This window comes from Ruegeria sp. YKSF57 (assembly GCF_059612585.1).
Window position 1 is genome coordinate 1 of sequence record NZ_JBXWQW010000003.1, and the last position, 57231, is coordinate 57231.

General features: G+C 59.8%; 50 protein-coding genes, 1 pseudogene and 1 riboswitch (1 of these 52 only partly in view). Of the genes and pseudogenes, 21 read left to right on the top strand and 30 right to left on the bottom strand.

Annotated elements, in window-relative coordinates; translation table 11 throughout:
• The 6 genes and pseudogenes from AC2FLX_RS01290 to AC2FLX_RS01315 form a co-directional block, all read right to left on the bottom strand.
• Positions 1 to 213, bottom strand: a pseudogene (locus AC2FLX_RS01290) (polysaccharide deacetylase family protein); the annotation flags it as partial.
• On the bottom strand, positions 210 to 1352 hold the full coding sequence (locus tag AC2FLX_RS01295; RefSeq protein WP_496810011.1) for a glycosyltransferase family protein: 1143 nt from the start codon (positions 1350 to 1352) through the stop codon (positions 210 to 212). The gene AC2FLX_RS01295 and the pseudogene AC2FLX_RS01290, both read right to left, overlap by 4 nt.
• Positions 1349 to 1933, bottom strand: a complete 585-nt coding sequence (locus AC2FLX_RS01300; RefSeq protein WP_480747939.1) for a histidine phosphatase family protein — start codon at positions 1931 to 1933, stop codon at positions 1349 to 1351. Before AC2FLX_RS01300 ends, AC2FLX_RS01295 begins: the two co-directional genes overlap by 4 nt.
• The gene (locus AC2FLX_RS01305; protein ID WP_480747938.1) at positions 1930 to 3006 is read right to left on the bottom strand and encodes a glycosyltransferase family 4 protein; all 1077 of its coding nucleotides are present in this window, start codon (positions 3004 to 3006) and stop codon (positions 1930 to 1932) included. The genes AC2FLX_RS01300 and AC2FLX_RS01305 overlap by 4 nt, the downstream gene beginning before the upstream one ends.
• Complete coding sequence (locus AC2FLX_RS01310; protein ID WP_480747937.1) at positions 3003 to 4253, bottom strand: glycosyltransferase family 4 protein; 1251 nt, start codon at positions 4251 to 4253, stop codon at positions 3003 to 3005. The genes AC2FLX_RS01305 and AC2FLX_RS01310 overlap by 4 nt, the downstream gene beginning before the upstream one ends.
• Positions 4250 to 5464, bottom strand: a complete 1215-nt coding sequence (locus AC2FLX_RS01315) for a glycosyltransferase family protein (RefSeq protein WP_480747936.1) — start codon at positions 5462 to 5464, stop codon at positions 4250 to 4252. The genes AC2FLX_RS01310 and AC2FLX_RS01315 overlap by 4 nt, the downstream gene beginning before the upstream one ends.
• Positions 5465 to 5938: 474 nt before the next feature.
• Here AC2FLX_RS01315 and AC2FLX_RS01320 point away from each other — a divergent pair, with 474 nt between their 5' ends.
• Positions 5939 to 8311: a mechanosensitive ion channel family protein gene (locus AC2FLX_RS01320; protein ID WP_480747935.1), complete on the top strand. Its 2373-nt coding sequence runs from the start codon at positions 5939 to 5941 to the stop codon at positions 8309 to 8311.
• A 28-nt stretch (positions 8312 to 8339) separates the two neighbouring features.
• Here AC2FLX_RS01320 and AC2FLX_RS01325 read toward each other — a convergent pair whose 3' ends face one another.
• The 6 genes from AC2FLX_RS01325 to AC2FLX_RS01350 form a co-directional block, all read right to left on the bottom strand.
• Positions 8340 to 9683: a CoA transferase gene (locus AC2FLX_RS01325; protein WP_496810010.1), complete on the bottom strand. Its 1344-nt coding sequence runs from the start codon at positions 9681 to 9683 to the stop codon at positions 8340 to 8342.
• Positions 9680 to 10834 carry an ABC transporter permease gene (locus AC2FLX_RS01330; protein WP_496746361.1) on the bottom strand — a complete coding sequence of 385 codons (1155 nt, stop codon included), beginning with the start codon at positions 10832 to 10834 and terminating at the stop codon, positions 9680 to 9682. Before AC2FLX_RS01330 ends, AC2FLX_RS01325 begins: the two co-directional genes overlap by 4 nt.
• The gene (locus AC2FLX_RS01335) at positions 10831 to 11859 is read right to left on the bottom strand and encodes an ABC transporter permease (protein WP_480747932.1); all 1029 of its coding nucleotides are present in this window, start codon (positions 11857 to 11859) and stop codon (positions 10831 to 10833) included. The genes AC2FLX_RS01330 and AC2FLX_RS01335 overlap by 4 nt, the downstream gene beginning before the upstream one ends.
• Before the next feature lie 13 nt (positions 11860 to 11872).
• Positions 11873 to 13789 (bottom strand): ABC transporter substrate-binding protein, encoded by a 1917-nt coding sequence (locus AC2FLX_RS01340; protein ID WP_480747931.1) that lies wholly within the window; start codon positions 13787 to 13789, stop codon positions 11873 to 11875.
• The gene (locus AC2FLX_RS01345; protein WP_496810009.1) at positions 13782 to 15554 is read right to left on the bottom strand and encodes an ABC transporter ATP-binding protein; all 1773 of its coding nucleotides are present in this window, start codon (positions 15552 to 15554) and stop codon (positions 13782 to 13784) included. The genes AC2FLX_RS01340 and AC2FLX_RS01345 overlap by 8 nt, the downstream gene beginning before the upstream one ends.
• Before the next feature lie 237 nt (positions 15555 to 15791).
• Entirely contained in the window at positions 15792 to 16208 is a 417-nt protein-coding gene (locus AC2FLX_RS01350) for a VOC family protein (protein WP_480747929.1), read from the bottom strand.
• Positions 16209 to 16417: 209 nt separating this feature from the next.
• Here AC2FLX_RS01350 and AC2FLX_RS01355 point away from each other — a divergent pair, with 209 nt between their 5' ends.
• The 6 genes from AC2FLX_RS01355 (at position 16418) to AC2FLX_RS01380 (ending at position 24287) form a co-directional block, all read left to right on the top strand.
• Entirely contained in the window at positions 16418 to 17563 is a 1146-nt protein-coding gene (locus tag AC2FLX_RS01355) for an acetate/propionate family kinase (protein ID WP_480747928.1), read from the top strand.
• Between the two features lie 82 nt (positions 17564 to 17645).
• A complete protein-coding gene (locus tag AC2FLX_RS01360; protein ID WP_496806997.1) occupies positions 17646 to 18275 on the top strand; it encodes a glutathione S-transferase family protein in 630 nt (209 codons plus the stop codon).
• A 117-nt stretch (positions 18276 to 18392) separates the two neighbouring features.
• Positions 18393 to 20795 (top strand): GcvT family protein, encoded by a 2403-nt coding sequence (locus AC2FLX_RS01365; protein WP_496810008.1) that lies wholly within the window; start codon positions 18393 to 18395, stop codon positions 20793 to 20795.
• Positions 20792 to 22312, top strand: a complete 1521-nt coding sequence (locus AC2FLX_RS01370) for a trimethylamine methyltransferase family protein (RefSeq protein ID WP_496810007.1) — start codon at positions 20792 to 20794, stop codon at positions 22310 to 22312. Before AC2FLX_RS01365 ends, AC2FLX_RS01370 begins: the two co-directional genes overlap by 4 nt.
• Positions 22313 to 22996, top strand: a complete 684-nt coding sequence (locus AC2FLX_RS01375; protein ID WP_480747924.1) for a TetR/AcrR family transcriptional regulator — start codon at positions 22313 to 22315, stop codon at positions 22994 to 22996.
• Positions 22983 to 24287 (top strand): NAD(P)/FAD-dependent oxidoreductase, encoded by a 1305-nt coding sequence (locus AC2FLX_RS01380; RefSeq protein WP_496810006.1) that lies wholly within the window; start codon positions 22983 to 22985, stop codon positions 24285 to 24287. Before AC2FLX_RS01375 ends, AC2FLX_RS01380 begins: the two co-directional genes overlap by 14 nt.
• Positions 24288 to 24308: 21 nt before the next feature.
• Here AC2FLX_RS01380 and AC2FLX_RS01385 read toward each other — a convergent pair whose 3' ends face one another.
• Positions 24309 to 27722, bottom strand: a complete 3414-nt coding sequence (locus AC2FLX_RS01385; RefSeq protein WP_496810005.1) for an indolepyruvate ferredoxin oxidoreductase family protein — start codon at positions 27720 to 27722, stop codon at positions 24309 to 24311.
• Between the two features lie 133 nt (positions 27723 to 27855).
• Here AC2FLX_RS01385 and AC2FLX_RS01390 point away from each other — a divergent pair, with 133 nt between their 5' ends.
• Positions 27856 to 28326: an Lrp/AsnC family transcriptional regulator gene (locus AC2FLX_RS01390; RefSeq protein ID WP_480747921.1), complete on the top strand. Its 471-nt coding sequence runs from the start codon at positions 27856 to 27858 to the stop codon at positions 28324 to 28326.
• Between the two features lie 10 nt (positions 28327 to 28336).
• On the opposite strand, the gene AC2FLX_RS01395 is transcribed toward AC2FLX_RS01390, so the two are convergent.
• A complete protein-coding gene (locus AC2FLX_RS01395) occupies positions 28337 to 28717 on the bottom strand; it encodes a DUF3307 domain-containing protein (RefSeq protein WP_480748089.1) in 381 nt (126 codons plus the stop codon).
• Positions 28718 to 28894: 177 nt separating this feature from the next.
• Between AC2FLX_RS01395 and AC2FLX_RS01400 the strand changes: the two genes are divergently transcribed.
• Positions 28895 to 31939, top strand: a complete 3045-nt coding sequence (locus tag AC2FLX_RS01400; RefSeq protein ID WP_496810040.1) for a cyclic nucleotide-binding domain-containing protein — start codon at positions 28895 to 28897, stop codon at positions 31937 to 31939.
• Between the two features lie 16 nt (positions 31940 to 31955).
• Here the strand turns inward: AC2FLX_RS01400 and AC2FLX_RS01405 are convergent, their stop codons facing one another.
• The 9 genes from AC2FLX_RS01405 to AC2FLX_RS01445 form a co-directional block, all read right to left on the bottom strand.
• On the bottom strand, positions 31956 to 32237 hold the full coding sequence (locus AC2FLX_RS01405) for an ArsR/SmtB family transcription factor (protein ID WP_480748087.1): 282 nt from the start codon (positions 32235 to 32237) through the stop codon (positions 31956 to 31958).
• 109 nt (positions 32238 to 32346) lie between these two features.
• Complete coding sequence (locus tag AC2FLX_RS01410) at positions 32347 to 33579, bottom strand: mandelate racemase/muconate lactonizing enzyme family protein (protein ID WP_496810004.1); 1233 nt, start codon at positions 33577 to 33579, stop codon at positions 32347 to 32349.
• Positions 33580 to 33599: 20 nt separating this feature from the next.
• Positions 33600 to 34703 carry a Zn-dependent alcohol dehydrogenase gene (locus tag AC2FLX_RS01415; protein ID WP_480747919.1) on the bottom strand — a complete coding sequence of 368 codons (1104 nt, stop codon included), beginning with the start codon at positions 34701 to 34703 and terminating at the stop codon, positions 33600 to 33602.
• Positions 34704 to 34857: 154 nt separating this feature from the next.
• The gene (locus AC2FLX_RS01420) at positions 34858 to 36195 is read right to left on the bottom strand and encodes a class-II fumarase/aspartase family protein (RefSeq protein WP_496810003.1); all 1338 of its coding nucleotides are present in this window, start codon (positions 36193 to 36195) and stop codon (positions 34858 to 34860) included.
• Positions 36195 to 36908, bottom strand: coding sequence for an alpha/beta fold hydrolase (locus AC2FLX_RS01425; RefSeq protein ID WP_496745603.1), 714 nt, complete (start codon positions 36906 to 36908; stop codon positions 36195 to 36197). Before AC2FLX_RS01425 ends, AC2FLX_RS01420 begins: the two co-directional genes overlap by 1 nt.
• Positions 36901 to 37707, bottom strand: coding sequence for a 3-oxoadipate enol-lactonase (gene pcaD, locus AC2FLX_RS01430; protein ID WP_496745605.1), 807 nt, complete (start codon positions 37705 to 37707; stop codon positions 36901 to 36903). Before pcaD ends, AC2FLX_RS01425 begins: the two co-directional genes overlap by 8 nt.
• A 96-nt stretch (positions 37708 to 37803) precedes the next feature.
• Entirely contained in the window at positions 37804 to 38778 is a 975-nt protein-coding gene (locus tag AC2FLX_RS01435) for a threonine ammonia-lyase (RefSeq protein ID WP_496745607.1), read from the bottom strand.
• Positions 38775 to 39602, bottom strand: coding sequence for an alpha/beta fold hydrolase (locus AC2FLX_RS01440; protein ID WP_496810002.1), 828 nt, complete (start codon positions 39600 to 39602; stop codon positions 38775 to 38777). Before AC2FLX_RS01440 ends, AC2FLX_RS01435 begins: the two co-directional genes overlap by 4 nt.
• Positions 39602 to 40288 carry a haloacid dehalogenase type II gene (locus tag AC2FLX_RS01445; protein ID WP_496810001.1) on the bottom strand — a complete coding sequence of 229 codons (687 nt, stop codon included), beginning with the start codon at positions 40286 to 40288 and terminating at the stop codon, positions 39602 to 39604. The genes AC2FLX_RS01440 and AC2FLX_RS01445 overlap by 1 nt, the downstream gene beginning before the upstream one ends.
• Before the next feature lie 126 nt (positions 40289 to 40414).
• Here AC2FLX_RS01445 and AC2FLX_RS01450 point away from each other — a divergent pair, with 126 nt between their 5' ends.
• Positions 40415 to 40843, top strand: coding sequence for an FKBP-type peptidyl-prolyl cis-trans isomerase (locus AC2FLX_RS01450; protein ID WP_496810000.1), 429 nt, complete (start codon positions 40415 to 40417; stop codon positions 40841 to 40843).
• Between the two features lie 57 nt (positions 40844 to 40900).
• On the opposite strand, the gene AC2FLX_RS01455 is transcribed toward AC2FLX_RS01450, so the two are convergent.
• Genes AC2FLX_RS01455 through fabA form a run of 4 tightly spaced genes read right to left on the bottom strand, consistent with a single transcriptional unit; the run spans position 40901 to position 43742 of the window.
• On the bottom strand, positions 40901 to 41098 hold the full coding sequence (locus tag AC2FLX_RS01455) for a hypothetical protein (RefSeq protein ID WP_496809999.1): 198 nt from the start codon (positions 41096 to 41098) through the stop codon (positions 40901 to 40903).
• Positions 41099 to 41157: 59 nt separating this feature from the next.
• Entirely contained in the window at positions 41158 to 41949 is a 792-nt protein-coding gene (locus AC2FLX_RS01460; RefSeq protein WP_480747910.1) for an enoyl-ACP reductase FabI, read from the bottom strand.
• Positions 41950 to 41954: 5 nt separating this feature from the next.
• The gene (gene fabB, locus AC2FLX_RS01465; protein WP_496809998.1) at positions 41955 to 43184 is read right to left on the bottom strand and encodes a beta-ketoacyl-ACP synthase I; all 1230 of its coding nucleotides are present in this window, start codon (positions 43182 to 43184) and stop codon (positions 41955 to 41957) included.
• A 48-nt stretch (positions 43185 to 43232) separates the two neighbouring features.
• Positions 43233 to 43742, bottom strand: coding sequence for a bifunctional 3-hydroxydecanoyl-ACP dehydratase/trans-2-decenoyl-ACP isomerase (fabA, locus tag AC2FLX_RS01470; RefSeq protein WP_480747908.1), 510 nt, complete (start codon positions 43740 to 43742; stop codon positions 43233 to 43235).
• Positions 43743 to 43930: 188 nt separating this feature from the next.
• On the opposite strand from fabA, the gene irrA reads away from it, so the two are divergent.
• Complete coding sequence (gene irrA / locus AC2FLX_RS01475; RefSeq protein WP_480747907.1) at positions 43931 to 44350, top strand: iron response transcriptional regulator IrrA; 420 nt, start codon at positions 43931 to 43933, stop codon at positions 44348 to 44350.
• Here the strand turns inward: irrA and AC2FLX_RS01480 are convergent, their stop codons facing one another.
• Positions 44351 to 45247: a LysR family transcriptional regulator gene (locus AC2FLX_RS01480; RefSeq protein ID WP_496809997.1), complete on the bottom strand. Its 897-nt coding sequence runs from the start codon at positions 45245 to 45247 to the stop codon at positions 44351 to 44353.
• An 89-nt stretch (positions 45248 to 45336) separates the two neighbouring features.
• Between AC2FLX_RS01480 and AC2FLX_RS01485 the strand changes: the two genes are divergently transcribed.
• Entirely contained in the window at positions 45337 to 46134 is a 798-nt protein-coding gene (locus AC2FLX_RS01485) for a phytanoyl-CoA dioxygenase family protein (RefSeq protein WP_480747905.1), read from the top strand.
• 37 nt (positions 46135 to 46171) lie between these two features.
• On the opposite strand, the gene AC2FLX_RS01490 is transcribed toward AC2FLX_RS01485, so the two are convergent.
• Complete coding sequence (locus AC2FLX_RS01490) at positions 46172 to 47038, bottom strand: hypothetical protein (RefSeq protein ID WP_496809996.1); 867 nt, start codon at positions 47036 to 47038, stop codon at positions 46172 to 46174.
• Positions 47039 to 47159: 121 nt separating this feature from the next.
• On the opposite strand from AC2FLX_RS01490, the gene miaB reads away from it, so the two are divergent.
• The 9 genes from miaB to aroA all read left to right on the top strand — a co-directional run bounded on the left by miaB (position 47160) and on the right by aroA (position 57125).
• Positions 47160 to 48479, top strand: a complete 1320-nt coding sequence (gene miaB / locus AC2FLX_RS01495; protein ID WP_480747903.1) for a tRNA (N6-isopentenyl adenosine(37)-C2)-methylthiotransferase MiaB — start codon at positions 47160 to 47162, stop codon at positions 48477 to 48479.
• A gap of 195 nt (positions 48480 to 48674) precedes the next feature.
• Positions 48675 to 49430, top strand: coding sequence for an outer membrane protein (locus tag AC2FLX_RS01500; protein ID WP_480747902.1), 756 nt, complete (start codon positions 48675 to 48677; stop codon positions 49428 to 49430).
• A 157-nt stretch (positions 49431 to 49587) separates the two neighbouring features.
• Positions 49588 to 50613 carry a PhoH family protein gene (locus AC2FLX_RS01505; RefSeq protein ID WP_480747901.1) on the top strand — a complete coding sequence of 342 codons (1026 nt, stop codon included), beginning with the start codon at positions 49588 to 49590 and terminating at the stop codon, positions 50611 to 50613.
• A 56-nt stretch (positions 50614 to 50669) separates the two neighbouring features.
• Positions 50670 to 51164 carry an rRNA maturation RNase YbeY gene (ybeY, locus tag AC2FLX_RS01510; RefSeq protein ID WP_480747900.1) on the top strand — a complete coding sequence of 165 codons (495 nt, stop codon included), beginning with the start codon at positions 50670 to 50672 and terminating at the stop codon, positions 51162 to 51164.
• A 37-nt stretch (positions 51165 to 51201) separates the two neighbouring features.
• A complete protein-coding gene (locus tag AC2FLX_RS01515; RefSeq protein ID WP_480747899.1) occupies positions 51202 to 52089 on the top strand; it encodes a hemolysin family protein in 888 nt (295 codons plus the stop codon).
• Positions 52086 to 53600 carry an apolipoprotein N-acyltransferase gene (gene lnt / locus AC2FLX_RS01520; RefSeq protein WP_496809995.1) on the top strand — a complete coding sequence of 505 codons (1515 nt, stop codon included), beginning with the start codon at positions 52086 to 52088 and terminating at the stop codon, positions 53598 to 53600. Before AC2FLX_RS01515 ends, lnt begins: the two co-directional genes overlap by 4 nt.
• A 30-nt stretch (positions 53601 to 53630) precedes the next feature.
• Positions 53631 to 53682: riboswitch (SAM-SAH riboswitch) on the top strand.
• A 5-nt stretch (positions 53683 to 53687) separates the two neighbouring features.
• A complete protein-coding gene (gene metK, locus AC2FLX_RS01525) occupies positions 53688 to 54869 on the top strand; it encodes a methionine adenosyltransferase (protein WP_496809994.1) in 1182 nt (393 codons plus the stop codon).
• 132 nt (positions 54870 to 55001) lie between these two features.
• Positions 55002 to 55712 (top strand): tRNA (guanosine(46)-N7)-methyltransferase TrmB, encoded by a 711-nt coding sequence (gene trmB / locus AC2FLX_RS01530; protein ID WP_480747896.1) that lies wholly within the window; start codon positions 55002 to 55004, stop codon positions 55710 to 55712.
• Between the two features lie 66 nt (positions 55713 to 55778).
• On the top strand, positions 55779 to 57125 hold the full coding sequence (gene aroA / locus AC2FLX_RS01535; RefSeq protein ID WP_496745626.1) for a 3-phosphoshikimate 1-carboxyvinyltransferase: 1347 nt from the start codon (positions 55779 to 55781) through the stop codon (positions 57123 to 57125).
• 3 nt (positions 57126 to 57128) lie between these two features.
• On the opposite strand, the gene bchE is transcribed toward aroA, so the two are convergent.
• Positions 57129 to 57231, bottom strand: partial view of a magnesium-protoporphyrin IX monomethyl ester anaerobic oxidative cyclase gene (gene bchE, locus AC2FLX_RS01540; protein WP_496809993.1) — the end only. It continues 1406 nt past the right edge of the window; only the last 103 of its 1509 coding nucleotides appear in the window; the start codon falls outside the window, past its right edge — the gene reads right to left on this strand; the stop codon is at positions 57129 to 57131.

Sequence of the window (57231 nt, forward strand, 5' to 3'; positions counted from 1 at the left end):
CTCGGCAAGGGTGGATGCCAAAGTGTCTTGCGCCGTATGGGGGATGACGGCCAGATGTACCGGCAGGCCATATTGAGCCGACAGATCTGCAAGCCGGTCCAGTTGCGGGGTGGGCGCGGTGGCGTCGTCATCGCGCCACCACAGCGGCAGGGTCAGGCCGTCGCCGTGCCAGCGGGCAAATTCGCTATCCAGAGGTGTCCAATCCGGGGTCATCGTGTCACCTTTGCCAGATCTTCGGCGATGGCGACAGTGCGCGCAGCGCCATCGAAGGACAAGCCGAGATCGGGGCGGGGGCCGGAGGCGATCACCTTTTCGACCGAGCTGGCCAGCAGGTCGCCGGACAGGGCGGCGCTTTTGATCACCTCGACTGCGGGCAGATGTGACAGGCTTTGCGCGCGCAGCCCCTGTTCGACTTCCTTGCCGTCGTCGAAGGGGATGAAAACCGCGGGCACGCCGCATTGCAGGACATCGAGTGTGGTGTTGTAGCCGCACATGCTGACCGATGCCGCGGCGTGGCACAGCATCTGGCGGAAATCGGGTCGGGCAGGTTCGATCAGGATTGGTATTTCGCCTGCCAATGCTTCAAGATCGGCAATCCTCTGGTCTGTATCGCGCCCACCAACCAACAGGCGCCAGCGCCTGTTGGTCATCTTTCGGGCGGCCTCGATGGCGGCCTGAAAGATCGGCTGCCCGACCGGGCCGCCGCCCGCGCTGACAATGATTTCGCCTGCGCCCGCCGTTTGAGGGTGCTGCTTCGCCGGGGCCGGAGCGACGTAGCCTGTGTAGTGCAGGCGTTGGGACAAAGCTTTGGACACGGGCCAACTGGCCTCCAGCCGGGTGGATCGGGGATCGGAGTGGACCAGTACACCGTCGTAGTAACGTTGAATCACCGCATCGGCGCGTTCTGCCTTTGAGGGTTTGGACGGTGGCGCCAGGATGTCCCGGATCGAGGCGAGGATGGCGGGACGCGGCGAGAGTTCATTCGCGGTTTGCAATAACGCCTCGAACTCCGGCGCCAGCGACCTGCGGCCAAAGGGATAAAGTTCGGTGATCAGGATGTCGGGGGCAAAGCGGCTGACGGCGGCCATCAGCGCCTGAATGCGGGCCTTCAAATAGCTTTCGTCGGCGCGCGTTCCGACTTCGGTCAGAAGGCGGGTGAAGTCCGTCCCGTCCGACCGCAGTGGCGGCAGATTGAACAGGTCCAGCCCGGCACTGTCGAGTTGCGGCGCGGGCATCCCGCCGGAGACGACAAAGACCTTATGGTCTGCCTTGCGAAAAGCATGACCGAGGGTAAGCGCACGGCTCAGGTGCCCGGTACCCAGAAGATGGGTAACGGCGATCATCACTTTCATGCTGCGCCTCCGGCTTGCAGCAGGCGGACCGGTTCCGGCTCGGGCCGCATGTCGCCCAGATGAACGATAAAAAGACGGTTGCGCTTGATCTTGAAGGGGGCGGGACCGCGAAAGTTCCAGCCCCACGCACGCGCCAGAATCACACGCATGATGCCAATATGACAGACCGCAACGGTGTCGCCGGTGAGGCGCGCCAGCCAGGGTTGCAGACGATCGCCGACCTCGGCAGGGCTTTCGCCGGAGGGCGGGCGGAAATCCCAGCTCCACTCCTCGATATGGCGATAGCCGCTTTGTGGGTCGGCTATCAGGTCGGCGCCGCGTTTGCCTTCGAACGCGCCCCAGTTCATTTCGATCAGTTCGGGGGCGAGGCGCGGTTCCTTTCCTGAAACGATGCTTGCGGTTTCGCGGGCGCGCGACAGAGGGCTGGACCACAGATCCGCCTCTGCCCACTCTTCGGGCAGGCGGTACCCGGCCAGTTCCTGCCGCGCCTGAGCGTCGAGCGGGATGTCGCTGCGGCCTTGAATGCGACCCGCGCGGTTCCATTCGGTATGGCCGTGGCGGAGCAGGGCTAGGCGCGTCATCCCTGCGCCCCCAACAAGGGCCGGACGGCGGACCAGAAGGTTTCCGTGGCGGCGGGCATCAGGTGGTGGGCTTGGACATGGGCGCGGGACTTGGCGCCTGTCTCGCGCCGCAGGTCGGCATTGCGAAGAAGGGTTTCAAGCGCGCGCACCAGTGCTTTCGGGCCGCCTTCGATCGTCGGGTATTCACCGGGCAGCAGCACGTCCCGCACACCGGGGCGATCCTGCGCCACCACGGGCAGAGCCGCAGCCTGCGCTTCGAGGTAGACCATGCCATAGGCTTCGTTCACGCCGGGCCAGAAAAATAGTGAAGCATTTGAGTAGGCGGCTTGCATGGCGGCCCTGTCCAACTGGCCCAGAAACCGCACCCGCCCCTCGAATGGCGCCATCAGCGCTTCGACCTCGGGCCGGGCCGGACCGTCGCCTGCGATGTGCAGCTGCCAGTCGCCTTGCAGCAGGGAAAGTGTTTGCGCAATGAGTTCGTAGGAGTGCAGCTTGTCACCATGGCGCATCATTCCGGTGGCCAGCATCGGCCCGACGCAGTCCGATCTCGGGGGGGCGGCGGCGTAGGGCAGAAAAGGCGGCAGCGACACCAGATCTTGCCCCGCGATCTGGTCCCGGTTCAGTGCAAAATGATCGTTTTCGGTGTGATAGAATATGATCCGCGCCGCGTCGCAGGCGTCATGCGCGGCCTTGGCGAATTCCGACCATGGTCCGGTCAGTCGTTTGTTGGCCCGTGTGCTTTCCAGCTGCACATAGGGGATGTTGCGCGCGCGACATACTTCGGGTCCGATGAGATCGGGGGACTTGTAGTAGTTGTGATAGGTCACCCAGAGGGAGACCTCGGGGGGCAGGGTTTGCGCGAGGCGAAGGGATTCGAGTTTGGCGGCCTGACGCAGCTCGTGCTGGACCATTGCGTTGCCGTGCTTGTCATGAATTTTCAGCTCGGACACCAGCTCGACCCGGGCACCGTTTGCGCCGATGGCCGCCATCAGATTGCGGGCCATTGCCCGGTCTCCGGAGGGCACCGGGCTGTTGGGAGATTTCAAGGGGGCATAGAACGCGACATGGGTCATGCCGGTACGGTCCCGCAGAGGGTGTGCAGACGCCGGGACAGGCGCGCGATACCGGGGGCCATCCCGAACTCGGCCACCAGCCGGGCGCGGGCGGCCTGTGCCATATGGGCCGCCTTTTGCGGCTCTGAGGCAAGTGACACCATCGCAGCGGCCAGCGCTTCGGGGGCGTCGTCGGACAGGGTGCCGTGTGTGCCGGAAACGATGAATTCCGGAATGGCGGACACGGGTGTGGCCAGAATGGGCAGCAATTGCGATGCCGCCTCCATCAGCACGTTGGGCAGGCCGTCGCGGTCGCCATCCGCAGCGATCCGGCTGGGCAGCACGAACAGATCGGCCTGCCGCATCGCTTCGATGACTTCGGGCTGGTTGCAGGCCCCGCGCCAGTCGATGCGGCCGGTCAAGTCCAGTTCTCTGGCGCGGCGCTTGAATTTCTCACTTGATCCGCCGCCGCCGACATGGACCCAGCGCCAGTCGAGCGTATCGGGCAACAGGGAAAGGGCGGTAATCAGGCGGTCAAACCCCTTTTTCTCGACCAGGCGGCCGACCGACAGCATCGTGAACGGGGCATCGGGTGCGCGCTCTTGGCGCGTCGGGGGGGCGGGGAACCGCGACAGGTCAAGCCCGTGATAGATCAGATCGACCCGCCCCGGATCGTCGGCCAGACCGCGCAGGTGTCGGGCGCCGATTCCCGTGCAGGTGGCGCCGAAGGTGGCCCCAAAGCTGTCGGCATGGAGTTTTTCGCGCTTTTCCCAATCCGGCGAGGTCCAGATATCCTTGGCATGCGCGGAAAAGCTCCACGGGATATCGCGCATGATCGCGGCATATCGTGCAACCGAAGAGGGCGTGTGCAGAAAATGCGCATAAAGCGCCCCGGTTCCCGGGGATAGTTCGGCGGCCAGAACACAGGCCTGCCCGAAGCGGCGTATGCGGTTATGAGTCGGATCACGAACCAGATCCTTGCGCCAGATTTCATATGCCGTCGCATAGCCGGGCAATCGTTGGGCGATCGCGCGGGCTTTCCACACGCGCTCAGGCTCTTCGTAGAGGTATTCGGGCAGGTAGTGGACCGGGGCCTTGAGGGCTTCGTGCAGTGGGTGACGTTTGATGTCAGTGGGGTGGCGAAGCGACCAGATGGCAAACTGGTGTCCGGCCTGTTCCAGCGCGACCAGTTCCTGAGCGATGAACGTTTCCGAAAGGCGGGGCCAGCCTTTGACCAGCACCGCCAATTTGGGCTGTGGGCCGGTCATCCCGTGGCTCGTTCCCTGACTCGGCCCAGCATCACATTCACGCGGTGCGTGACATAGTCGAGCCCGTCAAGCAGCCCGTCACCGATGGCCTCGGAGGGTAACGGCAGGGATGGCAGATTCCGGATGGCGTTGACCATCGACGCGGCGGACAGGCCGTCGCGGCTTTCGTCCAGCATCTGAACGAGCCCCAGTTCTTCGGCCCGCGAGGCGCGAATCCATTGTTCAAGACGGGGCACGGTGCGCGGCACGATAACGGCGCGCTTGTCAAAGGACAGAACCTCGCAAAAGGTGTTGTAGCCCCCCATGCAGACAACGCCGGCTGCACCGGCAAACAGCGTTTCGATCTGGGATTCGAAGCCGACGGCGGTCACGCGCCCGTTCAGCCGGGCAACCCGCGCTTCGAACTCGGCCCGCAATTCGCCCGACAGGAACGGGCCATAGACGAGTATCGCGCGGGGTTCGAGCGTGGTGTCCTTTTCATAGGCGGACAGGACGAGATCGACCATCGCCCGGCCATCGCCGCCGCCGCCGGGCGTGATCAGGATGTAGGGTTGCGGCGGGGGCGGGCCGATCGGACCGAGATCGCGGCGCAGATAGCCTGTCCAGTGCATGCGCGATTGCGCGCGCGCGCTCAGCGGCAGGCCCGCAGTAGGGTCATAAATCGACCGGAGCCCGTAGACCCAGATCTCGTCATAGTATGTCTCGGTGGCCTCGACGGCTTCCTTGCGCGCCCATTCGGCGGCCAAAACGGCGGGTTCGTCCAGGACATCGCGCAGCCCGAGAACCATTTTCGCGGTTCCCTGCTGTTGTAGCATGCCGAGTGTGGGAAGCAGTTCACCGCGAAACCCGGTGGGTTCCTTGTCGACGACCAGAACGTCGGGCTGATACTGTTTGACGGCGGTCCGGATCAGGCTGGAGCGCAGCTCGGTCACGTCGTCGATGCCCATGCCGATGGTTTGCGACGCATAGGACCCGTCGGCAAGCTTGGTAACGCCGGGCAGGCGCACGTGGTCGACGCGGCGAGGGAAGGTAAATCGCCCGGCCACCGGTGAGCCGGTCAGGATCAAGGCCGAAGCCTGACTGTCGGATGCGGTGATGGCGGATGCAAGCGCGCGTGAGCGCCGCAGATGCCCAAGCCCGAACGTATCGTGGCTGTAGAACATGATGCGTGGGGCGCGGCAGGCTGGGTATGCGTTACTTTTCTTGTTCATACCATGTAACAGGTTTCGAGTTCCGATCCGGGGGCCGCGCGCCTGTCCCTCATAGCGCAGATTTTTCCGGAATTCCCGTGGCAGGCTTGCCGGGAAATGTCCGTTTTGACCGACCATTGCGAAAAGGCAACAGAGTTGCGCCTTTGAAGGGTCGAAACGCCGAAAAAACGCAAGCGAACCGAGTGTCTTTGACCGGCCACCCTTAGATTTGCGATGTCGCGCATTCTGATCAAGCGTCCATACCCCGTTGCCGCAATCCTTTGATACATGCAGATTTGTTTTGCCGCCAGTGTCGGAACAGTGTTTCTGCTATGGTCATATTCAAATCATGCGACGTTGAAAACACGATTGTCAAAAGCATGATTTCAAAGGCACATGACGACACGATTGCGCGAAAACATCACCTAGCCATTTGAACGCCGAAGCCGTGTCCTGTAGCGTACCGCGAACACTAGGAACTGGATGCAAATCCCAATGAGACCACTGTTTCTTCTCAACCTGATCCTGACAATCTGGGTCACGGTCGCGGCATTTATCGGCGCTGCTGCGGCGCAAACGTCGCTATTGCCGGGTTATGGCGGTTCAGAAGACACAACCAGCCAGTCGGATACGGAAGGCGACATCGCCGCCGCCATCCGGGCAGCAACAGAGGCTGGGGCCAGCGTCATCGTCATTGACAGTGCCGGCAAGGTGGTTTCATCGGCTGCAGAAACACCGACCGACGCAGCCGCGAGCAACCCGATGGGCGACGGATCGCAGTTGATGAAGGCGCAGGCGCGGTTTTCAGAGTTCCGTGCCTCCTTGGAATCCCGGCTGGAAGCGTTGCCCTATTCCGTGTTCGAGGTGCAGTACATCCTGCGCGAGACCAGCCCCGACGGGCGCATTCTGACCTATGTCGAGGTTCTGGCCTGGAACCTGTTGTTCCTGCTGATCGGCCGGTGGTTGTCGATCGAGATTTACGGCAAACGCATCGCGCGCCGAATTGTCGTCGCGCGGATCAAGGACAATCCGGTCGGGTACAAGGAAAAAATGCCGTTCCTGGTCTTCCGTTTTGTCATGGGAGTGGGGGCCACCGTCTTTGCCATGGTGATGGCACTGATCGTGGGATATCTGGTGTTTGGCCGGGCCGAGGACATTTCGGTCCAGTTTACCGTGACGGCGATCTTCACCGCGTTCTTCCTGGCGCGCACGGTATCCGATCTGTGGCGCATGGTGCTGTCGCCGTTCCTCAGCCAGTATCGTTTGCCGCCGTTTTCCGACCGGGATGCCAAGCGACTCTATATCTGGGCGTCGACGCTTGCGACCTATGACATCGCGGTGGTTCTGTTTTCGACCTGGGTCGCGGATTTCGGGCTCAACTACAACGTCTATGCGATGGTCTATGGCAGCCTGACGGCGGTTGGCGCGCTGGGCAATATCCTTATGGTGCTGTTCAATGCGCGCGCCATCTCGAACGCGATCCGGGGCGGGCGCGGCCCCGATCAGGTGTCGTGGCTGTTGCGGTTCGTCTCCTTTGGCTGGGCGCCGGTCGTGGTGCTTTACATCCTCTTCAGCTGGTTCGAACTGGCGGTTGACCTTGTGCTTGAACATCCCGTGTCGATCCCGCTGGTGGCCGGTACCTATGCGGTCTTCATGTCGGTGGTGATCGTTTACGGGGCGATGAACTATTTTCTGGAACGGTATTTCGACCGGTCGCGCCAGATCGACGTGATGAAGGCCACTCCGGATGATGAGGAGGACGCCGCGGCGGAGGTATACGAAAGGGTAGAGCCCGAACGACACGTCATCGCGACATATGAAGATCTGGCGCGCCGCGTGGCAGGTATTCTTGCCTTTGTCGTGGGTATCTATGCACTGGCTTCGATCTGGTATCCCGAGGGGCATTGGGCGGATGACTTGCCGGTGGGACGCGCGCTGGACGTGATGGTGATCCTGTTCATCGGTTATGTTCTGTTCCATTTCTTCCGTATCTGGATCGACAGCAAGATCGCCGAAGAAGTTGAAGACGGTGCGCAGGAGGTGGCGCCCGGAGACGAGGGCGGTGAGGCGGGGCAAAGCCGGCTGGCGACGTTGCTGCCCCTGTTCCGTGGTGCGATCCTGGCGGTTGTGGTCGTGACCATCGCGCTTATTGCGTTGATGGAGCTTGGCATCAATGTCAGCCCGCTGTTCGCGGGCGCCGGTGTGGTCGGTCTGGCTGTTGGTTTCGGCGCACAGACGCTGGTACGCGACATCTTTTCCGGCGCGTTCTTCCTGATCGACGATGCGTTCCGCAAGGGTGAATACATCGATATCGGAGACGTGAAGGGGACAGTCGAGAAGATCTCGGTGCGCTCGTTCCAGCTGCGCCACCATCTGGGCGCGCTCAACACCATTCCCTTTGGCGAGATCAAGGTGCTGACCAACTATTCGCGCGACTGGGTGATCATGAAACTGCCGTTGCGCGTGACCTATGACACCGATGTCGAGAAGGTGCGCAAGCTGATCAAGAAACTGGGGGTTCAGTTGCTGGACGATCCGGTGATCGGCGAGAACTTCATCCAGCCGCTGAAATCCCAGGGCGTGATCGAGATGCAGGATTCGGCGATGATCATCCGGGTCAAGTTCATGACCAAACCGGGCGACCAGTGGCTGGTGCGTAAGAGGGTTTATCAAGAGATTCGCGAGTTGTTCGCGCGTGAGGGGATCAGATTTGCCCATCGTGAGGTGACTGTGCGGCTAGCCGATGACAAGAGCCCCGAGGACCTGACCCCGAAACAGCGCGAGGCGGTGACCGGCGCGGTGCAGGCGGCGATCGACGAGGATTATCTGGACGATATCGGCCCCGGCGGCAGCGGCGACGACCGCTAGTGGCGGGCGCTCCCGCGCCCCGATCCGGTCAGTCCCAGTCGGGGGTGGCGGTGCCGAGCTTGGGCGCGGGCAGGGCCCAGCACATTTTCGCCGGGCCGATGGCAAGAGCGGGAGACAGGCGAAAGCCGTTGCCCCAGCCGGTCTGTTCCGGCGCAGGCGCGAAATCCGTTTTGAGCGGATTGGCGATACCCAAGCCAGACGCGGTTTTCCTTAGGCTGACCAAAAGCTCTGCCGTGCGGGCGAGCGACAGGCGGGCATCGGATATTGGCCTGCCTTCGACCGCCTCGGCCAGCGCCGACAGAACGGCAGCGGCCATCAAATAGCCTGTTGCGTGATCAAGTGCCTGAACCGGCAAGGGTGTCGGCTTGTCCGCCTTTGCCCATACCTGACCGGCATGAGCAATGCCCGCGCTCATCTGCACGAGGCTGTCAAAGCCGCGCCGCTTGGCCCAGGGGCCGTGCCAGCCATAGGCGTCAAGCGCCACCTCGACCCGGTTCGGCGCGATCCGGTTGCGGGTCGCGACGTTGAGCCCCAGCCCGTCCAATGCGCCCGGCCTGTAGCCGTGGACAAACACGTCGGCCTGTTCCAGCAGGTCCTTCAGCCGGGCAAGCCCGTTGGACGATTTCAGGTCCAGATAGGCGCAGCGCTTGCCGAGTGAGATGTCGGGGATCACCCCCGGTTCGTCCCATTCGGGGGGATCGATCCGCAATACCTCGGCCCCGAAACCGGCCAGCGTGCGGGTTGAAACCGGCCCCGCCAGGACGCGGGTGAGGTCGAGAACCCGCAGGCCCGCCAGGGGGCTTTCGGGTGTTGCCTGTGGCCTTTGGCGCAGGTTTGCACGCCTCGGTCCGGTCCAGGCCACCAGAGGTTCGGAGGCGACCGCGCGGCCCTGTGGGTGGGCCAGCCAGTCTTGCCGGCTGCGCATGGCGGCGGCAACGCCGCCCTGGGCGACGATGGCTGCTTCGAGCTCGTCCGCGTTCCAGCCAGACACGGCTTGGCTCACGGCCTCGCGGTCGGGTGGTGTTGCCATCACTTTCAGAGCCGCCGCGCGATGGGGAGCGAGATTGGTGTGCAGCCGGATCCAGCCATCGGCGGTCCGGTAGTCGCCGGCGACCGGGTCCCAGGCGCTTGGCATGGTCCAGCCATCCGGGCGCAGGGACCAGCCGTACCAGAGCGAGGCCAGACGGTGATCGACGGTGACCGGTGGTTGTCCGGCTATCAGGTTCTGCGCGCGCATCAGCCGCGCCAGTTCCTGCCCGACCGCCGCAAAGGATGCGGTGGCCAGTTCCGACACCGCAAAGACGCTGGGCAGCGCGCCGCTGCCAGTTACCTTGTAGGTATCAGGCGCGGGCAGGGCGGAAAGCAGGGTCATTGCTGGTAGGGGTCGAGACTGTCGCGCAGTCCGTCACCCAGGAAGTTGAAGGCGAGTACCACAACGATGATCGGCAGCATCGGAATGGCCGTCCAAGGATAAATCTCGATCGAGGCGAGGTTTTGCGCGTCGTTCAGCATCACGCCCCAACTGACCGCAGGTGCCCGCAAGCCAAGGCCGAGGAAACTGAGCGCGGTTTCGCCGAGGATCATTGCCGGGATCGACAAGGTTGCGGAGGCGATGAGGTGTGATGCGAAATTCGGCAACAGGTGCTTGCGGATCACGCGGCCCGACGAGGCGCCCATCATTTCGGCGGCGCGCACGTATTCCTCTTCGCGTAGTGACAGGAATTTGGCGCGTACCGAGCGAGCCAGGCCGGGCCAGTCGAGGATACCAAGGATCACCGAGATGATGAAGAACACGGCAACCGGGCTCCAGTTCGAGGGCACGGCAGCGGACAGGGCAAGCCAAAGCGGCAGTTCGGGCAGTGAGCGCAGGATCTCGATCACACGGTTGATCAGCCAATCGGTCTTGCCGCCAAAATATCCCGCCATTGAACCGAACAGGATGCCAAGAAAGAACGACACCGAAATGCCGATGAGGCCGACGGTCAGCGACAGCTGTGCGCCATAGAGAATACGGCTGAACACATCGCGACCCAGCCTGTCCGACCCCCACAGAAACACCGTTGCGCCATCGGATGGGCAGAACAGGTGGGTATCCGAAGGGATCAGCCCTGCAAGACGATATTCGTCGCCCTTGCAGAAGAAGCGGATCGGGGCGGGGTTGTCGGTGTCGGGGACGAATTTCCACTGGAATGTTTCCAGATCCGCCTCGGCCACGATGGGATAGACGTATGGCCCGACGAACTCGCCCTCGTGGAACCAGCTGATCGATTGCGGCGGGGCATAGAGGTGCTCGCCATTGCGTTCATTCGGTGTGTAGGGTGCGATGAAGCCGGCAAACGGCAGCATCAGGTAGCTGAGCAACAGGAAGATGCCGGATACAAGGCCCAGCTTGTGGGTTTTGAACTTGCGCCAGACCAGCACCCAATTCGGGGCATCCAGGTCGCGGCGTTCCAGTTGCTGGATCGAGACCTGCGGATCATAGGGGGCGTCGTCGACATAACGACCGTCGGGAAGCTGGGTCATGTATCTCGCCCCTCATATCGGATGCGCGGATCAAGCATGACCAGGAGCACGTCCGAGATCATTGTACCCACCAGCGTCAGCAAAGCCACGAACATCAGAATGAAGCCGGACAGAAACTGATCCTGCGTCTTGAGCGCAGTCAGGAGCGTGGGGCCGATGGTTTGCAGGCCCAGCACGACCGAGACCAGAACCGAGCCGGAGACCATCGAGGGCAGCAGGTTGCCGATATCGGCGACAAAGGGGTTGAAGGCCACGCGCAGGGGATATTTCGTCAGCATCCGCGAGGGCGACATGCCCTTGGCAATCGCCGTCTCGACATAGGGTTTGCCCAACTCGTCCAGCATATTGGCGCGCAGACGCTGCATCATTGCCGAGGCGCCAGAGGTGCCGATGACAAAGGTTGGCACGATGAGATGAAGAAGGATCGATTTCATCTTGTCCCAGCTCATCGGCAAACCCTCATAGGCGGGGTCCATCAGGCCGCCGATGGGCAGGTTGAAATAGCGGTGGCCATAGTAGAACAGGATCAGCGCCAGCAGGAAGTTCGGTGTGGCAAGTCCCAGATAGCCGACAAAGGCCGAGGTATAGTCGACCCATGTCCGCGACCGGGCCGCAGCGAGAACACCCAGCGGCAGAGCCACTGCATATACGAACAGGACGGCGGCCAGATTGACGACGACCGTCAGCCAGAGGCTGTCGCCCACGATCTCGGACACGGGTCGGTCGAACTCGAACGACCAGCCGTAGTTGCCCTGAATCAGGCCAGAGAACCCGTGCGGACCGGGCATGAAGCCCATCCAGATCATGTATTGTTCCCACAAGGGACGGTCGAGCGCGTATTCCTTGCGAAGGAATTCTGCCTTGTCGACACCCGCAGATTGTCCTGACGCCTGCAGCTCGGCAATCTGGTTGCTCAGATAGTCGCCGGGCGGCAGGTTGATGATGATGAAGATCATCGCCGACACCACCAGCAGCGTCAGCAGCATGGTGAAAAAGCGATAGACTGCGTAGCGCAGCAAAAGCATTCAGCTGCCCCCGTTACTGGTCCAGAAAGAACTCGTCCATGCGATGCACGCCGAAATGCGCGCCCGGGTCCCAGGCCCACATCCCTTTTTCGGGCACGTTGTGCAGGCGGTTCGAAACGACGATCGGTTGCGGTGTGCCGGCCAGAATGCCGATGCCGTAGACCTGATCGGCATGGATTTCCAGCATCTCCTTCCAGGCGGCGGAGCGCTGTTCATCCGTGGTCGCGGTATCCCAGACCTTGGACAGTTCCATCAACCGCTGTGCTTCGGGCATGTCGGGCGCTTCGCCCGCATCGCCGCCGGTCTGATAGAACTGGCCCCATTTGGGCCAGGCCAGGAATACCTGATCGGTAGGAGCGAGATAGGCGGGGGAGGTATAGACCTGCGGGATGCCGTTGTCCCAGCCGTACCAGACCGATGCCATTGTGTTTCCTGCAAAGACGCGGTTGCGCAGGATGTCGCGATCCAGCGGGCGCATGATCAGCTTGACGCCGATGTCGCGCCAGTTGTCGGTGACGATCTGCATGGCATTTTCGACCTCTTGCCGCTCGCCCGCGGTTTCGATGATCAACTCCATCGGGCGGCCATCGGGCAACAGACGGATACCACTGCCGTCGCGCTTGTCGAGCCCGGCCTCGTCAAGCAGTTTGTTGGCCTGTTCGGGGTCGTAGGCGGCCCAGGCTTGCAGGTTCTTTTCGTCGAAGAAAGGGGAGTAAGGCAGAACGGTCATGGCGCCCGGTTTGCCGAGCTTGAAATAGAGCGCCTGGTTGATCGTATTCCGGTCGATCCCCAGCGACAGCGCGCGGCGCACGCGTACGTCCCGCATCAGGTTGCGCCATGTATCATCGGCATAATTGAGGTTGGGATAGATCGCGATCTGCGAGGCCACGCCGGTATCCCACAGATAAGTTTTGTAATTACCCCCGGCTTCGCCCTTCTTGAGGATCGAGGCATCGCGGAAATCAAGCCCGCGTCCCTGAAGGTCGGTTTCGCCCGCGTTGGTCTTGGCAGCGACCAGACCGGGCGCCACGATTTCCATCTCGATAACGTCGATATAGGGCAGTTGCACACCCTTGGCATCGATGCGGTGATAATAGGGATTGCGCACGAAGTTGTGGCGGATCTTCTTGCCCGAGCTTGCATTCAGCCACGGTTGCAGGGTGGGCAGTTCGTGGTTGTCGTATTTGTACATGTTGTCGAGCTTGTTGTGCAGCGCGGCCCAGCTTTTGACGCGCGCGTCGTCAACCTCGGCGGCGAGTTCGTCGGGGTCGGCATAGGCTTCGTGGTATTTCTTGAGGAAATGCGAGGGCCGGTAGATGAAGGGCGGGCGTGCCTGTGCGAGGCTTTGCAGGAAGTTGGGATTGGGTTCTTCCCATTCGAACACCACAGTGATTTCGTCAGGGAAGGTGACGACCGGTGGTTTGCCGTTGACCCGCAGGAAATCCGGGGGGCCGGAGGGGCTGAGCAATTCGTTATTGGCGACGTCTTTCCACCAGTATTCGAAATCGGCAGAGGTGAAGGGGGTGCCATCCGACCACTTGTGCCCTTTGCGAAGTTTCAGGGTGAACTTGCGGTTTCCATCGTTCTCGAAACTCGCCAGAAGGTCCGGAACCAGCTCGTATTTCTCGTTGTAGCCGACAAGGCGGGCGTAGCCATAGACCACCATCTGCCGGATATCCTTGGACCGCGTGACCATTGTGCGCAACGTGCCGCCTTGATGGCCGTATTCCCGCCCCTTGGCCTCCGGATCGACCACGACCGGCTCTTCGGGAATGCGCTCGGCCACCGGGGGCAGATTGCCCATTTCGACTTCCTGTTTCCAGAATTCGCTTTCCTGCAGGGGTGGAAGCGTATCCGAGCCGGCCTGTACCGCGCCGGCAAGCGCCAAGGCGGCGGCAAAGAAAATCGACCTGCGAGTGGTTTCAAACATGACAACGTACCTTATGGCCGGGTTCCAGCTCTTTCAACGAGGGTACCACGGAGTTCGAGAAACGAAAGGCTTCGTCCCAGCTGTCCGGCGATCCTGCGCCCAATGCTACCAGTTTCAGGTCGATTGGGCGATTGATATCGGGTTCGGGCTGGGCCGCGATCAGCGCTTTCGTGTAAGGGTGACGAGGGTTGTAGAAAAGCGTTTCCGGCGGGGCCTGTTCGATCACCAGACCTTGCCGCATGACCGCGACTTCGTCGGCGATCCGTGCCACCACGGCGAGATCGTGCGAGATGAACAGATAGGACAGGCCCAAACCTTCCTGAAGGTCTTCGAGCAGGGTGAGGATCTGTTCCTGCACAGATACATCAAGGGCCGAGGTCGGTTCGTCGCAGACAATGAATGACGGGTCCAGCATCAGCGCGCGCGCAACCGACAGCCGCTGACGCTGCCCGCCGGAAAACGCGTGCGGATAGCGTTTCAGCATGTCCTCGTTCAAACCCACGCGCTTCAGCATCGCGGCGGCCTTGTCGCGCTGTTCGGCCGTGGTTCCGATGCGGTGAATCTCAAGCGGCTCGGTCATCGCGTCCTGTACCCGCATGCGTGGGCTGAGCGAGCTGTAGGGATCCTGAAAGATCATCTGTGCCTGACGCTGAAATGCGGTGCGTTCGGTTCGGCTCATCTTGTGCACGGTGATCGGCTCGGCCCCTGGTTGCGCGCGAAACAGAACCTCGCCACCCGGATCGGGCGGTTCAGCCCCCAAAGCGATTCGCGCCGCTGTGGTTTTGCCCGACCCGCTTTCACCGACAATCGCCAGGGTTTTGCCACGCGCCAGTTTCAGGTCGACGCCGCGGCAGGCGTGAATCAGCGCCCCGGCCTTCCATCCCTTGCCGGACCGCATGGAATAGGTCTTGGATATCTCCTTCATCTCGAGGATCAGATCCTCGTCGGGCATCGGGATACCGACGGCTTCCTGATCGGGGATTTCCGGGGCGGCGTCGAAGAGTTGTTTGGTATAGGGATGAGCCGGTTCGCGAAGGATCAGTTCTGCAGACCCCGATTCCATGACGCGTCCCTTATGCATGACCACCACCTGTTCGGCCATGTTCGCCACCACGCCCAGATCATGGGTGACGAGAATCAGGGCCATACCGGTTTCCTGCTGCAACTCCTTGATCAGGCCCAGCACTTGCGCCTGTGTCGTCACGTCGAGCGCGGTGGTCGGTTCGTCGGCGATCAGAAGGTCGGGTTTGGCAACCATCGCCATGGCGATCATCGCGCGCTGGCGCATTCCGCCGGAGAGTTCGAACGGATAGGAATTGTAGGCACGCTCCGGATCGGGAAAGCCGACGCGGTCGAACTGTTCCAGCACCTTTCGCTTGGCTTCGCGTTCCGAGGCGCTGCGATGCAGCCACAACACTTCGCTGACCTGATTTCCGATCGTGTGGAGAGGCGACAGGGACCGCATCGGTTCCTGAAAGATCATCGAGACCTGATTGCCCCGGATGCCACGCATCTGTCTCTCGGTGAGATCGGACAATATTTGAGCGCCATTGGGGCCTTGTAAGGTGATTTTGCCGCTTCTGAGTTGTGCGGCCTTGGGCAGAATGCGCAACACGGCGCGGCAGGTGATCGTTTTGCCGGACCCGGATTCGCCAACCAACGCCACGGTCTGGCCCGGCTGGACGTCGAAGTTTACGCCCTGAACCACAGGATCGGCAGTACCAAAACCGATGCTAAGATCTCTGACGGACAACAGCGGAGTCATCGGGGTTTTCCACCCGCCTGGCCGTGGATCGACATCAACTTCAAGAACTCCCTGATTTTTTCGTGCAGTTTCACCCGCCGGACCCTGACTAGTCAAATACGTTCTTGACGATAAACGGAGTGACGGTGGGAAAAAATCTTTCCGATGGACATCACGAATTCTTGAGATTGCTGGATTTTTGGTGTTCGCGAAGAATTCATCGCCTGAGCGAAGCCCGTCGGACTGATTTAGCCAATGCTATCCGTCGCGCCCCGGCTCGTCGGGATCGTCGGAGAAGAGAGCAATTTTGTTTCCTTGTGGGTCGCGAAGGTAGCCAACGTAGAAGTGTGGCCCATATGCGGCACGAAAGCCCGGCTGTCCCTCATCGGACCCGCCTGCGGCAAGCGCAGCGGCGTGCAGGTCACGAACCTGCTTTTGATTGCGCGCCTCGAACGCGACCATGGATCCGTTGCCGGCCGAGGCCGGACACCCATCGAAGGTTGGTTTGACGTAGAAATCAGGCGGAACGGGAGATTGCCCCGATTGTACGGGCAATACGTAGCTTAGGCCCTCGGGGCCCTCATCCAGTTCGTATCCAAGGGCCGTCAGGAATGCTGAGTAGAACTGTTTGGCGCGAGCGATGTCATCGGCACCGACGGTGACGTAAGCAATCATTCAATGTGTTCCCTTCGGTGTTTTGAATACTGTAGCAATTCTCCTGAATTGCGGTAGGCCTCGGGACATCATACGCATTGAGACAAAGTTCTGTTCTGGACCACACTATGTGCAGACGTTCCGGTTAAGGGAACGGCCTGCGGCATTTCACCGGTTGTCGTTTCACTTTGACGGCTCCTACAGTCCGAAAGGACAGCCGGAGAGATGGAATGAGTGCGATCCTGACACTGAACGCGGGCAGTTCGTCGATCAAGTTCGGGGTATATCTGGCCGCAAAGGAGCCTACGCTGCTACACCGGGGGCAGGTCGAGAACCTGGGGCCGGTCGCGCAACTCGTGCTAAAGCGCGACAAGCGGCAAGCCACCCAGATCGGACCGGCCGATCATGCGGCGGCGGTGCGCGCAATTCTAGAGCACGTCGACCAACTGCTGGGGGACATGGAGATTACCGGCATCGGTCACCGGGTCGTGCATGGTGGGCGCACTTTTGACGGCCCTGCCTTGTTGACTGATACGGTTATCGAGCAACTTCAGGCGCTTGAACCGCTTGCGCCCCTGCATCAGCCGCATAATCTTGCGGCGATACTTGCTTCAAGAACGGCCTATCCGGGCGCGGTTCAGGTCGGGTGTTTCGACACTTCGTTTCATTTCGGCCATCCATTTGTGAACGACGCCTTTGCGATCCCGCGCCGGTTTTATGAAAAGGGCGTGCGACGCTATGGGTTTCACGGGCTGTCCTATGATTATATCACCGGCAAGCTGAAACGGGACTATCCGCATCTGTCGGTTGGACGGGTTGCCATTTGCCATTTGGGTAATGGCGCGTCGATGTGCGCGGTCGTAAATGGAAAGAGCATCGGTTCGACCATGGGGTTTTCCGCGCTGGACGGGTTGCCGATGGGCACCCGGTGCGGCCAGCTTGATCCCGGCGTGCTGCTGTATCTTATGGCGCAGGGCCACGGGGTCGAGGCGATCACCCATATTCTTTACAAGAAAAGCGGCCTGCTGGGCCTCAGTGAAATCAGCCACGACATGCGCACTTTGCTGATGCATGACGATCCCCGGGCACAGGAGGCGATCGACTATTACGTGTTCCGCATCAAGCGTGAGTTGGGGGCAATGTCAGCAGTGATGGGCGGTCTTGACGCCGTCGTGTTCTGCGGTGGCATCGGTGAGAACGCCGCACTGATCCGGGAGCGGGTTCTGGAAGGCATGGAGTATCTCGGCCTCAAGGTGAATGCCGAGGCGAATGACAGCAATTCGACGGTGATATCATGCGGTGAAACGCCGGTTCTGGTGATCCCGACGGACGAAGAACGCGTCATCGCCCGCGCGGTTTTCAAGGCGATGGGTTGAACACCGGCCGACGGAATTGCACCCTGCCGGCGGTCAGCCGGTTTTTGCGGCTGGCAAACATTCAGACACGAAAGCCAGGTTCATGTTGTTCTACGATTGCTCGACCGCCCCCAATCCTCGCCGCGCGCGGATGTTCATCGCTGAAAAGGGATTGGATATTGAAACCCGCGATATCTCCATCGCCAAGGGCGAGCAGTTGAGTGACGCGTTCAAAGCGGTCAATCCAAGGGCGACAGTACCGGTTCTGGTGACGGACGATGGCACGGTTCTGACCGAGAACCTGGGAATTGCGGCCTATCTGGAAGCCCGGTTTCCGGAACGGCCATTGATGGGGCGCACTCCCGAGGAAAAGGGTCTGGTGCTGATGTGGAATGCACTGGTTGAACAGCAGGGCGGTTTGCCAATCGGCGAGGCATTGCGCAACTCGCATCCGGCGTTTGCTGATCGTGCGGTGCCCGGCCCTTGGAACTATGTGCAAATACCGGAGTTGGCGGAAAGAGGGTTGGACAGGGCCAGGCGCTTTTTCGACATCCTTGAAGAACGCCTGCAAGACAGCCCTTTCATTGCCTGCAGCCATTTCACTCTGGCCGATATCACCACCTTCGTTTTTGTGGACTTCGCGCGAGTCATCAAACTGCGAATCCCCGAAGAAAACTTCGCCACATTGACGTGGTTCGAAAATATCAGGGGCCGCTCAAGCGCAAGTATCTAGTGTAATTAATTGAGTTGTAGTCATAAAATATCCGCCGTCAGAACTGTACATATTTGTCTAGACAGAAGTGAACAGTGCCATTAGCGTCCTCTGCGAGTTGTTCGAGGGGAAAAGGCGATGAAATCCCAGTATCGTGTCGTGGTCATCGGTGGCGGCGTCGTGGGCGCTTCGGTTCTGTATCATCTGGCCAAATTTGGCTGGTCGGATGTGGTTATGCTGGAAAGGCGGCGGCTGGCTTCGGGATCGTCATGGCACGCGGCGGGCGGCATCCATGCCCTGAACGCGGATCCAAACATGGCCTCCTTGCAGGCTTATACGATCGACCTGCTGAGTGAGATCGAAAAAGAATCGGGCCAGAATATCGGTTTGCACATGACCGGTGGCCTGACGCTGGCCGGTACGCCTGAACGCTGGGAGTGGTTGCAGGCCAACTACCGCATCTTCCAGTCCATCGGCATTGACGACTGCGAGCTTTTGACCCCGCAAGAGGCGCAGCGGCGTTGCCCGATCATGTCAACCGACGGCGTTCTGGGCGCGATGTGGGCGGATCGTGAAGGTTACATTGATACAACTGGCACTGTTCAGGCTTATGCGACAGCCGCCAGGAAACGTGGTGCCGAATATTACGAGGAAACCAAGGTCGAAGAGCTGATCCAGACTGATGACGGCTGGCAGGTTGTGACCGATAAGGGCACGATCACCTGTGAACATGTGGTCAACGCGGCCGGGCTCTGGGCCAAGCAGGTTGGTCGCATGGCCGGGGTAGAGCTGCCAGTCTCACCGTTGAAGCACCACTATCTGATCACGGACACGGTGCCAGAAGTTGCGCAGGCGGATTTCGAGATGCCGATGACCGTGGACCTCGAAGGATTCACCTATATGCGGCAGGACCAGAAGGGTGTTCTGGTCGGGATTTACGAGGTCGATCACGAACACTGGGCGATGGATGGTGCGCCGTGGAACTATGGCGAGGAACTGTTTCAGGAACAGCTTGACCGGATCGAGAACGAACTGACATTGGGCTTTGAGCGGTATCCGTCTATCCAGAACGTGGGCATCAAGACATGGGTCAATGGTGCGTTCACGTTCTCGCCAGATGGTAACCCGCTGGTTGGTCCGGTTCCGGGCAAGCGCGGCTATTGGACCGCCTGCGCGGTGATGGCCGGGTTCCTGCAAGGTGGTGGCGTTGGGAAAACACTGGCCGAATGGATGATCCACGGCGAGCCCGAAGCGGACGCCTGGCCGATGGATGTGGCGCGCTATGGTGATTTCGCACAGAACAAGCGGTATATCCGTGAAACCACTGGCCAGTTCTATTCGCGCCGCTTCGTGATGACCTACCCGAACGAGCAATTGCCTGCGGGTCGCCCGCTGAAGATGGCTCCGGCGCATGACGCGATGACCGAGGCCGGATGTAAATGGGGTGTCAGCTGGGATCTGGAGGTGCCGCTGTATTTCGCGCCCAAAGGGTTCGAGGAAACGCCAACTCTCAAACGTTCGAACGCGCATGACATCGTGGCCGCTGAATGCAGGACCATCCGGGAGGGCGTGGGCCTGCTGGATATCTCGGGCTTTTCCCGCTTTGAGGTTTCCGGCCCAAATGCCGAAGCGTGGCTGGATAACATGATGGCCTCGAAACTGCCCGCGCCGGGTCGGGCCAAACTGGCGCCGATGCTGGGTGAGAACGGGCGTCTCAAAGGCGACCTGACCGTGCTGAACTGGGGCGATGGCACCTGGTGGATCATGGGCAGCTATTACCTGCGCGCCTGGCATATGCGCTGGTTCAACGATCATATGATGGACGGCGTGTCGATCCGTGATCTGGGGGAAGAGATTTGCGGGTTCGGCCTTGTGGGACCGAAATCGCAAGAGGTGATCGAGAAACTGGCGGAACAGGATATCTCGGGCCTGAAATTCATGGGCTGCGGTGATTTCGACATCGGCCTTGTCCGGGCGCGTGTTGCACGTATGTCGGTGACCGGCGAGAAAGGATATGAGATCAACTGCCGCTATGGCGATCATATCAAACTGCGGCGGATGTTGCTGGACGCCGGTGCCGATGAGGGTATCCGCGAGTGCGGTTTCAACGCGATGCTCTCGACGCGATTGGAAAAGAGTTTTGGCATCTGGTCGGCGGAGTTTACCCAAGCCTATACGCCGGGCATGACCGGAATGGATCGCTGGATCGACTGGAACAAGGAATTCGTCGGCAAGGCCGCGGCCCAGGCCGAACGCGACGGCAATGGCCCGGCGCAGGTGCAGGTGACGCTGGAGATCGACGCGCTGGACGCCGATGCCAGCGGGTATGAGCCGGTTTGGTCGGCTGACGAGCGGGTCGGGTTCGTGACCTCGGGCGGCTATGGTCATTATCTTGGCAGGTCTCTGGCGATGGCCCTTGTCGATCCTGCCAAGGCTGAGCCGGGAACCGAGCTTTCGGTGCATGTTGTGGGTGTCGAACGTCCGGCGCGCGTGATTGCCCCGTCACCATATGATCCGCAAGGCAGGGCGATGCGGTCATGACCCGGCGCGGCAGGCGTGGGCGCGAAGCGGCGGCAGGTACGACGCGGCGGCAAGTGGACTATCGCAACCTGCGCAACCCGTTTCCGCCAATGGCCGCCTTTACCGAGGACCGGATCGAGGCGTTGCATCAGGCTTCGCTGACCGTGCTGGAGGATATCGGGATCAAGGTTCTGCTGCCCGAGGCCCGTACATTGTTCCGACAAGGCGGCGCGCGGGTCCGGGACGAAATGGTCTTTATAGGGCGCGACATGGTCGAGGCAGCGTTAGCCACCGCACCCAGATCTTTTGTCGTAAAGGGCGGGGTGGCCGAGCGGGATCTGACAATGGAGCTGGGGCGGCTGATCTTTCAGCCGGGCGCGGGTGCGCCGCATGCCACCGATCTGGTGCGCGGGCGAAGGCCCGGCACCTTGCGCGATTTCCGCGAGATGGTGCAGATCACCCAGAGCTTCGACGTGCTGCATATGGTCCCGCCACTGGTCGAGGCGCAGGATGTTCCGATGCACCTGCGCCACTATGCGATGACCCAGGCGGAACTGACGCTGAGTGACAAGGTGCCGTTCATCTATTCACGTGGCACTCCGCAGGTGAAGGACGGGTTCGAGATGGTCCGTTCTTTCCGGGGGCTGTCCGAGGAGGCATTCGCGGCCCAGCCCTGGTGTTATACGATCATCAACACAAACTCGCCGCGCGTAATAGATATGCCGATGGCGCAGGGGCTGATCGATTTTGCGCGCGCGGGCCAGATGTCGATCGTCACTCCGTTTACGCTGATGGGCGCAATGGCTCCGGTAACCGTAGCGGGGGCGATGACGCTGAGCCATGCCGAGGCGCTGGCAGCGATCACGCTGACACAGCTTGCCAGACCCGGTGCGCCGGTCTGTTACGGTACTTTCACCAGTAATGTGGATATGAAGTCGGGCGCGCCTGCGTTTGGAACGCCCGAGCATTTCACCGCATCTCTGGTGGCCGGGCAGCTGGCGCGCAAGATCGGCCTGCCGTGGCGTTGCGCCGGTGGAAGTGCGGCCAATACCAACGATGCACAGGCGGCAAATGAGACGCAGTTCGGGCTTTGGGGTTGCCTGATGGCAGGGGCGACGGTGGTGATCCACTCGGCAGGGTGGCTCGAAGGGGGGCTTACCGTGTCGTTCGAAAAGATCATCACCGATCTTGAAGTTCTGCAGATGGTGGCCGAGTTGTGCGCCGGAACGACGGCGACGGATGCCGATATTGCACTGGACGCGCTGCGCGAGGTGGGGCCATCGGGGCATTTCTTTGGTGCCGCGCACACGATGGAGCGGTATCAGACCCAGTTCTATGAACCGCTGGTGGGCGACTGGTCGAATTTCGGAACATGGACCGAGCGGGGTGCAATTGACGCCAATCACCGCGCGACAGGCATCTGGCAGAACATCGTCGACACATTTCGGGCACCGGCACATGATCAGGACCGGATTGCCGAGCTTGAGGAATTCATCGCGCGCCGAACCGCTGAAGGCGGCGCGCCACCGGAGAGTTGAATGAGCACCAAACCGATCCTGCACCGCGACGACCCGGATGCCGAACCGCTGGTCGGAAACATCAAGGTAACCCGCGACGACTGGCTGAACGTCGCGATGGATGTTCTCGTGTCTGACGGTGTCGAACAGGTCAAGGTGTTGAACCTGGCCGAAAGAATGGCGGTGTCGCGGTCCTCGTTCTACTGGTATTTCAAGTCCCGGCAGGAATTGCTGGATGCGCTGCTGGCGCGCTGGCAGGCGACCAATACCGCGGCCATGATCGCGCAGGCCGATACCCCGGCGGACACCATCACTGCGGCCGTCTGCAATGTGCATCGCTGTGTGGTCAATCCGAACCTGTTCGACACGGCGCTGGATTTTGCCGTGCGGGACTGGGCGCGGCGGTCGGGAAAGGTACGCCGCATACTGGATCAGTCCGACGCGCGGCGGCTGGCGGCGCTGCAGGCGATGTTCGCGCGGTTCGGCTATGAGGACATGGAGGCCAAGACACGCGCCCGGGTTCTGTACTACATGCAATTGGGATACGATCTGGCGCAGTTGAACGAACCGCACGAGGCCCGGCTGGCGCTAGTGCCGCACTATCTTTTTGCCTTCACCGGGGTTGAGGCAAGGCCGGACGAGATCAAGGAATTCAGCGCTTATGCCCGCAGAATTTGGGAGGGACAGGACAATGAACAATCCTGACGCAATCATCATCGGGACTGGTGTCATCGGCGCGGCGGTCGCGTTCGAGCTGGCTAAACGAGGCTGGAAAACGCTGTCGCTGGACCGCAATACTCAGGTCGGCCACGGGTCGACTGCAGGGTCCTGTGCCATCATCCGGATGCACTATTCCACCTTCGACGGCACGGCATTCGCCTGGGAGGGGTATCACTATTGGCGCGACTGGGCCGACTATCTGGGTCTTCCGGAAGGAGCCGATCTGGCGCAGTTTCGTCAGACCGGGTGTCTGGTGATGAAGACCGAGGCCAACGGGCATCTGGCCAGGCATATGCAGTTCAGTGCCGAACTAGGCTGTCCGTTCGAAGAACTTGATGCCGCCGGCATACAGGACAAGCTGCCCATCTATGATCTGAACAGCTATGCGCCTGCGCGCCGCCTGGACGATCCGCAGTTCGGGCAGCCCAATGGCGAGCGTCTTGGGGGGGCGGTTCTTTGGCCGCAGGCGGGGTATGTCACCGACCCGGCGCTGAGCGCGCAAAACCTGATGGAGGCTGCGAAACTGCACGGGGCGCAGGTGCAGACGGGAGTCGAAGTGACCGAGGTTTTGCAGGCTGCAGGCCGCGTTGCAGGAATCAGGCTGGCAACCGGGGCCGAAATACATGCACCGGTAGTAATCAACGTGGCCGGACCCGGGTCTTCGATTGTCAACCAGATGGCGGGCGTGACCGACGACATGACAATTGAAACCCGCCCCCTGCGGCAGGAAGTGGTGCATGTTCCCGCGCCCGAAGGGTTCGATTTCCAAGAGCAGGGCATGATCGTATCCGACAGCGACATCGCCTGTTATGCCCGGCCCGAGCATGGAAACCACATCCTCGTCGGCTCGGAAGATCCGGAATGCGACCCGCACCAATGGTGCGATGATGACAAACACTATGACCGCGATTTTACCGAACAGTGGCGGACGCAGGCGATGCGGTATGCGCAAAGGGTGCCGTCTTTGGGCATTCCGTCGCGAATGCGGGGGGTAGTCGACCTTTATGATGCATCCACTGACTGGATACCGATTTATGACAGGTCGAGCCTGCCTGGGTTCTATATGGCCTGCGGAACCAGTGGAAACCAGTACAAGAACGCGCCCATCGCGGGCAAGATGATGGCGGCGCTGGTCGAGTATTGCGAAGGAGGAGGCGATCACGACGCCCAGCCGTTGCAATTTGTACTGCCGTATATTGGCCGGACCATTGACGTTGGGTTCTATTCCCGCAAGCGCCCGATCAACGAGGACAGCAGTTTCTCTGTCCTGGGCTGACAGTTTGTCCCGAGCAGGGGGTTAGAATCCGGCCAGCGCCGCGTCGGCTGCCACGTGCGCCTTTCGGATGGCAACTTCGCGTACCGGGCCATATCCACGGATCTCATCGGCGCAAGTCAGAACTGCGGTCCAATCCTCGGCCCGCTCCGGCGAATAACCGGCCTGCGCCCGGTCGAGCAGGTCAAGATACCATGCCAGCGTTTCACGGTGCATCCGGGCCTCGGAATGATAGCGGAACGGGTTGAGAGGCGTCGGCCGCAGCGGTTTCATGCGGCCCAGTACACCCAGAGCAGCCTTCAGCCACGGCCCATAGCAGCGTTTTGCGGGCCGCCCGCGATTGTCGGTGCGCCGGTTCAGGAAAGGCGGGGCCATGTGGTATCGGAGTTTGAAGTCACCCTCGAACTGTTCGCCGAGTTCGCGAGCGAAAGCCTGACCCGACATCAGACGGGCCACTTCAAATTCGTCCTTATAGGCCATGAAGCGAAAAAGGTTGTGCACAGCGGCGCGGATCAGGGGATCAGGCGCGTCAGAGAGGGCGGCGCGTAAATCCGTGATACGGGCAGTGTATTTTCTTGCGTAGGCGGCGTCTTGATAATCGGTGAGAAATTCGGCGCGGCGGGCGATCATCTGATCCAGTGTATCCGGTTCGGGCTGAGGATCGGAATAGCCGTTCAGCCGCGTGGGATCGGCGGCCATGCAACGACCGATTGCAAAGGCAAGCCGGTTCTTTTCGACCGCGACCCCGTTCAACAGGATGGCCTGCGACAGCGCCACTTCGGTCACTGGCACCAGCCCTTTCTGCCAGGCAAAGCCCAACATCATTACGTTGGCAAAAACCGCATCTCCCAGCAGCGTTTCGGCTGCGGCGTTGGCGTCAAATCCAGTGACGTGATCTGCGCCAACCGCTGCGCGGATGGCGGCCTCGCGCTGGCCGACGTTGAGCTGCGCATCGCGGCGCAAGACCAGATCGCCTGTCGGCATCTCGGCGCGGTTCAGCACCACCTGCGTACCCGGACGGTAATGCGCCGAGGCCTTTGGGGCGGAACTGACCACGATATCGCAACCGATAACCGCGTCGGCCGCACCCTGATCAATGCGAACCTGATTGAGCGCATCGGGTGTCGTGCCCAAGCGGATATAGCTGAGCACGGTTCCGAATTTCTGCGCAAACCCGGTGAAGTCGAGAACGGATGAACCTTTGGCTTCGAGATGCGCGGCCATGGTGACCAAGGCGCCGACAGTGACCACTCCTGTTCCGCCGACACCGGTGACAAGCAGGTCAAAGGGTTGGGCGAGGGAAGGCAGGTCGGGGGTTGGCAAGCCGGTTTCCAGCGCCGCGAGATCTAGCGAAACCGTACGTTTCCGACGCGTGGCGCCTTCGACGGTTACAAAGCTGGGGCAGAACCCGTTCAGGCACGAGAAATCCTTGTTGCAGGTGCTGAGGTTGATCTTGCGCTTGCGACCAAAGGGGGTTTCGCGCGGCTCGACGCTCAGGCAGTTCGACTCGACTGAACAATCGCCGCAGCCCTCGCAGACCAAATCGTTGATATACGCGAACCTCCTGGGATCTTCCATCGTGCCGCGCTTGCGGCGGCGACGTTTTTCGGTGGCGCAGGTCTGTTCATAGATCAGGACAGTAACGCCGGGGATGTCGCGCAACTCGCGTTGCAACCGGTCCAGATCGGAGCGGTCGTGAAACGAGGTTTGCGACGGGAAATCGGCGTGGTGGAACTTGGAAATGTCATCCGAAACGATGGCGATCCGTTCCACACCTTCGGCCCGGCAGGTCTGAGCGATGCCATGCACACTGACTGGCCCGTCGACCGGCTGACCTCCGGTCATGGCGACGGCGTCATTGAACAGGATCTTGTAGGTGATGTTGGTGCCTGCGGCGACCGCTTGCCGGATGGCGAGGCTGCCGGAGTGATACCATGTACCCTCGCCGAGATTCTGGAAGATGTGCTTGCCGCCGTTGAATTTCGACGCCACCACATGCGGCACCCCTTCGCCGCCCATTTGCGCATAGCCCACGGTCTGGCGGTCCATCCAAGACGCCATGACGTGACAACCGATGCCGCTGGCAGCCGTCGATCCTTCGGGCACCTTGGTCGAGCTGTTATGCGGGCAGCCCGAACAGAAATAGGGCGTTCGGGTTGCGCCAGGGATGTTAACTAGTTGTGGGGGCTGAGCTGTCAGCGCATTGGCTTTGGCCGGCAGATCTTCCTCGGGGAAGAAGGTGTGCAGGCGCGCGGCGACGATGGGGGCCAGCATCAGAGGGCTGAGTTCACCGGTCCAGGGGATCAGTGGTTCGCCATGGCTGTCGTACTTGCCGACCATCTTGTGCGGCTTGTCACCCGGCCAGTCATAGAAATACTCCTTGAACTGGCTTTCGATGATGCCACGCTTTTCCTCGACCACCAGAACTTCGGCCTTGCCCCTGACAAAGCGCAGCGCATTGCGACGGGCGAGCGGCCAGACCATGCCGACCTTATAGATGTCTATTCCCAGTTCCCGGCATTTTGCTTCATCAAGGCCCACTAGTCGCAATGCCTCCATTAGGTCGAGATGGCCTTTGCCGGTGGTGACAAAGCCGAACTTGGCGTTCTTGATGCCATAGATGCTCCGGTCGATCGGATTGGCCTCGGCAAAGGCGCGCACGGCGCGCAGTTTTGCTTGAATACGGGTCTCGATCTCGGGGCTGGGCAGGTCGGCAGAACGCACGTGCAAGCCTTTTGCGGGCAACTCGATCTCAGGCAGGGTGAACTGCCGATCCGGCCGGAGTTCGACCGAACGGGCACTTTCGACCGTTTCTGAAACGGCCTTGAAACCGACCCATGTGCCGGAAAAACGTGACAGGGCCAGCCCGTATTCGCCGAATTCCAGGTATTCCTCGACCGAGGCCGGGTTCAGCGTCGGCATGAACCAGGCCATGAACGCCACGTCGGATTGATGGGGCATAGAGGAACTGACGCAGCCATGGTCGTCACCTGCAACTACAAGCACACCGCCTTTGGGGGCCGAGCCATAGGCGTTGCCATGTTTCAGCGCGTCGCCGGAACGGTCCACGCCGGGGCCTTTGCCATACCACATGGAAAACACGCCCTCGACCTCGCACTGCGGATCCAGGCTGGCCTGCTGCGCGCCCAATACCGCGGTGGCGCCCAGATCTTCGTTAACGGCTGGCATGAAGGTGATGCGGTCGTGTTTCAGCCGTTCCTTGGCGCGCCACATTTCCAGATCCAATGCGCCAAGCGGTGAGCCCCGATATCCGGACACGAAACCGGCAGTTTCCAGCCCTGCCTCCCGATCCCGGCGGGCCTGATCCATCATGATCCGGACAAGCGCCTGGGTGCCGGTCAGAAAGACGCGGCCTTTTGTGAGGTCATAGCGGTCCTGGAGTCGATATGTTTGGAATTCGGGAATGTGGCGAGTCATCCATGAAGTCCTGTCAATTTTCGCGCGTTCTGGAAATTTTATCCCGATTGCAATGGAAATTTGATCCAGAAACAGTCAATTATGGACAGGTATTCGGAGGAAATAATCGAAAAATGATGAAAGTTCGAACAAAATGACCGTTTCATTTCAGCTCGATGAAAGAGACAGCCGCATTTTGACATTGTTGCAGAAGGACAGTCGAATCTCGAACGCGGATCTGGCCGAAGCGGTCGGTATGTCTGCATCTGCGCTTTGGCGGCGGGTGCGAATGCTGGAGGAAGCCGGGATCATCGAACGCTACGGTGCCGTCGTTAATCCGTCGGCAATGGGTTTGTCATTCGAAGCGATTGTGCATGTGCACCTGACGCGGCATGACCCGGAAAGAATCGTCGAATTCATTCGGGCGATCGAAAACAGCCCCGAAGTTCAGGAATGTTATGCAACCACGGGGCAGGCGGATTATCATCTGAGGGTGCTGTGTGCCGATCTGGCTGCCTACAACAAGTTTCTGGAGGGGTTTCTGTTCCGGCTTCCCGCCGTCGCCAGTGCCCAGACCAATGTCGTATTGCGCACAATCAAGCGCAACAAACCGGTTCAGAAATAGCGGAGGGGCCTTAGCACGCGCAGACGATCCAGGCCCAGGCCATGGCGATATAGGTCAGGTTGTGCATGCACTGATCCAGACCCGCAGCGCGCCAGAACGCGGCCTGATTGGGTTGCAGTTCTTTCTTGTCCGAGTAATAGGCCTTGGCAAAATCGATGTTGAAATGGATGAACCATTCGAGAGCGGATATCGCTATCGCAAAGATAATAGGTGCGCCGAGAAGAAGAAAAATCGCAGCAGACAAGATGGCATGTACACCCGCATGTTGCGCACGACCCGAATGCAAATACTCTGCCCGGCCCTCCAGCATCTTGGGGGTTTGTAGATAATAATCAGCAAACATATGCTTGATCTGCAATAGGCAGAGTAACAAAAGTACCGTGCCAGTCATTTCAGGCAAGGCGGTCCTCCTAATATCAATCTGCACCCAAGCTTAAGACGTTAATACGTATCGCGCAAACACTCTCGTGCAAATGGTGCGTGTATTGGAATGGGGGGATTCCATTTGCGTTGCGGCGTTCGGTTGCGATAGCGTGAATATGTGAACGGTTGGCGACCGTCTCACTGGGTGGTTTCAATAGGTTTGTCATCGGGGGCAGGACCCATAGAACGTACGCTATTTCGGTTCATCTGGAAGTATTCGAAGCGGGATCAGCTGATTTTGCTGGCCGTGACGTCCACGTTGTTCCCGCTGCTTTATCTGACACTCGAATTGCCCAAACGGATAATCAACGACGCGATCGGGGCGGCCAGTTCCACCGTCGAGTATTTTGGGATCACCTTCGATCAGACAACGTTTCTGATGATCCTGTGTTTTGCCTTTCTGCTGTCGGTGTTGGCGCATGGTCTGATGAAAATGCGGATCAACACGATGAAGGGCGTGTTGAGCGAGCGCATGCTGAGGCGGTTCCGCTATCAGCTCATCAGCCGGATTTTGAGGTTTCCGCAACCCTATTTCGAACGCGTGAGCCAAGGTGAACTTGTGTCCATGGTCACCGCCGAAAGCGAGCCGATGGGCGGTCTGATGGGTGATGCGATCAGCCAGCCAGTGCTGCAGGCCGGGCAGATGCTGACCATCCTGTCCTTTCTGTTTCTGCAAAGCTTCTGGTTCGGGCTTGCGGCCATTGCGCTGATCCCGTTGCAGGCCTGGCTGATCCCCAAGCTGCAACGCCAGATCAACCTGCTCAACAAGAAGCGCATACAGGAGGTGCGGGTTCTGGCAGCCCAGATCGGAGAGAACGCGGCCGGTGCATCGACCCTGCGCGGCAATGCGGGCTGGCGGTATCGACGGGCCATGATTTCGGACCAGCTTGGGCGGCTGTTCAGCATACGGTTCGACATCTATCAGAAAAAATTCTTCATGAAGTTTCTCAATAACTTCATTTCGCAATTGACCCCGTTCCTGTTCTACTCGGTAGGCGGTTTTCTGGTATTGCAGGGCCAGGTGTCGCTGGGGGCGCTGGTCGCGGCACTGGCGGCTTACAAGGATCTGTCCAGCCCGTGGAAGGAGTTGCTGACCTATTACAACCAGACGCAGGACATGGCGATACGCTGGGAAGTTGTGATCGAACGTTTCGCCCCCGCAGGCATGATTGACGAGGAATTGTTCGAGAACGAACCCAAGGAGAGCGTGCGCCTGAATGGCGATATCGTGCTCGACCATGTCTCGGTGCGGGATGCGGACGGCAATCACGTTTTGGATGATATGAATGCGGTACTGCCGGGGGCTGGCGTGATTGGCATATCGGCCCCTAGTGAGGAGGACCGTCTGGCCCTCAGCGAATTGTTGACGCGTGAGGTTCTGCCGGGATCAGGCAAGGTCATGATCGGCGGGCACGAACTGTCCAAGGTGCATCAGGTGGATGTGGCGGCGCGCATCGGCTATGCCAGTTCGCGCCCGGTCATGTTTCAGGGCACGTTCGGCGATAATGTGATGATGCCGATGCGGTTTCAGCCGACCGAACCCGCGCCAGAGAATCCGGACTTTGCCGAAACACTGCGGGCGGGCAACAGCGCCGATCCGTTTCACGCCGAATGGCTGGACCCGGCGCGCGCCGGTTTCCAGGACGAAGCGAGCCTTCGCGCGTGGTGGTTGCGACTGGTCGAAGGGATGGGGTCGGGGGCGGCCTTGTTCAGACGGGGCGCAGACCAGGTCTTTGACCACGGCGCGCATCCGGAACTGGCGGCAAAGCTGGTCGAGTTGCGCCCGATCGTAAGACGGGAAATCGGCAAAGCTGGGCTGGATCAACAGGCGTTTATCTTTGACCGCGACGCCTACAACCCCGCATTGCCGGTCGCCGAAAACTTGCTGTTTGCAACGCCGCGCGTGCCTGTCACACAGGAACTTCTGGCGCGCCAGGCGGTGTTTCTGGCACAGTTGCGGGATCTGGGGCTGGACGAAATACTTGTCGATCTGACCCGCGATGTGATCGACATGTTGCGTCAGATCTTTGGATTGGACGGCACCGACCATCCCCTGTTCCGAAAGCTGGGGTTGGAGGTGAACACTTATGAAACGGCGTTGGATCTGGTCGAAAAGACGCGCAGCGCCGGGGCGCGGGCCCTGGACGATACCGAGTTGGCCAGCCTGCTGGCCGTTCCGTTCCGAATTTCGGCGGAACAGATAGGGCCGGCCTTTTCGGACGGTTTGAAATCCCGGATTCTGGAATTGCGGCACAGCCATTCCGACAAGCTTCTGGAAAGCTTGCGCGATGTCTTTGTGCCGTTACGGGTGGATGAGTTTGCGCCCGGATTGACCGTGCTGGAAAACGCCATGTTCGGCAAGGTCAGTCAGGTGGGTGGCGCGCGCACCGACGAATTGCGCAAACTGATCACCGACGTGCTTTCGGGTAACGGTGCGCGCCCGCTGGTGGTTGAGCTGATCTATGACATGCCGGTGAGCCTTGGGGGGCAGAACCTGCCCGCCGCCTTTGCCGAACCTTTGGCCTTTACACGGGCGGCAATCAAGAAGCCCGACATTCTGGTTCTGAACAGCGCGTTGGCGAGTTTCGACATGGATACTCAGGTATCGGTATACAAAAACCTGCGCGAGTTGCTGCCTGATACCACTGTGATCTACATCAACGACCATTTCAAATCGCCCGAGGCGTTTGATTTGCACATTGAGATTCGGCAAGGCCGGATCATCAGCGAGGAGGCTCCGATGGATGTTGAAGAGGATGGTGCCGCCTCGGCCGACCTGACGCGCAAGCTAAGGGCATTGGAGCAGACCCCGCTGTTTTCCGAGCTTGACCGGCGACAGCTGCGCCTGCTGGCCTTTGGTGCGCGCTGGTTCGAGGCCAAGGCGGGCGAGGTCGTTTTCCTGAAGGACGACGACCCGACCGACGGTGCCTATATGATCATCGAAGGCGAGGCAGGTCTGTACCTGCCCCAGAAATCCGGCGACGATCAGCTGATCACGCGCGTCGGGCCTGGAACGCTGGTCGGAGAGCTGGGACTGATCCGCAAAGAGCCGCGCGCGCTCAGCATGGTGGCCGAAACCAATCTGACCTGTCTGCGGATCGGTGAGGAGGAGTTTCTGGCCGTGGTCGAAAACGACGCGGCAACCGCGTTCAAGCTTTTGCAGGTTGTGGCGGGTTACGTTTCGAACTGACGAACAGAGCGAAAAATCACGTTTTGCAGAACAGTTTGTATAGCAGTTCGATCACCTGCGCGGTGTTTCCATCGCTGAGTGAATAGTGGATGGTTTTGCCATCCCGTCGTGTCGATACCAGCCCCTCTTCTCGCAGTCGGGCCAGCATCTGGCTGACGGCAGCCTGACGGATACCCAACAGGGTTTCCAGTTGCCCAACCGACTTTTCGCCATCGCCGAGATGGCACAGGATCATCAGCCGACCCTCGTGGGCAAGCGTCTTGAGAAAGTTTGCGGCATCCGAAGCGCTTTGCTTCATGTCGACGGCGGTTTCGGGCTGAAATGCCTGATCTGATGTATTCTGAACTGTCACGGGTTGCTCGTAATCCTTTTGTCCAAACTACAACACAGCGTTGTGGCATGCAATCTCATGCATCCTGTGCTGGTGCACCACCCTGAAACGCGTTGCCGTTGACATAGTCACATGGTTCTTCCTGCATCTGCAAATGAAGCCCATCGCCGGTATAAGGATGGGCTCGCGCCAGATCTTCGTCAACTTCAATGCCCAAACCGGGCGCCTCGGGTGGCGTGACAAAGCCTAATTCGACTTTGATCGATCCTTTGATCAACTTGTCGTGAAAAGGTGTCTCTATGCTTTCAAGCAACAGGATATTGGGGATTGAGGCGGCGAGATGAATGTTGGCGGCCCACTCGATCGGTCCTGCGTACAGGTGGGGGGCCATCTGGGCGTTGAATATTTCTGCCATCGCGGCCACTTTCTTCATCTCCCAGATGCCGCCGGCACGCCCCAATGCGGGTTGCAGGATTTCCGCCGCGCCTGCCCGCAGGACTGCGCCGAACTCTGCCTTGGTGGTCATCCGCTCGCCGGTTGCGACCGGAATGCGGACGTTGCGGGCGACGCGCGCCATATCTTCGATATTGTCAGGAGGCGTCGGTTCCTCGAACCAGAGCGGCGAATAGGGCTCCAATGCCTGACCCAGACGGATCGCCCCTGCGGTGTTGAACTGACCGTGGGTTCCGAAAAGCAGGTCGGCCTTGTCGCCGACCGCTTCGCGGATCGCTTTGCAGAAAGCGACCGATATCGAGATATCGCTCATCGCAGGCATGTGGCCGCCCCGGATCGTGTAGGGGCCTGCGGGATCGAACTTGACCGCAGTATAGCCCCGCCCGACCATCGCAGCGGCGCATTCGGCCGCCTGTTCCGGTGAGGTCCAGAAATCGGTCAGGTCATGCTGCGGCAGCGGGTAGAGATAGGTGTAGGCGCGAATGCGGTCATTCATCCGCCCGCCGATCAGGGCGTGAACCGGTCGGTCGCGATCCTTGCCCAGAATGTCCCAGCAAGCGATTTCCAGCCCGGAAAACGCGCCCATGACGCTCAGATCGGGGCGCTGTGTGAAGCCGCTGGAATACACCCGGCGAAACATCAGCTCTATGTTTTCGGGGTTTTCATCCGCCATATGCCGCTTGAACACGTCGTGGATGATGTGTTTCATCGCCTCGGGACCGACCGACGAGGCATAGCATTCGCCCCAACCGGTGATGCCCGTGTCGGTGGTGAGCTTGACCAGTATCCAGTATCGCCCGCCCCAACCCGGTGCAGGCGGCGCGGTCACGATGATATCGAGATCCTGAAGCTTCATCGCATGTCCTCCTGTTCGGGTTATTCCACCGATTTGCGGTCAAACACGATCACGTTGCGCTTGGCGCCACCGGTCTTGGTGTCGGCGATTGCCTCGTTGATCTGGTCAAGCGACCAGCGCCCCGAAATCAGCTCGTCGAGCTTGAGACGCCCTTGCTGATAAAGATCGATCATCCAGGGGATGTCACGCTGAATGACCACGTCGCCCATCTTGGAGCCGATCAGACCCTGTCCGACAGCAGCAAGGATGACCGGTTCGTAACTGGCCATCGCCCCCGAATGGGGCATCCCGATCATAATGGCCTTGCCGCCGCGCCCCAGATAACGAGGAGCCTGTTCATAGGCCGGTATCGCGCCGACAGTGATCAGAACCGCGTCGGCTCCGCGCCCGCCAAGAGCCTTGTATGCGGCTTTCCAGGGCGTATCCAACGTGGCAAGAACCCCATGAGTTGCGCCAAACTCCTTGGCGATCTCCAGCTTTTCCTCGGTCATGTCGACCGCCACGATTCTGCGGGCCCCCGCAATGCGCGCGCCCTGGATTGCGTTCAGGCCCACACCGCCCGCGCCGATCACGACGACATCCTGACCGGGGCGCAGCCCGGCGGCATTGACGGCCGCGCCGACGCCAGTGATCACGCCACAGCTGAGCAGGCTGGCGACATCCTTGGCCATGGTGTCGGGGATCTTGACGATCTGGCGGTGGCTGACGACCACCTTTTCGGCAAAGGCACCGCAGGCCATCGCCTGTTCCAGGGGGCCGCCATCGGCGGTTTTCAGCGGACCCTTGACCGTGTCATAAGGTGTTTCGCAGATCGTCGGCTTGCCGCTGGCGCAGGACGGGCACGATCCGCAGGCGCGGATCAGCGTGGCCACAACGGATTCACCCACCTTGAAATCGCCTGCAGCGTCGCCGACTGCGGTTATGACACCGGCGGCTTCGTGGCCGTAAACAGCGGGCAGAAACCCACCCCAGGCTCCGCTGGCATAGGTGATGTCGGAATGACAGATCGCCACCGCATCCAGCGTGACTTCGACCTCGCCCATCCCCGGGGGAGCGATCTGGATGTCTTCGATAACAAGTGGCTTGTCGAACTCGCGGCATACGGCCGCCTTGATGGTTTGCATGGTCTCCTCCCCTTGATTGCCGGGCACGGTGGCCCGGCAGATCGCCGTCTGCAAGGTGGAAACCGGCAAAACAATGTCGTTCTTACGTCACGATACGATTTAAGCACAGGTTGAAAACCTATCCGTTCGCGAAATGGGGAGGCGCGATGGCGCGTCAGTCGCTCAGGAATTCGGTCGTACTGCGCGCAAAGGCTTCGGCTTCGGACGGGGCAAGTCCAAGCTGATGCATAGGGTCAAACAGTTTGTGCGTGTCCAGTTGCGGCCAGGTCCGGGCAACGATTTCCTTCAGAGGGGTGCCTGTTGCGGCGGATTCCCGGCACAGTTCCTTGGTTGCGGCCTGTGCCTTGGGGCGCGGTAAGTGTTCGGCCAGCGCGAAACTCAGCGCTTCGGCATGGATCATGCCGAGATGTGATTCCAGCGCTGTGCGCATCGCGTCAAGTTCGGGCGAAATCTTCTGAGCCATGGACGAGGCGACCCGGGAAGAAGAACCCGCCCCCAAAACGATTTGTGGCAGGCACATCCATTCGGTGAACCACGCGGCGCCGTCGCGCTGATGGCGATGCATCGCCGCCCCCTGCAAAACACTCATCAACCCGGTCTGCTGGCGGGCCAGCGCCACCAGAACCGACGGAGCCACAGGGTTCTGCTTTTGCGGCATGGTCGAAGATGACCCGGCCCCGCCCAAGCCAATCTCGGCTATCCCGGTTTGGGTTAGCTCCACGCCGTCCTCTCCGATCTTGCCTAAGGCCAGCACAAGGCGGGTGAACCAATCGCAAAGGCGTAGAACGGGGGTACGGTCGGTATGCCAGCTTCGCCCCGGGTCGTGCAGGTTCAAGAGTTTTGCAAGTTCTGCGCGGGTTGTGGCTGATTGCGCCCCCAGGGCTGCGCTGGTGCCAGCCGCGCCGGACAGGGACACAAGCAGGCAGTCTTGCCGCAGCGCAGGCAATTCCTGCATAAGCCCTAACAGGGGCCAGCCCCATGACGCGACCACGGTGCCAAAGCTGGTTGGGGTCGCGTGCTGCCCATAGGTGCGGGCCGGCATTGGCAGGCGGGCATGATCACGGGCCAGCCGCGCAAGGTGGCCAAGAGTATCTTTAACATCGGCTTCGATCAGACCGATCGCCTGCCGCAGCCGCAGCATCAGCCCGGTGTCGATAATGTCCTGTGAAGTCGCGCCCCAATGAACATAGGCGGCATGTTCGGGGGCCTGCATCCCGGCCCGGAAGGCCGAGACCAGCGCCGGGACGCTGACGCCGTTTTCGCCGGTCGCGGCGGACAAGGCACCGGGATCAAGCTGAATCTCCATCGCGGCGCGCGAAATGGCCTGTGCGCTTTCCAATGGTATGATGCCCTGATCGCCCTGAACTTTGGCCAGCAACCCCTCGACCAGCAGCATTGCCCTCAACTCGGCACTGTCAGTGAAGAGGCGACCAACATCGCCAGACGGGAACAGCCTGGAAAAAAGCACGCTGTCGAAAACGGATCCAGCCATCAGAATTTTCTTTCGATCTGCGACAGCATCAGCGCCAGTTCCTTGGGATGGGAAAAGAACGGAGAATGGGAGCTGTCGATTGTGAATTTCATATCTGGCGGAAAACCACTGCACATCTCGGCCTGATATTCGGTGGGTACAGTTCGGTCGTCGAGCGTTCGGATATAGGCCTTGGGCAAATTGGCAAAACCTTCACCAAGTACCAAGGGCGTTTCCTGCGGCCTGATTGCTTGCGGGCAAAGGCGTTGGGCGGCGAATTCGGCGGTCTCTTCGGCGCAGTCGTGATAGAACAGCGCCCTGACCTGATCCGGAACTACGGTATAGGAGAGGCCATCGGGCGATTTCTGGACGGACGAAATCAGGGGCTGGCGGGCCGCGCGCTTGCGCATCTGTGCCATGCTCTTGCCCGAAATGGGGACATAGGCGCAGAGATAGATCAGGGCGCGCATCTTGCCCGGAGCTGTCCCGGCCGCTGCGGAGATTGGATAGCCGCCCCAGGAATGACCTACAACTACAGTATCGGGGGTCGATGCCGACAAGACGGCATCGCGGCACCTAACCAGAGTGACATCGGCGACAGGAGTTTGGTCATCCCCGTGGCTGGGCATATCTATGGCGCGGGCAGAATGCCCCAGAGCGGTCAGTTCAGGGATCAGATCACGCCAACACCACGCCCCATGGCATGAGCCGTGAACCAGAAGGAAATCAGCCATTCCCGCCCTCCTTACCATGCCCTATACCGCGTAGGAATTCTGAAAGGATGGCAGCGTATTCTTCGGGTTTTTCAACGCATGGCAGATGGCCTGCCCTGCGGATGAGTTCAAATTTTGAGCCGGGGATCAGGTCGACCGTTTCACGCACCAGATCGGGTGGCGTCGCCCCATCCTCGCTGCCCGCGATGCCCAGCGTTGGAAGTCGCAGGCCACTTGTCGGAGTATAGAAGTCGGTGCCGGAAATGGCCGCGCAACATCCCGCATAACCTTCGACCGGTTGCCGGACCAGCATGTTACGCCACAGGGTGAGGTTGGGCGAGGCGCGGAAATCCTTGGAAAACCAGCGTTCCATGATGTTGTCGGCCAGCGCTTCTATTCCACCGGCATTGACGGCGGCAATGCGCTTGTCCCACATGTCAGCGGTGCCGATCTTGGCACCAGTGTTTGACAGAACCAACGCGCGGATCTGATCCATCCGTTTGACCGCCAGTCCCTGCGCGATCATCCCGCCAATGGAGAGGCCGACAAAAGCGCAATCGCGGACCTCCAGCATATCCAGCAGAGCCTCGGCATCCTGCACCAGCGCACCCATCGAATAGGGGGCGGGCGGCAGAGACGACAGGCCGTGGCCGCGTATGTCGTAGCGGATGAACTTCAGCCCCTTGGGAAGCAAAGGCAAAACCGCATCCCAAAGCCGATAGTCGGTGCCCAGCGAATTGGCAAATACCACGGGCGCCCCGTCGGGGTCGCCGTCGATGCGATAGTAGAGCTGGACATGACCCAGATCGGCAATGTTCATGGGATACCCCTGTGTCAGCTTGGCTATGTTTCGCGAAGATATAGGGCAGGATTGCCGCGTGATCCACGCTTCGGATCGGCAGCAGGTACTCCGGCATCAGGTGTGATCTGCCAATGCCCGGGCAAAGAGAGCCGGTTCGACGTTGCCGCCCGAGGCGACGACGATCACGGTGTCTCCCTCGATCTCGTCCTGCCGGTACAGGGCCGAGGCCAGTGCCACGGCTCCGCCGGGTTCCAGAACGATCTTGAGGCGCAGAAAAGCCAAAGCCATGGCGCGCATGGCTTCGGTCTCGGTAACGCTCAGACCCGGGCCGCACAGGCGTTTCAGAATCGGGAAGGTGATCTGACCCGGTTCGGGCGTCAGGATTGCGTCGCAGATATTCCCCGAAGTCCGGTTGTTCCGTTCGATCCCGCCCGAGACCAACGAACGTTTCACGTCGTCAAAGCCTTCGGGCTCGCAGGTTCTGGCGCGCAGGCCGGGCGCGTGGCCCTCCAGCGCCAAGGCGATCCCGGAGGTCAATCCGCCACCGCCACAACAAACCAGAACGTCGGCCATATGAACGCCGAAATCAGCGACTTGTTCGGCAACCTCCAACCCGACGGTGCCCTGACCTGCGATTACCTGTGGGTCGTCATAGGGGCGAATCAAGGTCAGGCCGCGCTCATTCGACAATGCCGCGCCGATATCCTCGCGGCTTTCGGTTTCCCTGTCATACAAAACGACTTCGGCCCCCAGTGCGCGCGTGTTTTCGATCTTCAGTTGCGGCGCATCCGACGGCATGACGATGACCGATGCGATTCCGTGTTTTGTCGCCGCCATCGCTACGCCCTGCGCGTGATTACCCGAAGAATAGGCGATGACTCCGCGTTGCCGCATGTTCGGGTCCAGCGCCGAAATCGCAGACCATGCCCCGCGGAACTTGAAGCTGCCGGTGTGTTGCAGGCATTCCGGTTTGACCAGCACCCTGCGCCCGGCAATGTCATCAAGGAAAGGAGAGCTTAGAAATGGGGTTCGCCTTGCATGGCCTTGCAGCCGTTTGGCGGCGGCTTTTATCAGGGGCAGGGTACTCATGCGGCCTCCAGGATATTGCGAATGACTGCGAGGGACTGCGGTTCGTCCAGGAACGGAACATGGCCCCGATCAGGGACTTCTTCCGCGACGAGGGCAGGATGACGCTTGCGCATTTCCGCCAGCGTGCCCGGGCTGAGTACGTCGGAGTTCATGCCCCGGATAACACCAGTAGGGATGGTGCGCAACGCGTCGAACAGGGGCCATAGGTCGGGTGGTGGTCCGGCCGCGGCCTGTTCCAACAGGGCCTGCCGCAAGTTTACATCATAGCTCAGGGCCAGTCCTGTGGGCGTTTCAAGATATTGGTTTTCTGCCTGCTTTCGCCAAATCGAAAGGGGGACACCGGGGAATTGCGGTTCCATCGAGTCTTTCAGAACCTGCGCGGCATCTTCAAAAGTCTGGAATGTGGGTGGCTTGCCGACATACTCGAAAATCCGGGCAATCCCTGTCGGCTCCACAATCGGGCCCACATCGTTCAAGATTACGCCTGCCAGCCGGTCCTGGTGACAGTCAGCCAGCACCATCGCGATCAGACCGCCTCGAGACGTGCCCAGCACGGTGACTTTGCCAAGTCCCAGATGATCAAGAAGCTCGATGACATCCTGACCCTCTCGATTGACGTTGTAATTCATATAGTTCGGGTCATGGTCCGATTGCCCCCGGCCACGATAGTCGATCGCAATCAGACGCAGGTCGGGTACGTGCGGGGCGAGGAATGTGAAATCCCGGCTGGATCTGGTCAGACCGGCAAGGCAAACCAGTGGTTTACCTTTGCCGTTGTCCTCAAAGTAGATTTTTTTTCCGTCGCTTGAGGTGAAGTGCGCCATCAGGCTCCTGCCAGTTGGGGAATCGTGGTCAGGTCGGACAGTACATGTGCGGGCCGCCACGGCAAGCGGTCCATTGGTTCGGCAGCGCGGTTGACCCATGCAGTGACAAATCCGAATCCGCTGGCCGCAGCCGCATCCCAGCCGTTCGAGCTGACAAAAAGAACTTCGCCGCGGGCGCAAGCAAAGCGCTTGGTCACCAGTTCATAGACGCGGGCATCGGGCTTGAAGATGCCCACGCTTTCCACCGACAGCACATCATCCAGCACGTCGCCGATGCCTGCCGATTGCACCGCACCATCCAGCATCGCAGGCGAGCCGTTGGACAGGATTGCCGTTTGCATCCCAGCGTCCTTCAATGCCCCCAACATTGCGGGAACTTCGGGAAAGGCCTGCAGTTCCCAATAGAGATCGAGCAACCGCTGGCGAAGCCCGCCTTCTCCGTCCAGCCCGACCGCTTCGAGCGCCCAGTCAAGACCGTCCTGTGTCACCTCCCAGAAATCGGTATGGGCGCCGGTCACCGCCCTCAGCCAGGAGTACTGCAACTGCTTCAATCGCCAGAAATTGGCCAACTCCGGCCATTTGCCACTGAGCTGGGTATGCTCGGGCTCGGCTGCGGCCAGACGCGCGGCGGCTGCGACGTCGAACAGTGTTCCGTAGGCGTCAAAGACGCAGGTGGTGATTGGCATGTGCTCCTCCCTCTTCGCGGGCAGGTTCGCACAGGAATTCAGCGCGCGAAAGAGGGGCGGGTTTACAATGGTGTGACAGACATTAGGGTGGGCCGTTCAACCAAAACCCAACCGATCGGAGACCTCATGACCGAAATCAAGCAAGGCGACACGGTGCGCATTCACTATACCGGTACCCTGCTGGACGGGAGCACATTCGACAGTTCCGAAGGCCGCGACCCGCTGCAATTCGAAGTGGGGTCGGGACAGATCATCGTTGGGCTGGACAATGCCTTGCCGGGCATGACTGTCGGTGAAAGGAAAAAGGTCGAGGTGACCTGTGTCGAAGCCTATGGCCCGATCAATCCGGCGATGCGGCAGTCCATCCCGCGCGAAGGCATTCCCGACGATATACCGCTCGACATCGGCACACAGTTGCAGATGCAGACGCCCGATGGTCAGGCCCTTCCGGTAACGGTGGTCGAAGTTGACGATGCCACCGTGACACTGGATGCGAACCACCCCTTGGCGGGGCAGGACCTGATCTTTGATATCGAGGTCGTGTCGATCAATTGAACCGAAATGACGGCTGGGCCCGCGAATGCGCCTGACCTGGCCTGTTTGGCAGGCGTACTACCTGGTGGCGATCGTGAGGCCCATCATCGCCTGTGTCTGGGGCTGCGACAAGATCACCAGCGCCGCAAGCGAGAAACACAGGCTCACCAACAACAAGCGTATCAGGTTGCCCGATTGCCTTACTGGCGGTTCCGGCTTTCTCAGCGCCTTTTCGCGTTGCGCGGCGGCGGAGAGGATCATGTCAATTTTGCTCATGCCCGAATTCCTGCGCGCCAAGTGTGGTCAAAACTTGGCAAGCGCAGGGAAAGTTCGGGTCACATGAAGTCGGGTTGAGGCATTCCCAGGACGTGGAAACCGCCATCGACACGGATAATCTCACCCGAGGTGCAGGCGCCGGCATCGGACGTCAGATAAACAGCAGTACCGCCAACGGCTTCGAGCGTTGCATTCGAACGCATCGGCGCATTCTGGTCGCAGAATTTGTAGGTTTTGCGCGCGCCACCGATGGCCGCGCCGGCCAGAGTTTTCATCGGACCAGGCGAGATAGCATTGACGCGGATACCGTCAGGTCCGAGATCGTTGGCGAGATAGCGGGTCGCCGATTCCAGCGCGGCCTTGGCCACACCCATGACGTTATAGTTCGGAACCACCCGGTTCGAACCTTGATAGGTCAGCGTCAGCAGCGAGCCGCCATTTTCTTTCATCAGCGGATAGGCGCGGCGCGCCACCTCGATGAAGGAATAGGCCGATACATCCATCGAATGCTTGAAATTGGCCCGTGTAGTGTTCAGAAACCGCCCCGTCAATTCCGACTTGTCGGAATAGGCTATGGCGTGAACAACAAAGTCGACGGTGGGCCAACGGTTGGCCAGTTCGTCAAAGGCGCGGTCTAGCGACTCGTCATCGGTGACATCGGCGTCGACCATGAAATCACTGCCGACGCTTTGCGCAAGCGGTTCCAACCGCTTGCCGAAAGCTTCGCCCTGATAGGTGAATGCCAGTTCGGCACCGGCCTCGTGCATGGCCTTGGCGATGCCCCACGCGATGGAGCGGTCGTTGGCCACGCCCATGATCAGGCCGCGTTTGCCTTTGAGAAGATCCGACATTTCACTCATCCATTATACTTGGACAGAATCATGGACCCGTTTGTGCCGCCAAAGCCGAAGCTGTTGGTCATGACACTGTCCAGTCCTGCGTTTTCAACGACTTGCGTCGCAATTTCGCCGGGCAGAATGCCCTCGGCCAGGGTATCGACGTTGATCGAAGGGGTAATGAAGTCGTTGTCCAGCATCAGCAGGCAGAAGATCGCCTCGAGCGCGCCCGCCGCGCCTTGTGCATGGCCGGTCATCGACTTGGTCGATGAAATCGGCGGCACGTTGCCCTCGCCGAAAATTCGGCGTACTGCTTCGACCTCGCCCACGTCGCCAACCGGGGTCGAGGTGCCGTGTGCGTTGATATAGCTGACCTTGCGCCCCTCGGGCACGGTCTGCAGCGCCAGGCGCATCGCGCGTTCGCCGCCTTCGCCCGATGGGGCCACCATGTCATGACCGTCCGAAGTGGCGGCAAATCCGGTCACTTCGGCATAGATCCTGGCGCCGCGTGCCTTGGCGTGTTCCAGTTCTTCCAGAACCACGATCCCGCCACCACCCGAGATCACGAACCCGTCGCGGTCCTGATCGAAAGCGCGTGAGGCGCGTGCGGGGGTGTCGTTGTATTTTGACGACATCGCGCCCATCGCGTCAAACAGGCAGCTGAGCGTCCAGTCCAGTTCCTCGCCGCCACCCGCGAACATCACATCCTGCTTGCCCATCATGATCTGTTCAGCAGCGTTTCCGATGCAGTGCAGCGAAGTGGAGCAGGCCGAAGTGATCGAATAGTTGATGCCCTTGATCCTGTAGGCTGTCGCCAGGTTGGCCGAGATGGTCGAGCACATGCACTTTGGCACCGCAAACGGGCCGATACGCTTTGTCGCACCCGATTTCAGCACAGTCTGATGTGCGGTCAGCATTGCACTGGTCGAAGGACCGCCCGACCCGGCCACCAGCCCGGTGCGGGGGGTTACTACCTGATCATCGGTCAGACCGGAATCGGCAATGGCCTGACCCATCGCGATGTGGGCGTAGGCCGCGCCCGGGCCCATGAACCTGAGTGCGCGCTTGTCCACGTGTTCAGCCACATCGATTTTGAGCGTTCCAGCTACCTGACTGCGAAAGCCGTGCTCGACCATCTGTTCGTTGGCCTCGATGCCGGACCTGCCCGCTTTCAGCGATGAAAGCACTTCCTCGGCATTGTTCCCGATCGAGGAAACGATCCCCAATCCGGTGACGACGACGCGACGCATAAGCGTACTCCTGTGTTCCGTTCTCTGTTGCCTGGTCTTCAGCTGGGGTCAGCTTTCGGACAATGCAACCTTCATGTCCTTGACTTGATAAATCAATTCCCCATCTGCTTCGACCCGGCCATCCGCCACACCCATGGTCAGGCGGCGGGTCTGAACGGCCTTGGTGAAATCGACGTAGTAGGTCAGCTTCTTGCGGTCGGGGCGCACCATACCGGTCAACTTGATTTCGCCTGTGCCGATAGCATAGCCGCGCCCCTGCCAACCACGCCAGCCGAGGTTGAATCCGGTCAGTTGCCACAGCCCATCCAGACCAAGGCAGCCAGGCATGATTGGGTTGCCCGGAAAATGGCAGTCAAAGAACCAAAGATCCGGCGTGATATCGAATTCGGCCACCACATGCCCCTTGCCATGTGCGCCACCATCCGCCGAAATGTCGGTGATCCGGTCCATCATGAGCATTGGAGGTTCGGGCAACTGTGCGTTGCCTGGGCCGAAAAGTTCGCCGCGCGCGCACTTCAGCAGATCGTCTTTGTCAAAGCTGCTCGGGAATTGGGCCATTCTGCCGCCTCTCCTGCCAGAGTCTGTTGGTCACATCTGGCCTCCTCTAACACCCGTGTGCAAGGTCCTGCAAGAGCGGGTGCGCCGCAAGTTTCAAGCGAATGGCCCTGTTTGCGAATGAATTTCATTTGAAATTTCATCTGGGCACGACTTATATATATTGTCAAACGCATGCAGGTATCGACATCATGACGCCAGACAGTCTGGAAAACGCCACGCAGTGGTTGGCCAAGGCCGGTCTCAGACCGACGCGGCAGCGCGTTGCGCTGGCCGAGCTTCTGGTAGGTGACGGTAAACACCGGCACGTCACGGCGGAAAGTCTGTTCGAGGCGGCAAAGTCCAACAGTGCTGCCGTTTCTCTGGCCACCGTGTATAACACACTGCGCGCCTTTTGCGATGCAGGTGTGCTACAGGAAATCACGGTGGACGGATCGAAAAGCTATTTCGACACCAATACCCATGACCATCCCCATTTTTTTTGGGAGGATGAGGGGCGTCTGTCCGACGCTCCGTCGGATCAGCTGGTGATCCAGCGCTTGCCAAATGCACCCGAAGGGGTTGAAATTGCTTCCGTGGATGTGGTCATCCGCCTGCGCCGCAAGGCCTGATCAATTCTTTTCGAACAGAACGGCCAACACCCGTTGGGCCGCGTCAAACAGCGGGTCGGCCGGGCCGATGCCATGCCGAGCGATTACGACGGATTCGCGGGCTTCGGGATCGCGGACAGGCCGGCTTGCAATGGGAAGCCCGTCATAGCTCAGGGCGCCAACGGGGTTGGCGTAACTGATGCCGACACCCTCGCCATGCGCGGCGAGGCTGCGAAGGATTTCCAGTGAAGTTGCCCGATGCGCCACATGCGGCGACAGGCCCTTGCGTCTGAACAGTTCCAGAACATATTGCGCGGAAAGTCCCTCTTCGGACAGGATCAGCGGAAATTCGGCCAGCCGGTCCAAGGTCACGACCTCATGTGTCGCAAGCGGATGATCGGGTGGTATCAGCGCGTTGGGGCGGCAGACATACAGCAACCGCCGCGAGAATCCGGCATCCATTCCCAGATCATAGGTCAACGCGATATCTATCTGCCCCTTGAGCAATGCCGCGAGCAGGGCTTCGAAGCCATCGGCCCGATAGGTCACTTCGACATCCGGCAACTCAGAGCGCAGACGGCGGATGGCAGGGGCCAGAAGGAACGGAGCAAGGTCGACGAAACACCCTAGCCGAAGCCGTTTTGCGGGTATTGGAGGATGGGACGGGTCTTGCAACCGGGCGGCGCGGTCAAGCAGGCTTTTTGCGCCTTCGATAAAGGTCCGCCCTTGCGGGGTTACGGCCATGGCCGAACCGCGTTTTCGGATGAACAAGGGATAACCCAGATGTTGTTCGATTCTGGCCAGGGCGGCGGACAAGGCAGGTTGCGACACATTGAGATGCTCGGCCGCTGCGGTAAGGCTGCCGTGGTGGCCGATGGCGCAGACATATTCGTACTGGCGGAGTGAAATAAATAACATGAGATTATTTATTAGTTTCGAAGATATGATTTGAACAGAGGTTCGGGACCTGCACATATCTTGGCAAACACGGATTTACGGAGGATCCCTTGCCTCACCCATTGGTTACACAGGACATGATCGACACCTTTCAGCGGGACGGTGTCGTCTTTGTGCCCGGATTGTTTGCCGATCAGGTCGATACCTTGCGCGCAGGGGTCGAGGCGAACATGTCGAACCCAGGACCGTATGCATCGGAAAACAAGAAAGAAGGCCAAACCGGCAGGTTCTTTGACGACTACTGCAACTGGGACCGAATCCCACAGTTTCGCGAGGTGATCGAAACCTCACCCGTGGCCGAAGTCGCAGCGGATTTGATGGCATCCGAATCGGTGCAGATGTTCCACGACCATGTGCTGGTGAAAGAGCCCGGCACCTCGATGGCGACGCCATGGCATCAGGACGGGCCGTATTATTTCGTTGACGGACGGCAAACCATCAGTTTCTGGTCACCGCTCGATCCGGTGAAAGAGGCGACGCTGCGCTGTGTCGCAGGGTCCCACCTGTGGGAAAAGGAAGTGCTGCCGACGCGCTGGGTTTCGGAAGAGGGTTTTTTCCCTGACGAAGGTCAGTACATGCCGATCCCCGATCCCGAGGCTGAAGGTATGAAGATTGTCGAGTTTGAAATGCAACCCGGGGATGCGGTGGCGTTCAACTATCGCGTGCTGCATGGCGCGCGCGGTAATACTTCGGCGTCACGCCGCCGGGCATTTTCCCTGCGCCTGGTCGGAGACGATGCGCGTTACGTCGAGCGCCCGGGCCGAACATCGCCACCCTATCCGGGCCATGACATGCAACCGGGCCAGCGTTTGCGCGAGGACTGGTTTCCGGTTCTGTTCAGGCGCTGAGTTTGGGGTGTTCTCGGCGCGGAGGCTGGACCGCGTTTTAGAACCACTGCCCCGGTTCAATCAGGCCAAGATCGAGCAACTGGCCCGAGGACCATTCGAACGGTACGGAATTGCGCCATTTGAAGGTGTTGATCCGCGCCGCTGACACCGGATTGCGTTTCAGCGCCTTTGCAGCGCGAAAGGAACAGATAGCTGCAGTCAGATTATGATGCCACGGGCAGGAATAGGTGTTGTATTCAGGATCATTGAACGTGTGGTTCGAAAACAGCTCTAGCCCGGGCTTGGATCTAAAAAGTGCGATGCGATCCATTCTCCGGCTTTCCTTTGGTATGAACTCGTCAAACCGCCAGCGCAGCCCGCCGGAAAAGTCGAGTTGCCGTTCAAGCGGGTCATCGGTTGTTGGGTCTATGCGCACTTCGGCAAAGTACCCCGATTTGTCGAGCATCGCAGTTGCGGGCGAAACCGCCGAGGGGCAAGTGTTCAGGTCTTCGGCGTACAGGTCGATCACGTAGGTCAGCATCGCGCTGCGGCGTTCCTCGGCGTGAAAAGACAGCATCTCGCCCACGCTGCGCGTTTCGCAGAACGGAAAGAACAGGTATTCGGCGTTGTAGCCGTAGTACATCCAGACATTGGGCAACGCGGCGACGATCCGGTTGACCGCCGCAAAGACCAAATGTCTGGGCCTACAAGTATAGGTGATCCGGTGCACCTGGTCGCCGAGATCCGTCGGCAGTTCGAAGTCATCCGGCATCAATGCGATCACCGTTTTGAACCCGAGATTCAAATGATGCAGCAATGTTCCTGCTATCTCGACGGCGTCTTCGGCAAAGATCATCGCCACCGGTCCTTTGACTGGCGATTTCGCGACCGAGTTCAGAAAACTGTCGAGTGATGGATACTGCATGCGATGTACTTGTCCTGCTCTGCTGGCATTTGCCGTCAAACTCGGGTAAATGCGCGCGCATTGCAAGCCGCGTCCGTTCCGTATAGACGGCGCCGATCCAGCGAAATCAAAGGCACGTTTCATGTCCGAACCGAAAAAGCTCTTCATCAAGACCTACGGGTGTCAGATGAACGTTTATGACAGCGAGCGCATGGCCGAGGCGCTGGGCGGGCAAGGTTATGTCGAGACGCAAAGCCCGGATGATGCGGACATGATCCTGCTCAACACCTGCCATATCCGGGAAAAGGCTGCGGAGAAGGTCTATTCCGAGCTTGGCCGATTCAAGGGACTCAAAGCGGAAAAACCCGATCTCAAGATCGGAGTCGCAGGCTGCGTCGCGCAGGCCGAAGGCGAAGAGATCATGCGCCGCCAGCCTCTTGTCGATCTGGTGGTCGGCCCGCAAAGCTATCACCGTCTGCCCGAGATGGAGGCGAAAACGCGCGAAGGCCAAAAGGCGCTGGACACGGATTTCCCGGAAGAGGACAAATTCGAAAAGCTGAAGAACCGTCCCAAGGCCAAGCGCGGCCCGACGGCGTTTCTGACCGTTCAGGAAGGCTGCGACAAGTTCTGCGCCTTTTGTGTGGTACCCTATACTCGCGGGGCCGAGGTCAGCCGGCCTGCGGATCGTATTCTGCTTGAGGCTCGCGAACTGGTGGAGCGGGGCGTGCGCGAAATCACGTTGCTGGGTCAGAACGTGAACGCCTATCACGGGGCCGGTCAGAACGGCGATATGACGCTTGCCGGGTTGATCTGGGAGTTGAACAAGGTCGACGGACTGGAACGCATCCGGTTTACCACATCGCACCCCAACGACATGAGCGACGATCTGATCGAAGCGCACGCTACCTGCGACAAGCTGATGCCCTATCTGCACCTGCCGGTGCAGTCCGGCTCGGACAAGATTCTGAAGCGGATGAACCGCAGCCATACGGCGGAAAGCTATTTGCGACTGATTGAGCGTATTCGTGCCGCACGCCCCGATATTCTGATGTCGGGTGATTTCATTGTCGGTTTTCCGGAAGAGACCGAAGAGGATTTCCAGGCCACGCTCGATCTGGTCGAAGAGGTAAAGTACGGTTATGCCTATTCGTTCAAGTATTCCACACGACCGGGTACACCGGCGGCGGAACGGCCACAGGTTCCGGGAAAGGAAGCCGATGACCGGCTGCAACGGCTTCAAGCACTGATTACCAAGCATCAGCGCAGCGTGCAGGACAGCATGGTCGGGCGTGACGTGCATGTGTTGTTTGAAAAGCCCGGGCGGCTCGACGGACAGATGGTCGGAAAATCAGAGTATCTGCATGCGGTCCACGTAAATCGGGCTGATGTAGTTCCTGGTGATCTGCGTCGTGTGCGCATCACGTCCTCCGGTTCCAACTCTCTCGCCGGAGAGTTGACATAATCTTGAGGGGAAAAGCCGAAAAATAGCCAGATTTGGGGTGCTATTGGCATTTCGATAACAAAGATTCACTTTGCCGAAACCTGTTTCTGGTTTAGGTCATCGAAATCGCACCATCTGGGCAACGGTGCGAATGGTCTTTGGGGCCGGATAGTTTGTGAGGCTCCGTAAGGAGTTGGTACGAGGAGGGAGCAGAATTTGAAACGCTTGAACGGACTGTTGTCCCTAAAAGGGTGGGCACTTTCGCTGGTGTTCGGCATTGGGGCATTGAACGGAGTCCCGGTAGTCGCTGGGAATACTGAGGCTCCTTTTGTAGAACCAGAGGTCATCGAGCCAGCCAAGCGCCATGCCGATTGGCGCGGTTTTTATGCCGGGGGAACGCTGGGGTACGCATTCGGAGGCTCGGATGACGTGGGGCAGCGCGCTCCGAACGGCGATCTGGTGGCGAGCGTGGGCGAACTGAAGCCGGGTGGGTTTAATTATGGCCTCAGGCTCGGGTGGCGAAACAACATCGCATTTCGCAGCCGGTATTATGTTTACGGGGTCGAGTTGGGCTATGAGGCGGGCAGCATCGACGATGATCTGACCACAAACACGCATCAGGCATCAGTCGATGTCAAAAACGTACTGTCCCTGCGGCTCAAGGGCGGCATCACCAGCGCGTCTGGAAAGATGCAGTATTACGGTATCGTAGGATATGCGAGAGGCGATATCGACTATGCACTGGCGGGGACGGCTGGCGGTGATACGATTGCCGTGTCGGACAACTCCGATTATGACGGCTACACTCTGGGTCTTGGGATGGAACGCATCGTGGCGGAAAAGGTTCGCCTGACGCTGGAGTATGAATTCACGCAATTCGATTCGATGCGACTGATTGATTCTTCAGGATCCTCGACAGTGGCCACGCCGAGTTATGGCAATATCAGAGTCGGTCTGAATTACGCATTCTGAGGCCGATTGCTCGAGACCCGCGATTTGAATAAATCGCGGGCTTGTTCAGCCGGGGGGCGGCAAATTTGCGTTCTCGTGCAATTTTTTTTCGTCGGTGCTTGCGCAGTTGCGAGCAATCTGACTACGCTCAAATCAAATGCCAAAACAGGAGAACCTATTGGCCATTGGTGCCCTTACCCCACCGCAAGATGACATGCCCCCGCACGAGGTGCTTGTTGAATTTCCAGACAACAGATTGTTGATTGACCTGTGCGGTGAATATGACCGCAACCTGGCCGAGATCGAGCGAAAACTGTCGATCCAAATCCTTCGCCGCGGGAACCAGCTTGCCATCATGGGCGAGGAAGAAGCTCAGAAGCGGGCGGTGGAAGTGCTGGAGGCGCTTTATGACCGGCTGCAGGCCGGTCGATCTGTCGAAGCGGCGGATATAGACCGTGAACTGCGCATGGGCGGGTCCGAGACCGGAACTGGCGTTCGCGATGGCGATCAGCTTGAAATGTTCAAGGGCGGCACGGTCGAAATCAAGACTCGAAAGAAGCTGGTTGAGCCGCGCACAGATGCGCAAAAGGCTTATGTGCAATCGCTGTTCAACAACGAACTGGCCTTTGGTATTGGCCCGGCGGGGACGGGTAAGACCTATCTGGCCGTGGCTGTCGGCGTGTCGATGTTCATCGGCGGCCATGTTGACCGTATCATCCTCAGCCGTCCCGCCGTCGAGGCGGGGGAGAAGCTGGGATATCTGCCCGGCGACATGAAGGACAAGGTCGACCCCTACATGCAGCCGCTCTATGACGCGCTGAACGACTTTTTGCCTGGCAAGCAGCTCGCCAAGTTGATCGAAGAAAAACGTATAGAAATTGCACCGCTGGCTTTCATGCGCGGTCGTACGCTTTCGAACGCCTTTGTGGTTTTGGACGAGGCGCAGAATGCCACGACCATGCAGATGAAGATGTTCCTGACCCGCTTGGGCGAAGGAAGCCGCATGGTCATTACCGGCGACCGGTCTCAGGTCGACCTGCCGCGTGGGGTACCATCGGGGTTGGCAGATGCGGAACGATTGCTGAAAATCATTCCTAAAATCGGATTCAACTATTTTACCTCCAAGGATGTTGTGCGTCATCCGCTTGTCGCCGCCATTATTGAGGCTTATGAGGCCGACGCCGGGCGAACGACCTCATCCTGATCGGGCAAGGTTTGGCTGGGCCGAAAATGAGGGCATGTGCTGCCAAGGGGGCAGGTTTGACGATCGAAGTCACATTGGAAGACCCGCGTTGGGACAATCTCGTGGCTGTCGGCAGCCGCGCCGTCTCGGCTGTTCTGGCGCATCGGGGGCTTGATCCGGAGATTTGCGAAGTCAGCCTGCTGGGATGTGACGACGTCCGGATCCAGGAACTCAACGCCGAATTCCGCGACAAGCCAAGTGCGACTAATGTTCTGAGCTGGCCGGCCGCGGAACTGGCTGCCGAGACGCCCGGGGCGGAGCCCGCTGAACCCAGCCCCGACTTTGGTGGCGACATCGCGCTGGGCGATATCGCTATTTCGTACGATACCTGCGCACGCGAGGCGCAGGATGCTGGAAAATCGTTTGAGGATCACGTAACCCATCTGGTGGTACATGGCGTGCTCCATCTTCTGGGATACGACCATGTCCGTGACCCTGATGCCACCTTGATGGAAGGTCTTGAAATCGAAATACTTGGCAAAATGGGCTTGGATAACCCATATACTGGGTAATTAAGGGCTTTGCGGTCCGGTTAATTGGAACGAGAAAATGGGCGATACAGACGGCGGTTCTATGGCGGCGCAAGGCGCGCAATCCGGGAACGGCGACGACATGAGCGAAGAGAAACAGGGGTTTTTGTCCCGCATTATTGATGTGTTCTCTTCCGGCGAAAATATCAGTGACCCCCAAATGAACGGGCAGGCCGCATCAAACTCGCAACCTCGCGGAATGATCAATCTTCGCCGTATGCGGGTCGAGGATGTTGCGATTCCGACTGCGGAAATCGTTTCGGTGCCCAGCACCATCCCGAAAGACGAACTGGTGCAGGTTTTCCGCGACAGCGGTATGACTCGGATACCGGTCTATGAGGGCACGTTGGATACTCCACTTGGGTTCATTCACCTCAAAGATTTTGCCCTGACCCACGGATTCAACGGCGATACGGTCGATTTCGATCTGGCTACGATGCTTCGCCAGTTGCTATTTGTGCCGCCTTCGATGCCAATCGGAGTTCTGTTGACCAAAATGCAGACGGAACGGCGGCACATGGCACTGGTGATCGACGAATACGGCGGCGTCGACGGGCTAGTCACCATCGAGGATCTGATCGAGCAAGTGGTGGGCGAAATTGCTGACGAACACGATGCCGACGAAGATCAACTTTGGTTGCAGGAAAAACCGGGCTGCTATGTCGTTCAGGCCAAGGTTCCGCTTGAGGATTTCGAGGCTGAAATCGGGCGTTCCCTGACCAGTCACGAAGATGTGGACGAAGAAGAAATAGACACACTTGGCGGGCTCGTATTCATGTTGTCCGGCCGGGTCCCGGCGCGGGGCGAGGTGGTCATTCACCCGGAAGGTCCGGAATTCGAGGTGCTTGAGGCCGATCCGCGCAGGATAAAACGACTGCGTGTGATGCTGCCGGACCGCGCCGCATGATCCAAATCGTTCGCTGGCCAATCTGGCTGCGCTATCTGCTGGCCGCCCTCCTCGGGGCGGTCGCTGCGTATGGGCTGGCGCCTTTCGGGTTTTGGGCCGCGACGCTGATGTCGCTTGTAGCCACCTCGGCGCTCTTTTTGTCCGCACGGTCCAAGTGGCAGGCCGCGTTGCTAGGGTGGTTTTATGCCAGCGGTTATTTTGCCCATGCTCTCTTGTGGATCGTCGAGCCGTTCCTGGTGGATGCTGAACGCTATGCCTGGATGGCTCCGTTTGCCTTAATCTTCATGGCGGGCGGCATGGCTTTGTTCTGGGCACCTGCTTTCTGGTTTGCAATGCGTCCGGGCTGGTCCGTGCCTGGTCGGATCTGGTTGCTGGTGATCTACCTGTCGGTCGGAGAGTTCGTGCGCGGCTATTTGTTTACCGGGTTTCCCTGGGCAGGGTTGGCACAGGTCTGGGTGGATACACCGGTTGCTCAACTTTTGTCCATTGTCGGCCCTTATGGGCTGGGCGCGCTTACATTTGCGGTCACGCTGCCATTGGCACTCCTATTCAAACCGGGCTTTTCCTTTCGCTGCTTGTTTTTTCGCGTGATACCGCTTTTCGCCTTTGTAGTAGTTGCTTTCGTTCACGCGGGAACCCGACCCGAGGTCGTCGCGACGGGTCAGACGGTGCGCATCAATCAACCCAACGCGCCGCAGCATCAGAAATGGGATCCCAACTACGCCCCCATATTCTTCAATCGTCAGATCGAGTTTACGGCCGCTGATCCAAAGCCGGATTTGGTCGTTTGGCCCGAAACCTCGGTTCCGGTCTGGCTGGAAAACGCCGAACCCACCTTGCAGCTTATCGCGGATACAGCAAGAGGTGTTCCGGTTGTTCTGGGCATACAGCGAAGCAAAGACCTGCGTATCTATAACTCAATGGTCGTTGTTGACGAAACCGGCGTTTTGACCGGTGTTTATGACAAGCATCATCTGGTTCCATTTGGCGAATACGTGCCTTTTGGCGATCTGCTGGCGCAAGTCGGGATCTATGGATTCGCCGCCACGACGGGCCAGGGGTTCAGCTCTGGGCCGGGGGCTGCACTATTGTCGCTGGGAACACTCGGATCCGCCTTGCCGCTGATCTGTTACGAGGCGGTGTTCCCGCAGGACGTTCTTGCCGCGCCGGAGCGTCCCGCGCTCCTTTTGCAGATAACCAATGACGCGTGGTTCGGAACTCGGTCGGGTCCACATCAGCATTTGGCGCAAGCAAGGATGCGTGCGATCGAGCAGGGTTTGCCAATGGTCAGATCGGCAAACACGGGCATCTCCGCAATGATTGACCCTTTGGGGAAGGTAACAGGTTCTTTGCCCCTGGGCGTTGAAGGATATTTCGACGAAGGACTGGCGGTTGCCTTGGCCCCGACATTCTACTCCCGTTTCGGGAACAGTGTATTCTTTATTCTTTGTCTTGCGCTATTCGCGTTGATTTATCGACGCGAAAGGTCGCGCATGTGCAAAACCGATTGACCACGCAGTCATCGGCGCTTATCTGATGCAGGTCTGTTACAACGGCTTCCTGGCGTGACAGAGTTATTGTCTTAATGGAGCACCTTTATGTCCCGACAGAACTACACATTTACTTCGGAATCGGTTTCCGAAGGGCATCCCGACAAGGTCTGTGACCGCATTTCGGATGCCGTACTTGATGCATTCTTGAACGAAGAACCCGAAGCGCGCGTGGCGTGCGAAACCTTTGCCACCACGAACCGGGTGGTTATCGGCGGCGAGGTCGGTCTGTCGGATCAGGAAAAGCTACATGACTATATGGGCCGCATCGACGATATCGCGCGCGCCTGTATCAAGGATATCGGCTATGAGCAGGATAAGTTCCATTGGAACACCTGCGAAATCACCAACCTGCTGCATGAACAGTCGGCGCATATTGCGCAGGGTGTGAATGCCTCGGACAACAAAGATGAGGGCGCGGGCGATCAAGGCATCATGTTTGGCTTTGCGACCAACGAAACTTCGGCGCTGATGCCGGCACCCATCCAGTATTCGCACGCGATCCTGCGACGGCTGGCCGAAGTGCGCAAGAACGGTACCGAGCCGGCCCTGGGGCCTGATGCCAAATCTCAGCTTTCGGTTGTCTATCGCGACGGCAAACCGGTCGGGATCAGTTCGCTTGTGCTTTCCACCCAGCACCTTGACGAGTCGCTGACGTCGGATGATATTCGCGACATCGTCGAACCCTATATCACCGAAATCCTTCCTGAAGGTTGGCTGAACGGCAAGACCGCATGGCATGTCAATCCGACAGGAAAGTTCGTCATTGGCGGGCCGGATGGCGACGCGGGCCTGACCGGGCGCAAGATCATAGTTGACACCTATGGCGGCGCGGCTCCGCATGGGGGCGGCGCATTCTCCGGTAAGGATCCGACCAAGGTCGACCGGTCGGCAGCCTATGCAGCACGCTATCTGGCCAAGAACGTGGTTGCCGCCGGCATGGCCGAACGCTGCACAATCCAGCTCAGCTATGCCATCGGCGTCAGCAAGCCGCTGTCGATATACGCCGAAACCTACGGCACTGGCGAAGTCGCGCCCGAAGCCATCGAAAAGGCGATCGATCAGGTCATGGACCTGACCCCGCGCGGAATCCGCCAGCACCTGGGCCTGAACCGGCCCATCTATCAGCGCACCGCGGCCTACGGTCACTTTGGCCGCGAACCAGAGGCTGATGGTGGGTTCAGTTGGGAGCGCACCGATCTGGTGGACGCGCTGACAAAGGCCGTCTGAGCCACCGCACGACAATCAGCGCCCCAACAATGGGGCGCTCTTCAGTTCGATACAAATAATGCGGGGGGCGGGTCTGTCTGGCACTGTATCCCGTCCTTGCATCACGATCAGCGCCACAGTATGGCCCGCGACATGAGCACTGACCATCCCCAACGCCCCCGACGCAATTTCTATGGGCGCTTCAAGGGCAAGACCCTGAAGCCCAGCCAGAAGACCTATCTGAACGAGGATCTGTCCCCGCTCTCGCCCGGCGCGGTGGATTGGGACAGCAATCCCGAACGCTTGCCGCTGGATCTGGATGCCCTGTTTGGCGGCAAACCGGTATGGCTTGAGGTGGGATTTGGCGGTGGCGAGCATCTGGTGCATCAGGCAGAACAGAACCCGGATATCGGTATCATTGGCGCAGAGCCTTTCATCAATGGCGTCGCCATGCTGTTGGGCAAGATCCGTCGTGCGGATGTGTCAAACCTGGCAGTGCATCCCGGCGATGCACGAGACCTGTTCGACGTTTTGCCGAATCAAAGCCTTTCCCGCGCCTTCCTGCTTTATCCCGACCCCTGGCCCAAGAAGCGTCATCACCGCCGCCGGTTCGTTACGCCCGAGCACCTCGAGCCGCTGGCACGTGTGATGAAACCCGGCGCGATCTTCCGGGTCGCGACCGACATTCCAGACTATGTGCGTCAGACATTGGAAGAAGTGCCTAAGGCCGGATTTGAGTGGCTGGCGGAACGACCCGAGGATTGGCGCAAGCCATGGGGCGACTGGATTTCCACCCGGTACGAGCAAAAGGCGCTGCGCGAGGGGCGAGTGCCGCACTACCTGACCTTCCGACGCAAAGGGTGATTGTCGCTGGACCCGGTGACATCAATTCGCTAATCCGCAGGGAATGATAGCGCAAAAGGAGCACCCATGTCCGGACACGGCACGCCCATCCCGATGACCTCGCGTCCCTGCGGTCCGTTGACCGGTACCGCCGAGGTGCCTGGCGACAAGTCGATTTCGCACCGGTCGCTGATCCTGGGCGCGATGGCGGTGGGTGAGACAAAGATTTCGGGTCTGCTGGAAGGCGAGGATGTGCTGGACACCGCCAAGGCCATGCGCGCATTCGGGGCCGAGGTGGTCAATCACGGCGGTGGTAACTGGTCGGTGCATGGTGTCGGCGTCGGTGGTTTTGCCGAACCGGATCAGGTGATCGATTGCGGAAATTCCGGCACCGGCGTGCGCCTGATCATGGGCGCGATGGCGACGTGCCCGATCACTGCGACGTTTACCGGCGATGCCAGCCTGAATGGGCGACCGATGGCGCGGGTCACCGACCCGCTGGCGCTGTTCGGAACGCGTGCCGTTGGCCGCGAGGGAGGGCGCTTGCCGATGACCCTCGTCGGGGCCGCTTATCCCGTACCCGTCCGCTATGTGGTTCCGGTGCCGTCGGCTCAGGTCAAATCCGCCGTTTTGCTGGCCGGGCTGAATGCGCCGGGCAAGACGGTCGTGATCGAAAAGGAAGCAACCCGGGACCATTCCGAACGAATGCTGGCTGGCTTCGGGGCCGAGATTACCGTCGAGGACACTGACGAAGGCCGGGTCATCACGCTGACTGGGCGGCCTGAACTGAAACCACAGGTCATCGCGGTACCGCGCGATCCGTCAAGCGCTGCCTTCCCTGTATGCTCCGCACTGATCACACCGGGGTCGGATGTGCTGGTGCCGAATATCGGCCTCAACCCAACCCGCGCCGGTCTTTATTACACATTGCAGGAGATGGGCGCGAACCTGACCTTTGAGAATGAAAGGGAAGAGGGCGGCGAGCCAGTGGCTGATCTGCGCGCGCGCTACTCGCCCGATATGAAAGGCGTCACGGTGCCGCCTGAACGTGCGGCCTCGATGATCGACGAATATCCGGTTTTGTCGGTTGTTGCGGCCAATGCGACCGGGACCACGATGATGGGCGGCGTCAAGGAGCTGCGCGTCAAGGAAAGCGACCGCATCGACGCCATGGCGCGTGGATTGCGAGCCAATGGTGTAACGGTCGAAGAAGGCGACGATTGGTGGACCGTCGAAGGATTGGGCATCGGCGGTGTTCCCGGCGGCAGCACTTGTGAGAGCTTCCTGGATCACCGCATCGCCATGTCCTTCATGGTTCTGGGCATGGGGGCGCAGAACCCCGTCTCGATCGATGACGGCGGGCCGATTGCAACTTCCTTCCCGATTTTCGAACCTTTGATGGCCGATCTGGGCGCCAGGTTGGAACGGGTATGAATTTCAACTGATCTTTCGTTTTGGCCGTTCCATAGCTTCTTCCGGAAATTTTTGGTTATCGCCCCAGAATGTGGCGACTGTGCACCCGGTTTGATTGCGTCGTCGA

What these genes read in the sequence shown, in the direction of transcription:
- AC2FLX_RS01295 (WP_496810011.1), bottom strand. Translation starts at nt 1,352, where the DNA reads ATGAAAGTGATGATCGCCGTTACCCATCTTCTGGGTACCGGGCACCTG.
- AC2FLX_RS01300 (WP_480747939.1), bottom strand. Translation starts at nt 1,933, where the DNA reads ATGACGCGCCTAGCCCTGCTCCGCCACGGCCATACCGAATGGAACCGC.
- AC2FLX_RS01305 (WP_480747938.1), bottom strand. Translation starts at nt 3,006, where the DNA reads ATGACCCATGTCGCGTTCTATGCCCCCTTGAAATCTCCCAACAGCCCG.
- AC2FLX_RS01310 (WP_480747937.1), bottom strand. Translation starts at nt 4,253, where the DNA reads ATGACCGGCCCACAGCCCAAATTGGCGGTGCTGGTCAAAGGCTGGCCC.
- AC2FLX_RS01315 (WP_480747936.1), bottom strand. Translation starts at nt 5,464, where the DNA reads ATGAACAAGAAAAGTAACGCATACCCAGCCTGCCGCGCCCCACGCATC.
- AC2FLX_RS01320 (WP_480747935.1), top strand. Translation starts at nt 5,939, where the DNA reads ATGAGACCACTGTTTCTTCTCAACCTGATCCTGACAATCTGGGTCACG.
- AC2FLX_RS01325 (WP_496810010.1), bottom strand. Translation starts at nt 9,683, where the DNA reads ATGACCCTGCTTTCCGCCCTGCCCGCGCCTGATACCTACAAGGTAACT.
- AC2FLX_RS01330 (WP_496746361.1), bottom strand. Translation starts at nt 10,834, where the DNA reads ATGACCCAGCTTCCCGACGGTCGTTATGTCGACGACGCCCCCTATGAT.
- AC2FLX_RS01335 (WP_480747932.1), bottom strand. Translation starts at nt 11,859, where the DNA reads ATGCTTTTGCTGCGCTACGCAGTCTATCGCTTTTTCACCATGCTGCTG.
- AC2FLX_RS01340 (WP_480747931.1), bottom strand. Translation starts at nt 13,789, where the DNA reads ATGTTTGAAACCACTCGCAGGTCGATTTTCTTTGCCGCCGCCTTGGCG.
- AC2FLX_RS01345 (WP_496810009.1), bottom strand. Translation starts at nt 15,554, where the DNA reads ATGACTCCGCTGTTGTCCGTCAGAGATCTTAGCATCGGTTTTGGTACT.
- AC2FLX_RS01350 (WP_480747929.1), bottom strand. Translation starts at nt 16,208, where the DNA reads ATGATTGCTTACGTCACCGTCGGTGCCGATGACATCGCTCGCGCCAAA.
- AC2FLX_RS01355 (WP_480747928.1), top strand. Translation starts at nt 16,418, where the DNA reads ATGAGTGCGATCCTGACACTGAACGCGGGCAGTTCGTCGATCAAGTTC.
- AC2FLX_RS01360 (WP_496806997.1), top strand. Translation starts at nt 17,646, where the DNA reads ATGTTGTTCTACGATTGCTCGACCGCCCCCAATCCTCGCCGCGCGCGG.
- AC2FLX_RS01365 (WP_496810008.1), top strand. Translation starts at nt 18,393, where the DNA reads ATGAAATCCCAGTATCGTGTCGTGGTCATCGGTGGCGGCGTCGTGGGC.
- AC2FLX_RS01370 (WP_496810007.1), top strand. Translation starts at nt 20,792, where the DNA reads ATGACCCGGCGCGGCAGGCGTGGGCGCGAAGCGGCGGCAGGTACGACG.
- AC2FLX_RS01375 (WP_480747924.1), top strand. Translation starts at nt 22,313, where the DNA reads ATGAGCACCAAACCGATCCTGCACCGCGACGACCCGGATGCCGAACCG.
- AC2FLX_RS01380 (WP_496810006.1), top strand. Translation starts at nt 22,983, where the DNA reads ATGAACAATCCTGACGCAATCATCATCGGGACTGGTGTCATCGGCGCG.
- AC2FLX_RS01385 (WP_496810005.1), bottom strand. Translation starts at nt 27,722, where the DNA reads ATGACTCGCCACATTCCCGAATTCCAAACATATCGACTCCAGGACCGC.
- AC2FLX_RS01390 (WP_480747921.1), top strand. Translation starts at nt 27,856, where the DNA reads ATGACCGTTTCATTTCAGCTCGATGAAAGAGACAGCCGCATTTTGACA.
- AC2FLX_RS01395 (WP_480748089.1), bottom strand. Translation starts at nt 28,717, where the DNA reads ATGACTGGCACGGTACTTTTGTTACTCTGCCTATTGCAGATCAAGCAT.
- AC2FLX_RS01405 (WP_480748087.1), bottom strand. Translation starts at nt 32,237, where the DNA reads ATGAAGCAAAGCGCTTCGGATGCCGCAAACTTTCTCAAGACGCTTGCC.
- AC2FLX_RS01410 (WP_496810004.1), bottom strand. Translation starts at nt 33,579, where the DNA reads ATGAAGCTTCAGGATCTCGATATCATCGTGACCGCGCCGCCTGCACCG.
- AC2FLX_RS01415 (WP_480747919.1), bottom strand. Translation starts at nt 34,703, where the DNA reads ATGCAAACCATCAAGGCGGCCGTATGCCGCGAGTTCGACAAGCCACTT.
- AC2FLX_RS01420 (WP_496810003.1), bottom strand. Translation starts at nt 36,195, where the DNA reads ATGGCTGGATCCGTTTTCGACAGCGTGCTTTTTTCCAGGCTGTTCCCG.
- AC2FLX_RS01425 (WP_496745603.1), bottom strand. Translation starts at nt 36,908, where the DNA reads ATGGCTGATTTCCTTCTGGTTCACGGCTCATGCCATGGGGCGTGGTGT.
- pcaD (WP_496745605.1), bottom strand. Translation starts at nt 37,707, where the DNA reads ATGAACATTGCCGATCTGGGTCATGTCCAGCTCTACTATCGCATCGAC.
- AC2FLX_RS01435 (WP_496745607.1), bottom strand. Translation starts at nt 38,778, where the DNA reads ATGAGTACCCTGCCCCTGATAAAAGCCGCCGCCAAACGGCTGCAAGGC.
- AC2FLX_RS01440 (WP_496810002.1), bottom strand. Translation starts at nt 39,602, where the DNA reads ATGGCGCACTTCACCTCAAGCGACGGAAAAAAAATCTACTTTGAGGAC.
- AC2FLX_RS01445 (WP_496810001.1), bottom strand. Translation starts at nt 40,288, where the DNA reads ATGCCAATCACCACCTGCGTCTTTGACGCCTACGGAACACTGTTCGAC.
- AC2FLX_RS01450 (WP_496810000.1), top strand. Translation starts at nt 40,415, where the DNA reads ATGACCGAAATCAAGCAAGGCGACACGGTGCGCATTCACTATACCGGT.
- AC2FLX_RS01455 (WP_496809999.1), bottom strand. Translation starts at nt 41,098, where the DNA reads ATGAGCAAAATTGACATGATCCTCTCCGCCGCCGCGCAACGCGAAAAG.
- AC2FLX_RS01460 (WP_480747910.1), bottom strand. Translation starts at nt 41,949, where the DNA reads ATGTCGGATCTTCTCAAAGGCAAACGCGGCCTGATCATGGGCGTGGCC.
- fabB (WP_496809998.1), bottom strand. Translation starts at nt 43,184, where the DNA reads ATGCGTCGCGTCGTCGTCACCGGATTGGGGATCGTTTCCTCGATCGGG.
- fabA (WP_480747908.1), bottom strand. Translation starts at nt 43,742, where the DNA reads ATGGCCCAATTCCCGAGCAGCTTTGACAAAGACGATCTGCTGAAGTGC.
- irrA (WP_480747907.1), top strand. Translation starts at nt 43,931, where the DNA reads ATGACGCCAGACAGTCTGGAAAACGCCACGCAGTGGTTGGCCAAGGCC.
- AC2FLX_RS01480 (WP_496809997.1), bottom strand. Translation starts at nt 45,247, where the DNA reads ATGTTATTTATTTCACTCCGCCAGTACGAATATGTCTGCGCCATCGGC.
- AC2FLX_RS01490 (WP_496809996.1), bottom strand. Translation starts at nt 47,038, where the DNA reads ATGCAGTATCCATCACTCGACAGTTTTCTGAACTCGGTCGCGAAATCG.
- miaB (WP_480747903.1), top strand. Translation starts at nt 47,160, where the DNA reads ATGTCCGAACCGAAAAAGCTCTTCATCAAGACCTACGGGTGTCAGATG.
- AC2FLX_RS01515 (WP_480747899.1), top strand. Translation starts at nt 51,202, where the DNA reads ATGGGCGATACAGACGGCGGTTCTATGGCGGCGCAAGGCGCGCAATCC.
- lnt (WP_496809995.1), top strand. Translation starts at nt 52,086, where the DNA reads ATGATCCAAATCGTTCGCTGGCCAATCTGGCTGCGCTATCTGCTGGCC.
- metK (WP_496809994.1), top strand. Translation starts at nt 53,688, where the DNA reads ATGTCCCGACAGAACTACACATTTACTTCGGAATCGGTTTCCGAAGGG.
- trmB (WP_480747896.1), top strand. Translation starts at nt 55,002, where the DNA reads ATGAGCACTGACCATCCCCAACGCCCCCGACGCAATTTCTATGGGCGC.
- aroA (WP_496745626.1), top strand. Translation starts at nt 55,779, where the DNA reads ATGTCCGGACACGGCACGCCCATCCCGATGACCTCGCGTCCCTGCGGT.